Here is a 57671-nt window from a genome sequence, read left to right as displayed (position 1 = left end):
TTTTAATGTTTATGCAGCTTACTAGTCCCGAAACTTCGTGCTCTAACCCAAATCCTTCAGGCATTCGACGAGTAAATTAACGTTAGGCTAACGTTGGTTTACCCACCAGCTCTATCTCATGCTCTTGTACGTTTACCTCATCTCGTATCCTCGTGTATCTACCTTATGCCTTAGGCAATTGGAACGAGCTTTTCAGCGATACAACCCGGTTAAATATCGGACGGCCTGGCTCGGAGTGCTTCGGATCAACACTGAAGTAACCGTGACGGAAAAATTGGAACTTGTCCTGTGATTTTGCCTCTTTCATCTCTTGCTCCACAAAGCCGTGGACGATCTCCAGCGAATTCGGGTTCAGCTGATCCAGGAACGTTTTTTCCGGTTGCTCTACGGTTTCTACTTCAGCACCAGTCACATCTGCCTCAATCTCAGCCCCTGCTACAGCAGCTTCCACTTCTGCCTCAGCTTCCGCTTCCGGTGCATCTGCCGAAATCAACGGCTCGTACAAACGGAATTCTGCGGGTACCGCTTGCGTTGCTTCTACCCAGTGAATCGTGCCTTTGACTTTACGTCCTGTAAAGCCGCTGCCACTCTTCGTTTCCACATCATATGTGCAATGGATCTCAACGACGTTACCGTCCGCATCCTTGATCACATCATTACATTTAATGAAATAAGCATGTTTCAGACGAACTTCATTGCCAGGGAACAAACGGAAGTATTTGTTCGGCGGATTCTCCATAAAGTCGTCTTGTTCGATGTAAATTTCACGGGAGAACGGAATTTGGCGATTGCCCATCTCCGGGTTCTCTACGTTATTTTCGGCCTCCAGCCACTCAACTTGTCCCTCAGGATAGTTGGTGATGACTACTTTGAGCGGGTGCAGCACAGCCATCGTGCGCGGAGCTTTCAGTTTCAGATCCTCGCGAACAAAGTGCTCCAGTGTTTGCAGATCAATCACGCCATAGTTTTTGGAAATGCCTGTTTCGTAAACAAAATCACGAATGGCTTCCGGTGTGTAACCCCGGCGGCGCAGACCTGAGATCGTTGGCATCCGCGGATCATCCCAGCCATCGACATGGCCTTCGTCCACAAGCAGCTTCAACTTCCGTTTGCTCGTTACCATCTGGGACAGGTTCAGACGGCCGAATTCATACTGACGCGGCTGACTCTCCATCTCACATTCCGCGATGACCCAATCATAGAATGGACGTTGATCCTCAAACTCCAGGGAACACAGGGAGTGGGTGACGCCTTCAATGGCATCTTCCAGCGGGTGTGCGAATGCATACATCGGGTAGATGCACCATTTGTCGCCCGTGTTATGGTGGTGTGCATGAGAGATACGGTAGATCACCGGATCACGCAGGTTGATGTTAGGCGAAGCCATATCAATCTTGGCACGCAGCACTCTCTCTCCGTTCTTGAATTCGCCTGCACGCATCCGTGTGAACAGATCGAGATTCTCTTCCACCGAACGCTCGCGGTACGGGCTGTTTTTGCCCGGCTCGGTCAGTGTTCCGCGCATTTGACGGATTTCGTCGGCGCTTTGATCGTCGACGTAGGCCTTACCTTTTTGAATAAGCAAGACCGCACGGTTGTACATCTCATCGAAATAATCCGAGGCAAAACGTTTCTCGTTCCACTCGTATCCGAGCCATTTCACGTCTTCCTGGATGGAGTTCACGTACTCCACGTCTTCCTTCACAGGGTTCGTGTCATCAAAGCGCAGGTTTGTCTTGCCGCCGAACTCGCCGCCCAGCGTAAAGTTGATCCAGATCGCCTTCGCATGACCAATATGCAGATAACCGTTCGGTTCCGGAGGAAAACGGGTAATAACTTCCTGGACTTTGCCCGACCGGAGGTCTTCGGTAATGATATTTTTAATAAAGTTAGGTGGGGTTGTGAATCGATTGTCCACGAGTATCAAACCTTTCATGAATGGATTGGAGCTTGCAAGAATTGCAGCAATTCCGGCTTAAATTCCTTAAATACGAAGTCATTTCCTGAAAATATCCACTTTCATGGAAAGTTTCGTACGCGTTTCATTTAAATATACCTTTAACGGGAGAGGAGTTCAATAAATAACAACACCAAAAATCGGGATTAGACATATAACTGCCTTTGCACAAGTTAGGCCCAATACCATTTTGACGAGTTCGCACGAATCATGTAGCATGATAGTAAAACTAAATTTAAGGGAGGGTTTCCCAAGTGAACACGCTAAAACTGACCAAAGAACAGCAGGACGGAGCCATTCGCACGATCCAGTCGTATTTTGAAGAAGAGCGCGGCGAAGAATTGGGTGATCTGGCGGCATGGGGCGTCCTCGATTTGTTTATGACACAGCTTGCTCCCTACATATATAATCAGGCACTCCGTGACGCACGCACAACGGTGAACCAGCGCATGGCCTCCATGGAAGAAGATCTGTTCTCACTGGAGCGCAAATTACCCCTACCTCCCCGCTAATCTACCTATTATATAAAGAAAGAAGGTTGCAATCATGTTTACCTATTCATTGGATGAATATACGGAGCTTCGCCCACTTTTGATGGAACACACCAAACCGCTGTTTGACCTGACGGATCGTTCCCGGGATCAACTGAGACATTGGCTGCCTTGGGTGGATCAGGTGACCGAGATTGAACATACATCGAGCTTTATTACAAACGCGTTAAAACAAGCTGCAGAGAATGGCGGCTTCACTGCCGGCATCTGGTTAAAAGGAGAACTCGCAGGCATCATCGGTTTCCACGAAATTAACTGGTCGAGCCGCTCGGTGAGCATTGGATACTGGCTTGGCAAAGGTTTTGAAGGACAAGGCCTCATGACTAGCGCCTGCCGTGTCCTGGTCGATTACGCTCTCGTGACGCTGGATCTGAACCGGGTCGAGATTCGCTGTGCCACCAACAACAAACGTAGCCGTGCCATTCCGGAACGTCTTGGCTTTGTACTTGAAGGTGTCATCCGTCAGGCGGAGAAGCTGCCTAAAGGGTACGTCAATCATGCGGTATACGGCATGCTGCAGCATGAATGGGAACTTTTGCGATAAATCAGCCTTACATAATGGACATACAAACGGACTTTGTATCCTATTTTCATAAATGAATTACATTCAAAGCACACTGAAATACATCATACCTTATCGCGTAAGATCGTATCACGTAAGACCGCTTACCCCTCATCTGTGACATTCACACTTGCCACAGATGAGGGGGTTATTGTGGTTATAACACCATTTTTTACTTCCCATTAAGGTTGAACTAATCTCTGCTTCATGCTCGGTGCCTAAGATAGCGTTGTGGCTATATAACCACAAACTCTATTCAAGGAAGAAGGATGATCACGGATGAAGAAAACCACAACATCAAAAGCAGTAAAAGTAACCAGCGCTTTAGCTTTAACGTTTGCACTTGGCGGGGGCTTACTGGCAACCACTGCGGTTCATGCAGACCCTGCGGCGAAAGCATCCGATGCACTCCAGAACAAACGCACTGCCCCGATGGGGTCCCATATATTGAAACCACCTGGCGAAGCAGAACGAGGACTTGGACCTTGGTTCGGCCCTCATGCCGAAGAAGTCCTGTCGGTGCTGGGCATAACCAAAGATGAATTAAAAGAAGCTCTAAAAGCAGACCAGTCCCTTGCTGAAATTGCTGCCTCAAAAAAAGTTGAGACACAGACGCTCATTGATAAACTTGTAGCCACGGAGAAGAAGGAACTGCAACAGCAGCTTACCGACTCCAAGATTACACAAACTCAGTATAATGAGCGCTTAACCGCTCATACGGAGCATGTAACCGAACTTGTAAAAGAAAAACCATCCGCATTACGCGCGAAGAAACCTGAACTCCCTGCGCCTGGTATGGGTTTACCTGGACGGGGGTTTGGCCCTGAAGTGGATCGCAACTTGGACAAGCTCGCGTCTCTACTTGGACTGACAACGAACGAACTATCTTCATCACTAAAAAAAGGCAATACTCTTGCTGAGATTGCATCTGCGCAGAAGGTGAACGTACAAATCATTATTCAGAAGCTTGCAACCGACAGAACATCGGATCTGCAGCAAGAGTTAAAAGACGGTAAGATCACACAGGCTCAATATAATGAGCGAGTTGCCGACCTAACCGGGCGTATCACAGACCTTGTCAATGGGACTCGTCCATCGGTTGAACCGAAGCATCACCACGGCTCTCGTTTGAAAGATGATTCGGGCGCCCCGGTAAAACCTTTTCCAGAGAACGACAAGACAGATAAAACGGGTAAGACGGGTGCGATTGATAAGGCAAGTACGAGCACATCCGATCTTAGTAAAAACCCTGCGTAATGAACCATCCAATCACTTAGTGTTCGGTGAAACGTTATAAATACGTCCCGGTTTCTACATCCCTACAGGATTATTTCCATGCCAAGCCCCTCCTTCTCACGCTGTCTGCAGCGGTGAAGGAGGGGCTTTAATGATGATCAGGTACATAATAGTCTTTTAGAGCGCACGCACCATACCACCATCGACAATTAATGACGTTCCGGTAATGTAGGTGTTGGCCCCGGATAGCAGGAATACAACGGCTTTCGCGAATTCTTCTGGCTGGCCGTAACGCCCCATCGGAATCTCTTTGCGGAACTGCTCCGCGATTTCATCTTCACTGACCCCGTTCTGTTCTGCTCGCGCCGTATCCAGCTCACGAATCCGATCTGTTGCGATGCGTCCAGGGGCTACAGTATTAATCAAGATGCCGTAAGGTGCAAACTCCTGAGAGAGCGTCTTGGCGAGGCCAAACACACCGGTACGGAACGTATTGGATAGAATTAAGCCAGGAATAGGCTGTTTGACCGAAGTCGAAGCAATGTTGACGATATGCCCTCCATTTGTCTTCATATACGGAAGTACACCTCGAATCAGCCGGACATAACTAAGCATGTTTAGTTCAAATGCATGCTCCCAGTCTTCGTCTGTCAGTGACTCGAACGTACCCGAAGGCGGGCCTCCGGAATTGTTGACCAGAATGTCGATCTGCCCAAACTGTTCTGCTGTCACCTGAATAAGCGCCGCGATGTCCTCCTTACGAGTTACATCCGTTGCGACATATTCCACGCGTCCACCGCCGCCAAGTGCAAGCAACTCTTTTTTGACGATAGCGAGCTTGTCCTCGCTTCGGCTTGCCAACATCACATCAGCACCTTCCAGTGCCAGCTGTGCCGCCACCGCTTTGCCCAGGCCCCGGCTAGAGGCCAGCACCAGTGCTTTTTTACCGCGAAGTCCCATATCCATTGTTTATTCCTCCTCAGCGAAGTTCATTTGCCCATTCTCCATCAGCTAACTGTCTAAACAGCCTATGCATTAATAAAATAAGCCATCAAAATATCGTCCACATCCTTGCCACCGATTCGAAACTCGGATACAAGCCTGCCCTCAGTTACAAACCCACATTGCTCATAGAAGGCAACCGCTCCCGGATTACTTGATAACACACGCAGCCTGAGCTTGCGAATCCCTTGCTCCAACGCGTACTGCTTCATTGCTTTCATTAAAGCTGTCGCTACACCCGAGCGGCGAAATTCAGGGTGAACTGCAATATGTATCTCGTATACATGGCGGTTCACCGGCATTCCTGTGGGGGGATGGAAGCCCACATATCCGCATACCCGATCCTCTTGTACCGCGATTAGCTGACTGCCCGGGGGGCAATATTGCAAATACTGCTGTCTGGATCGCCATTGCATCGGCGCAGGCGAGGTGGACGTATTCCAGACGAGCATATCCAGCTCCATCAACTGGTTCGCATCCTTCATCTCGGAAGCACGAATTTGATACGTTTGACTGGTGAGCATGCCGATTCAACCTTTCATATATCTTCATTAAATATTTTGTAGTTTTGCCTCATTTTACGATCTTTTTCATGTGACTTATTCTGCTATCTATTGTAGCATAGCCGCCGGGTGGACTAAAATTCCGCCTTCGTTTGACCAAATAATGAAAACCCACTTTACCTTAACGTAACGTCATACTTTATACTGATTCCATGGTAATAATTATAGATACGGTTCAATAAGGTAAGGAGGTATATCAGATTGAATATCAAAGAAGCCTCATCCCGGCTGGGAATATCGGCGAGAGCCATTCGTTTTTATGAGGAAAAAGGGTTAATTCAGCCTGCCAAGCAGTCCAGCAACGGATACCGCACCTATACGGAAAATGATATTTGGCGTTTGCAGACGATTGCAGCGCTGCGCGAGATTGGCATGTCCCTGCAGGACATTACCCATGCCCTCGCCGAGATAGATCAAGGCAACCAGCAGGGATTGGAGGAATATCTGGAGCTGCAGCAAGCGGTGATGTATGCCCAATGGGTAGAGTTGAAACGGATGATGGATACGACTCAGCGTATGATTGACTTGAACCGTCAGGACGGGTCGCTGGATGTCAGTCATCTGCACGAGCTGGCTGGTAGTGCACGTCGTCTGCGGGAGGCAAGACAGAACTGGCATGACCGCTGGAATTATGATCAACAAGCGGCTGTCCATGATCAGCGGGTCCAGGCCGGAAAGACAAAAGAAGACATGCCTTTCAGCCTGTACCACAATTATGATGAAGCCTTGGAACAGACTGTGCAGTGGATCTCTCCAGTATCCGGGGAAGCTGGCTTGGACATCGGGACTGGAACAGGCAATCTGGCTGGCAGAATGCTGAACCAGGGTGCAGTCATGACCGGAATTGATCAGTCACGGGAAATGCTACGGACGTGCCGACGGAAATATCCGCAAATGCATGTGAAGCTTGGTAATTTCCTGGCGCTTCCTTTTGCCGATCAGTCCTTTGACTTTGTCGTATCCAGTTTTGCCTTTCATCATCTGGGCCCCGATCAGCAGCAGCTCGCTTTGGAAGAAATACAGCGTGTGCTAAAGAACACCGCAACTGGCCGGATCTGTCTCACCGACCTGATGTTTACCGATTCCGCCCACCGCGACGCTTATAGTAGGCACACTGCCACAACTGGAGATGCGGAACAACAACGAGCATTACGAGAGCGCCATTTCCCATTGCTAGGCGAATTGTGCAACTGGCTGGGTTACCTGGGCTACGAGACCAAGCATATAAGGCATAATGAGCTGTTACACACGGTGCTTGCGGTGCCACAGCCTTAAACGGTAATTTGGTTGGCATATGCAGCATAACACGTGAGGTAAACCAAAGAGCCAACCCTCTGAATGAAGGTTGGCCCTGATTGTTACATAGTTGCTAGCTTACATATAAACATCAACAATCGTGCGCTCTGCTGAGCCGCTTGCCTGTTTGAACACATCCAGCGAGATGCATACCCCGCCTTGACGATAACGGTTTGCTGTGCGCTCCCCTTGAATGTTTTGGCCATTCACGGTGACACGGCTGACAGTTCCCTCGTTCAAGTGGTAGACGAATGTTACCGGCTCACCTGCATATTCAAATTCGAATTGCATGCCGTCCAGCTCAGCTGGCAGTACCGGGTCGATCACCAGATTGCCGCCTTCCTGACGAATACCCAGTGCATTCGAGATCAACTGGTTCATGTAGATTCCAGGACCGCTGGAGTAGATTCTCCATCCGCCCTTCACCTCTACCGTCCCTTTGCGAAGCTGGTCAAAATGTTCCTGCGCCTCGTAACGAGTGTTAAACTTGCCGTCTGAACTACTAAAGTACGCATTCGCTTGGCGAATCTCTGCGTTAGGTACAACCTCGCGGATCCCCACAGGGTTGATCATCGCCAGACCATTCCATACCTGATCGGTCTTACCGAGCTTCGCCATCGCTTCCACGTAACGGATGTGGGCGTGCACGTATTGCAAACCGATCTCACGTCCGAAGTTGGACGCTTGCTCTGCACGTTTGAAGTGTGTGCTTACGCCGCCTGCATATTGCGCAGGACGGTTCATCAGACGTACGCCATCCGGGCAGAGGAACTGTTCACGAATGAGCGCGTAATGCGACTCAGCCTGTTCTGCATTCAGCAGTTCACCAATCATGCTGCGTGTCATTGGCAACAGGCGGTATTGAATGCCTGTTTCCGTATCCGTCGGATGCAGCATCAGTTTCGCCTGATCCGCCTCTTCCATGTACACAAAACCTGGAATCACATCTGTGCCCAACATATAACGGTTGAAGTCCTCGCGGATCCCCTCTGCCAGTTGAGCAAGCTCCTGGGCAAAGGCTTCATCTCTGGATTCCAATGCCTGCGAGAGCACGTTCACGGACTGGTACGTCAAGGCCACCGTCCAGCTGCTCACCATGTATTGCTTGAGCTGTGCATTGGCTGGCTGGAGTGTATCATCCCAGTCTCCATCTCCGTAGGAGGACAGGAACGTATCATGCAGGAAGTGTGCACGGATGTATTCGATCTCTTTTTTCGCGTGATCCAGTACCGTCGCTATCTCTTCTGTGAACCCGAAGCTGTGTTTGACGGTGTAAGGTACTTTCTCGTCCAGAATCGCATAATCACGAGTTGCAGTCAGGTAGTCTGCCAGCACTTTCAGCGGCCATACGATGATATCGCCATGGCTCTCTTCCTGCTGAATCGCAAAGTATTTGTCAAACATAAACCATTGCGGCCAGTTGCCATCATCTTCGTATTGGTGCGTGTACACCATTTTGATGATATCGCGAACCTGCTCATATTTCTGGGTGGCCATGAAGTACTCCACCGGGCCCTGACACACATCACGTGTACCCCAGGCTGCGCCGCCGTATTGCTCCAGACCGTGAGGTACAGAGTAGTGAACCAGCATATTGTGGGTGTACCACCAAGCAAGCGCGTTGACTTTGAACAAATCTTCCGCATCCTGACTCTCACCACGGGACAAACGGAAACCGTTCATGACACCTGCGAAGAACTCACGGTATGCCTGCACTTCTTCTTCAAAAGAAAGAGTCGAAGTTGCTGCGTCAGCACCTGCAGACGCCTGACCTTCCAGTACGCCCTGAACCTTCAGCGTCCATTCCGCACTTGCTTCCAAACTGAGCGTTACGAGCGAAGCAGAGCCGCTGCGAACACCGCTGGCAAGCAGCGTTTCATCTCCAGCCTGAGCAGCAGCACCTTCAACGGTCAACCGATACTCCAGCTCTGGATATGTTCCTGCACTCAGGGACTTCGAATCAGCTTTGAAAATCAGTGTATCGCCATCCTGTGTCATGTGCAGTGGATATTCGTACTCATTCACGTTCATCGTAATCTGGTTAGTCACCAGGTAACGATAAGCCTTGCCACTTGTAGAGCGCACATTCATGCGTACTTCTGTGGCATGCGTCGTTGTATAGTTTGTCACGATGAGTGTATCGGACTCCATTTTGTAAATCCAACGGGCATAGTTAAAACCAATCTCGAACAAAGACGGCATCGTCAGAAGGCGATATTGTCCATCCATCTCCACATAGATGCGTTGTCCAGCCGTCTTCGGCACGTTCAAGGCATTACGGGCATTACTCATCATTTTATTAAAATTCGTGTTGCCAATGACGAGCTGTGAGTTGAACATTCCATACATGTACGATGTAGTTGTAATAACCTGTGCACCAAGTTCTACATTACCGCCACTCATCAGAATGTGTCCATGTGGACGTTCTACCAGCAGTTCTTTGGCTTTCAATACGATATGTTCGTAAGATTCCGTAAAGAAGGACAACAGTTGCTCCCCGCTGCGTTCTTCCTGATGACGGTCAGGGTACAGGTCGTTAATTTCTTCCTGTGTCAGATCGAGTGCAGCCAGTGGCTCACCCAAAGCCGAGGAGAGTTTCACCTGCTCAAGCACATCACCTGGCTCTGCGTTCAGAGCCTGCACTTCGTTCCATGCCGCTTCAACTTCATCACCGAACTCCAATGCAGTAATGCCCGATGCATGGTTAGGCTTCGCCAGTCCATAGAAAACAACCTCTGTTTCACCGTTCAGTTCGAGCAGCTCGGATTGCAGTGCAGTATAAGCGAACTCATACTGGTAAGTCTTGTTTGCCAGTGACGGACGGCTCAGACTTTCCGGTTGATTGGTTTCTTTGTAAGACAGCCCGAAGAACTGGAATCCGTCTGTAGAGTAACCTACTGCATTGGTCAGAGAACCTTGCTGCATGTAAGGGAAAACTCCACCCTGTGGCTGGTTCTGACGCGAGCACACAACATACCCCTTCACATCATCCTTAAATACGGTATGGTCAATATATTGTGATAAATATGCCTCATTACTACGCACTGCACCCGGATCAGCGAGTCCCACATCTTGTCCATAGACCACATCGATACGCTGCTGTTGTCCTGTAATCTTCACATTCCAGAACCAGATTCCTTGTGATGCAAGTGTAAAGATAACCTGATATCGGATCGCCTGTGCTGCATTCTTCGGTTGAACACTGCCTGTCCAGATCAGCTGACGGTCTGCATGTGATTTACTTGTGGATACCTGGCTGTTGGAATGTACGCCGAGCATCGGGAACGAAGTAATTTCCCCATCCTCATGTACACGCAGATACAGATTATTCAAAGACCCATCAATCGGGTTACTAAGTAGTTGATTCAACATCGTTGAACCGGAAGTGGCCTGGTACAAGTCTCCACTGTTCAAAAAAGTAAATGTGACTTCTCCGGCTGCCAGACGAATCGTTTTATTCATAGTTGTTGTCATCACTCTATCACTCCTTAAATTAGTTTACTGCGTATAATCGAAACGTTTCGATATTTTTGAAAAAGAATAGGGTTCCCTTTGAACCGGCCGTTTCTGGCCCGTCCCAACGACAACCCTCATGTTTGTTATAACTCATCTCATTCACATGCAGAACATTCTTCTCGTCATTATGTAGTCCTGAACTTAAAGAGAACCTACAGAACCACGCTCCACCAAATCAATCGTCAACGTATAAGATGGATTAACACTCTCTCCATTCAGCATCTGGAACAGCAGATGCCCTGCCAGTGATCCAGCCTCATGCTTCGGTTGGCGAATGGTGGTCAGCGGCGGACGAGTATATTCGGACAGCTGGATATCATCGAATCCGATAACTGAAATATCCCCCGGCACCGAAATACCACTCTCTTCAAATGCTTTCAATCCACCTATGGCCATCTCGTCATTTCCGTAAAACACAGCTGATGGAAGTTCGCCTTGCATAATCATCATCTTGGTTGCACTGAAACCGCCTTCGCGTACAAAATTGCCGTTCAAGCGCCACTTGGACTTTTCTGCAAGCCCTGCTTCTCGCATCGCTCGGAGATATCCCTGGTAACGTAGTGCATTATCGTAGGAATTGGATGGCCCGCTGATATAAGCAATATTTACATGACCATTTCTGATCAGACGACGGGTCGCCAGATATCCCCCTTGCTCACCATCCACCAGGACGTTAACCAGATGATCACCAGATAGCTGCCGATCCATAACAATAATCGGGAATCGCGCTCCGGCAGACTCAATCAGGATTTCATCAAGGATATTATGAGCCAGTATAATGGCTCCGTCCACTCTTTTTTCACGTAAAAAACGTACTGCCGTGGAATCTCCTCCACCCATTGAGCTGCATGCAATCAGATCATATCCGTTCGCCAGCGCCACATCCTGCACACTGCGAATGAGCTCGGAGTAATAAGGTCCCGACAAATCCGTCAAGATGAGCGCGATGGTATTGGTCCGGCTACGTTTCAGATCCATGGCAAAGCCATTTTTACGGTAATTCAATTCCCGTGCTGCCTCAAGCACCTTGGCTTTGGTCTTGGCACTAACCTTGCTGTCCCCGTTCAGTGCGTAGGAAGCAGTGGAAAGTGCTACACCCGCCAGCTTTGCCACATCCTTGATTGTTGCCATTCCATGTTCGCCCCTTCTTGCTTAACTCATCCATTACTATTTTATCTCATCAGACACTATACTATTTATCTTATCAGACAGCATGTATTGAATAAAAATCAACACTATACAGTCACGTTCACTGCACTAGTCGTGCTTGTCATTCATTATGATGCATATCCCGTAACGCCCCTGGCACATCTGGCTATACTTCTTAAAGTGAGCCTCTGCATTTCCCCTCGTTACGCACAATCGAAACGTTTCGAGCCGTTTCCAAAAAAATAATTCAAACTTGTTCTTCTTGTTCCACTGCTTTTATAAAGACTAGACGGTGGCATTAACTCGCTACTTCTTGGAATGGAACTCTGCTCACTCAGTGCAAAAACATCGTGCAATCTGCCGTACACGCTAGATTGAAACGTTTCGACATTATCATTATAGTCGGTGCTGATAGCGATTTCAACCACTTTATCCAATTTTCACGGAAATAAGTTTAATTTCCGATGTTTGTCCAAAAAGTTTTAATTATCGTACTGCTTTGCAACCCACGGTCAGGCTGAAGAATTGGCAGATATGATTGTAGAACGAACTGAGCAAAATCGCAAATAACGCAATCATGAAGGTCAAACGCCTGAGGAGACCCGCCAGCCTCTCCAGACGTTTGTTTTTTTATTAAAACACAACTACGGCTGCAATCCCCTTCACTGCCGCTTCACTTCAACCGTGGCTGAGAAAAAGGTTGCGCCATTCCCCATATCCGACAATCGATCAGATGTCAGCGAGTTGGAGCGTTGCTTTTTGCCATCGCCGTCCCACCACAGCCCTTGGCTGATGACCGTTCCCGGAAGCATCGCATCCGTCACTTTAGCGGTCAATTCAATACGTCCGCGTTCATTCCACACCACAACTGCATCGCCATCCTGCACATCACGGCGAGCCGCATCTTCTGGATGAATCTGCACTAGAGGCATCTTCTCCAGCCGTTGGTGCTTGGCTGAGTTGCCGAAGCTGGAGTTCAGGAAATTATGGTTAGGCGGAGAGACATACATCAGCGGATACGCGTCAGTAGGTCCAGCCGGATTCTCTCCATCAAAACCTTCAACTAACGCAGAGTATGTCGGCAATGGTGGTAGCCCCTTTTGCTCCATCTGCTCGGAATATAATTCAATTTTGCCTGACGGTGTAGGCAGATGTTCCAGGAAGGAATCATGTGCCGACATGTCCAGCTTCACAAAGTGATGCTGCTTCAGACCGTTCAGCGTAATTCCGTTCATATACGGATTTTCTGTGCCTTGAAGTGCATTCTCAATCATCTGCTCCGGTGTTTCACCGAAGATATCCGCATCATACCCCATGGCTTGTCCGAGCAGCGAGAACAGTTCCACATTGCTTTTGCTTTCGCCGATTGGCGCGATAACCGGCTCCTGGAGCTGGACATACTGATGCCAGTAGGACAGGTACAGGTCAGTCGCTTCAAAAGAAGACGTCGCTGGCAGCACAATATCTGCATATTTCGCCGTATCCGTCATGAACAGGTCATGAACTACCGTAAACAGATCTTCCCTTGCAAAACCTCGCTCCACTCGTTCCGTATCCGGTGCTACCACCAGTGGATTGCTGCAGTAAACTAACATGGCCCGGATGGGCTGTTCCGCTTCCAGCAATGCTTCGCCAATCCGGTTCATATTTACGACTCGCGGCTCAGCCTGTTGCCTTAGGTCAGGTCGCTCCAGCGCATCACTGTTGGTGCTTGCGTAACTGTTCGTACGAACCGCACCGCCGCCGCGCTTCAGCCACTGCCCTGTAATCGCAGGCAAGCAGGCAATGCTGCGTACGTTCATGCCCCCATTGTCATGATGCTGCAAGCCATTCCCAATATGAATATGCGCAGCCTTAGCGCCTCCGTAGAGCTGCGCCAGCTCCACAATCGTTTCTTCCGGCACACCTGTAATCCGTGCTACGCGCTCCGGGTTGTACTTACGCACATGTTCGCGCAGCGCTTCGTGTCCTACGGTATACTTTTGCATAAACGCTTCATTTGTTAGTTCTTGCTCAAACAGCACATGCATCATGCCCAGTGCCAGTGCACTGTCCGTACCCGGGTAGAGCGGAATAAACCAATCTGCCCATTGCGCCGTCCGGTTGCGGTGAACATCAATAACCACAATCTTGGCACCATTCTTGCGAGCCTTCTCCGCCAGTACAACCTGATGCATGTTCGTGCTGACGATGTTCCCACCCCAGACCACAATCAAATCTGCATGCTCCGTATCCTCAGGCAATGTCCCGTGATTAGCTCCCATCGTATATTTCCAGCCGGTATTGCCCGCAGCATTACAAATCGTCTGCTCCAGCATACTTGCCCCCAGCGCATTAAAGAAACGCCGATCCATACCGTCTACACCAAGCACACCCATATTTCCGTAAAAACTATAAGGCAAAATGCTCTCAGGTCCATACGTTTCAGCTAAATCCTTGAACCTTCCCGTAATTTCCTGAATGGCTTCGTCCCAGCTGATCCGCTCGAACTTGCCTTCACCTTTGGCGCCGACTCGTTTCATCGGATATTGAAGACGCTCGGGATGATACACCCGCTCCGTCATATTTCGAACTTTATTACAGATTGCACCCTTGGTAATGGGGTGATCCGGATTACCGGTTACCTTAACAATTTTACCTTGTTCTTTATGTAGTAGCAGACCACATGTGTCTGGACAATCGAGCGGGCATACCGCTGGAAATACCCCATTCTCCTGATCGATCATCATCTGGCTCCCCCTCTTTCAATGGCTATCCCTATATCATATCCCTTTCGGGACTAAAACGTAAAGAGAACAGGGGGAATCGGCCAAAGCTTCATGATTGCTGGTTAACATGTTTCTGTGCAAATCCATTATTCTAGTTTTTCAAAAAAAGTTTTAGCCCTTTGATTCATTCCCTGAATCCAGGGGTAAATTAAGAACAAGGCATTAGGCTGGTGTTTCCCCACTTCCTCCTCATGCCATATCATGGACCACTCCCGAAATTCGCCATGCTCAGGTTTCGTTCCCCCGAACCTTGTCATGGCGAATTTATTTTGTGCAAAAAAAGATGACCCTATTTCATACCCCCACAACGAATCGTCGTGAAAATATAAGATCATCATCCACTTCATTTATCCTATCTTCTTATTTACTACAAAATTCACTCTACCTTAGGTTAGGCCTGTTTGCTCCACATCGCTCTGCCCTCTGTTTCCGTAGGAGGAGTTACTGCAGGAACCATTGTTTCCTTTTTGGCTACTGTGGCTACTTGCTCGTTCTTGCGCAGATATACCATCCAGTATGCAGCCGCTACGAACAAAGCTCCGCCCGTCAGATTACCCAGCCAGACCGGGATAAAATTCATGACATACTGCCCCCAGGAATAGTGTCCTTCAAAGATCGCTGCCGGAATAAGAAACATATTAGCCACAACGTGCTGAAACCCGATCGCCACAAATGCCATCGTTGGAAACCAAATACCCAGAATTTTACCGCTCATCGTATCGGCTGCATAAGACAGCCAGACTGCCAGTGCCACTAGCCAGTTACAGCCTATGCCTGAGATAAAAGCCTGCAGGAAGCTGTCGTGCAGTTTGTGCCCTGCCATATCAACTACTTTAGTCAGGTATACACCCTCGGCTGTAAGCCCAAGTACATGACCAAAGAAAAAGGCCACGAACAGGGCACCGAGCAGATTGCCTACCGTCACGAGCAGCAGGTTCTTCAGCATGCTGGCGGGAGAGATTTTACGTGTGATTGCAGCGAGCGGTACAGCCATCATATTCCCTGTCAATAGTTCTCCTCCGCCGATCAAGACCAGAATCAGACCTACTGGGAACACCGCCGCTCCGATAAATGTTGCCATGCTTCCCCACTCTGCTGGTGCAGATGCAATGACACGAATATCCAACAGAAACCCAAGAGCAATAAAGGCTCCCGCCAGGAAACCAAGAATGAGCACAGAAGAACCTGGATTTTGTGCTTTCTTAACTCCAGTTTGTGCCGTATATTGTGCAACCTCTAGAGGTGTTTTTGCCGCCATATCAATCATCCTTTCTTTACTTTGTTCATCGTTGGATAAAGCTACTTGAGATTCATTGTTTATGCGTTGAAGCTCTATCCCAATTGTATCTCGACACTCTACAAACCTTTGTGCAAATTATCACAATCTTAGCATTGAAGAAACTTTTAAAATTTTATTTTCGAGCACATGGAACTCTGATCTAGCAACTCATTCATACTAAAGGAATTGTTCAGAATTTGTTCAGAATCCATTTGTATACTCTAAGCACATATACTAAAATTTATCTCTGCTGAGTGGGGCTGAGTATGGATTAGAAGCAGTTTAGGTTGTTTCACATGTTATCAAAAGGATGGTTTATGAGTTATTACAAGCATATTTACAAACATTAGGGGGTTTAAACATGTTCAAACAATCTTTACGCTGGAGAACCATTATGATGTATGCTTTGATATTTACTCTGATTCTTCCTAACATCCCTCTTCCCCAAGCTCATGCTTCCACTAACGGAAATGTGAATATCCTGTCCGCAGTTAATAACAACACTGATCGTAATCTGACAAATGTTGTTTATGCTAACGGGAAATACATCGCAGTAGGTAATAAGGGACGGATCGCTCAGTCCACCGATGGATTAAATTGGGCTGTCGTAAATACAGGAGTTTCTACCGAAGCAACATCCTGGGAAAGCATCGTGTATGCAAACAACTTATATATCGCAGCAGGGACGGAAGACAGCTCGGGTTCTAAAGCACGATTGATCGTTTCGTCTGATGGCGAAATCTGGAATGATATATCATCGGCAATTGATGGTAACACACTTAAAAAAGTCGTTTATGTAAACGGCAATTTTTATGCAGTTGGCGGAAAATAGAATGCCAGTGATCGGGAGCAAGAGACCGGCATTATCTATATGTCTACGGATGGTTTAAACTGGACTTTATGGAGTAATGTCCCGAAAATTTGGCCTTCAGGACAATCAACAAGTACGTCATTTTCTTTGAAGGAATTGGCTTATATCTCTGGCAAATATGTTGTCGCAGGAAATAGATATGGCGGATACGCGTATTCCAGCGACGGGACAAGCTGGACGAATGAATTCAAGGGCAGTGGTGCTTTGAGTGCGTTCTCTGTATATAATGATAAGCTTTATATGGTTGATAGTAGTGGGAATGGTTACTCTAGCTCTGACGGAATAAATTTTACAGCCGATTCCTCCTATAACAATACCAATGGTACTGTCAAAGTGGGAACCACACTCTATCGTTTTGGTCAAGCAGGTAAACTGGACTCCTCCGCAGATAACGGCGTGAATTGGACTTCGGAGCCTAACGCAACCAATATGGATATCCAATCTGCAGCTTCGAATGGAACCGGTATGGTCCTTGTTACCTCCGCTTCAAATAAGCTTGTCGTTACTTCGGATAAGTCGGAGTGGAAGAAGATCGCGGGAAATCTGCAGAGTATTGCTTATAACGGAACCACATGGGTGGTGGTAGGTGAATCGCGCGGTAGCAATGCTGCAAGCGACAGCATCATCCTAAGTTCAGCAAGTGGATGGGAAAATCTAAATACAACCAGTCAATTGCTGCCTAAGGAGGCTTTTTCCAGAGTCGCTTACGGGAATAACACTTTTGTAGCCATGGGTAACAAAATCGGGACATCCCCGGATGGTGAACAGTGGACACTCCATGCTCTCCCCACTGACGCAACAGGCAAAGTGGTAGCTTTGACGTACGGAACGAGTGGAGGATTTGTGGCAGTAACTGATACAGGTGATACACTCAACTCCGTTGACGGATTTTCTTGGACGACGGGTACAAAAATCAGCTTAGATATATCCAATGTGAAGTATGTCAACGGTGAATATATCGCTACAGGTTACGGAGTAATTTGGAAGTCGGATACCAACGGATTAAACTGGAATCAAATCATCGACCCAGATAGTAATATCTACAAAGAAAGTTACTTCAACGACATTACCTATGTGAATGGAAAATATGTAATTGTCGGTGCCGATGAAGCTAATTTACCTCTTGTGCTAGAAACGACTGGTGTCTTGAACGCCAGCTCAACTTGGACCAGACATGACATTGACAATGTCAATTCAGTGGTTTTGAAATCCATTGCATACGGAGATGGCATGTATGTAGCAGCAGGGTTACTATATGGAACTCCAGACCAGTACATGATGTATTCCTCCTCTGATCTGGTGAACTGGACTCCTTACGATGAGAACACATTAGGTATACGCGGCGAGGGGCTAAGCACCGTTTATTATGATGAAGGAAAGTTCTATATTGCGGGTAACGACAACGCAAAGATTGTACTTGGAGAGGCTGCACCGGGTAGCAACAATGCTGGTCTGACAAACGTCCTGGGACAGACTGACAACACGCCAGGAGGCGGGGATGGAACGGCAGCCGGAACAGCGATTACATGGACAGTTAACGTAGCACATACGAACTCAACAGTGGGACTAGCCGATCTTGTACTTGCAGATAATCAGGCCAAGATGGAGTTGTTCAGTAACAGTGACTATTCCACAGGTGCAGTTACTGGCAACTCGACGATCTCGCTCACCGCAGGTGGAGCTACGACTGCATACATTAAGGTGACGGCAGCCGACAACACGACCGTTAAATATTATGCGGTAACGGTGAAGCGCGCAGCTACACCGGAAACCGAACCAGTTGCAACAATCAGCTATATGGATGAGCTACTGACAGGATTTGTGCCTAATGCTGCTTACTCCATCAACAATGGGAGTGCTGTCGCAGACGCCTCAGGACAGATCACCATCGACAGCAGCTGGATTGGAACCACGTTGTCCATCGTGAAAACGGGCAATGGCAACACTACAACAGACAGCTCAGCTCAATCATTGGTCATTCCTTCTCGTCCTGCAACGCCAACGGGCGTTGGCAAGACCGATGAAACTTCGAACGGTGCTCAGGATGGAACCATCACAAATGTCACCAATCAGATGGAATACAAAAAAGACATAAGCGGTACATGGGCAGCTATCGCTAACACAACCGTTACCGGTTTGGAGCCAGGGACGTACTATGTTCGTACCAAGGCCACGTCCTCGGCGTTTGCTTCATTAGAGACATCGGTAACGGTTGGTTCAACATCTGCTACACCCGAACTCACACCAAACGTAGCGATCAGCTATATGGATGAGCTACTGACAGGATTTGTGCCTAAAGCTGCTTACTCCATCAACAATGGGAGTGCTGTCGCAGACGCCTCAGGACAGATCACCATCGACAGCGGCTGGATTGGAACCACGTTGTCCATCGTGAAAACGGGCAATGGCAACACTACAACAGACAGCTCAGCTCAATCATTGGTCATTCCTTCTCGTTCTGCAACGCCAACGGGCGTTGGCAAGACCGATGAAACTTCGAACGGTGCTCAGGATGGAACCATCACAAATGTCACCGATCAGATGGAATACAAAAAAGACATAAGCGGTACATGGGCAGCTATCGCTAACACAACCGTTACCGGTTTGGAGCCAGGGACATACTATGTTCGTACCAAGGCCACGTCCTCGGCGTTTGCTTCAAAGCAAGTACCAGTAATTGTAGGTTCCAGTACATCGGCCCCTGCTGAACCAAATGTCACTGCAGACGACCATAATAACACCATTATCGGTTTAGACATTACAATGGAATACAAAATCGACAATGGAGCCTACACTCGGTTTGATGGGTCTAATACACCTGATCTCAGTGGTGAGCACACAGTTAAGGTTCGTGTAGCTGCGAACGGCTCTGTTCCAGCTGGAACAGAGAAAACACTTCACTTCACAGCAAATCTTGCAACTGATCTGAGCGTGGTTGCGGTTGATCCTGACGGAATAACGAATAACGGGAAAACATTCATTACGGTAACCCCTGCAATTCAGATTAATGGGCACCGTTTCGTTTATAAAAACTTCGGTACCGGAAATATCAACGTTCCTGCTATTGGTGATGTGGCCACTGGCTACGAAAACTGGCCAAACAATGGTCTAATCAACGCAGCAAACGGAGATAAAATCGCTGTTGCCGAGGTAGATGTCGAAGGCAAGATTGTAAAGTTCGGATGGGCTTCATCTGTGGTAAAGAATGAATCAGCACCAGGGACCAATAATCCTGAGATCCCCGTCGTCTCCTCTCCTTCTGGGGGAAACAGTACAACCAATCCGAACACCAATAACGGTAACAATAACAATGCAAGCGGCGAAGATGTGATCATTATCGTTAACGGCAAAACTGAAAATGCAGGGAAGATGAAAACAACAACCCAAGCTAACGGGATAAAAATGACAACACTTACCGTTGATCCGGCGAGATTACAGGCGAAGCTGGATGCCGAAGGCTCTAAAGCAATCGTTACCATTCCGGTTAAATCTTCTTCCAATGTCATCGTTGGCGAGTTAAACGGGCAATCCGTGAAAAACATGGAACGTATGTCTGCAACGTTGGTTCTCCAGACAGATCAGGCGAGTTACACGCTCCCTGCTTCGGAGATCAACATTGATTCTATTACCGAAAGCCTTGGCCGCGACTTGAAACTAGAAGAAATTATGGTGCGTATTACGATAGCCAAATCTTCGGATACGATGAATCAGGTTGCAGTGAATGCAGCAGGCCAAGGTGATTTCACACTCATTGCTCCACCTGTTGACTTTACCGTATCTGGAGAATACAACGGCAAAACTACTGAAATAACGAAGTTCAACGCATACGTTGAACGCAAGGTAGCATTGTCTCCCGAGATTGATCCAAACAAGATTACAACCGGCATTGTCGTAGAACCTGACGGTACAGTACGACATGTACCAACCAAGGTTGTGTTGGAGCAAGGGACATTTTATGCACAGATTAACAGTTTGACGAACAGCACGTACGGGATTGTTTGGAACCCAATTACATTTGCGGATGTGGAGAAACACTGGGCGAAAAATGCGGTGAACGATATGGGTTCCCGGATGATCATCCACGGTGTTAGCGATACAACCTTCAATCCAGATCAAGCAATTACAAGAGCTGAATTTGCAGCGATCATGGTACGTGGATTGGGTCTCAAGCTTGGTGAGGGTTCACAGCCTTTCCGGGATGTTGCTACGCAAGATTGGTATTCCAGTGCGGTTCAGACGGCAGCCTCCTACAAACTGATTAACGGATTTGAGGATGGTACGTTCCGCCCGAATGACATGATTACGCGTGAACAAGCTATGACGTTAATCTCGAGAGCGATGAAGCTGACAGGGCTCGCAGACCAGTACGCTAATCTGGATGCTAACGAGACTCTCTCCGTATTTAAGGATAGCGCTAATGCGGGTACATGGGCGAAGGATAACATTGCACTGACAGCCAAAGCAGGCCTCATCAGTGGACGTAGTGATGGTAAACTTGCGGCAAAAGCCAATGTTACGCGTGGGGAAGTGGCAACTCTGATTCAGCGTCTGTTACGCAAGTCTGATTTAATCTAGTCTAAAGATGTAGAGTTTGCTTAAGGACAGGTTCACTTCATAGGAGTGAGCCTGTTTTATTTATACCCACGACTTCGGTATGTATATTTTCACATAACCCGAACCTCTGACTGCAATACCAGCATGGTCGATAACACAAAGAAAATAGACTGACGATTAGATATAGTCGCCAGTCTTCCTTTTCTGTATAATTATTCGCTTTGATTCGTACCCTATCTCTTGCTCTGCTGTCTGTGCTGCTCTATTCGAACAGAATAGCTCTTACACCAACGCTGGAGCTTTAACCTCTATCGGCCGCAGGGCTTGCAGACCTGCGGTATTTAGGAAATTCCACGGTTTGTTGTAGTGAGGTTGGAAGAAGAAGTCGATAAACGCCAGTTCATCCACGGTCATGTTGTTCTGGATACAAACCGAGATCGTATTGATCGACTGCGTCAGGTCCACTTGTGACATCACCTGTGCACCGACAATCCGGCGAGTCGCTTGTTCGTAGACCACTTTAAGCAACAGTTTCTCAGCGGTTGGCATAAATTCCGGACGGTAGCTGTCTTCCAGAACAACCGATTCTACAACCAGCCCTTCCTCTCTGGCAGACATTTCGGTCATACCTGTTCCTGCAATATTTTGCTCATAAATTTTAATACCCGATGTACCCTGTGTTCCCATGTAAGGTATAGTTGGACGAACCAGGTTGCGTGCTACGAGTGTACCCATCCGTACCGCGTTGGTTGCCAGCGGAATGTAAGCCGCTTTGCCGGTCGGGTTGTAATGGATTGCACAGCTGTCACCTGCAGCAAAAACATCTTCTTTGCTTGTTTGCATATATTTATCCACGATGATTGCACCGTTTGGCAGCATATCCACTTGACCTTTGAGCAGCTCCGTATTCGGACGGAATCCGATACAGAGGATGACCAAGTCAGTCTCGAACTCCCCTTTGGATGTGATGACTTTGGTTACTTTACCATTCTCGCCAGTAAACTTCTGCACCGTTTGACCAAGAGCCAGTTTGATGCCTTTTTCAGTCAGTGTATCTTCGATTACATCTGTGAATTCGGAGTCAAGATACTTGTTCAAAATACGATCCACGCTGTCAATCAGTGTTACTTCCTTGCCATTCATCTCGAATGCTTCCACCAATTCCACACCGATGTAACCTGCGCCGACCACAGTCACGCGTTTCGCATCCTTCGCTTTTTCGATGATGGTGTTGGAATGGTTGTAGTTTTTGCAGAGCAGGATATTATCCATCTCGATGCCCTCAAGCTTCGGTACAACCGGCCATGAACCCGTAGTCACGATCAGTTTGTCAAATGTATCTTCCAATTCTTCCCCGGTTTTCAGATTTTTAGCCCGCAAGGTGTGGCCTTTCGCATCAACTGCTGTAACCTCATGCAGCATCTTGGTCACCACACCGAGGTCTGCCAATTGATTCGGCGAAGAATAGAATAGGCCTTCAGGATCTTTCACCACTCCACCTACGTAGAGCGCAATGCCACAAGACAGGAAGGAAATATTGTCATTGCGTTCATAGACCGTAATGTTAGCGTCCGGGTATAATTTAGCGGTATTTACGATAGCTGCTGTTCCTGCGTGTGTACATCCGATAACTGCAATTTTCATGTGTAGTTCCTCCTTGGAGTATATAAAATAATGAATGATAAGTGATATTATGGTTGTGAAATATTTCACTATAAATTCGATGTTTATTATGTGATTTATTTCACTTAATACATTCATTATAATGTGATCTTTTTCACATTGCAATAGGTTTTGCAAAAAAAATTAATTCTTTCATTATAAAACAGCGACAATACAGCTTCCATCCTCTGTTTGCGATGACTTCATACCCCAGTCTCCTTGACCCTGATTCTACGTTTCGCCGACTTCAATCCTATGTTCGCCCTGACCACAATCCTATTTCTCACTGATTTCAGTGTCCCCGAATTACATTTCCCTTATGCTCTCCAATATGTGTAATTATCAGTAAGGAATGTATACAAGAAGGTATTGAGAAGCGGCAGGCTACAGGAGTAGTTTGTTCCAAGTAGAGTAGGAAACTGAAATTTCATCGGAGGGCGTAGACCCTCTTTTTACTTTTCCAGCTCCCCCTCATCAAACCGTACGTGAGGTTTTCCCTCATACGGCTTTCCGATGCTCTTCTTCCTGTGGCATTACGGATTTTTTTTTTTTTTTTTTTCATCCAGCCAGTTTCTTTAGTCCTGCCAGTTCAGCCGTTGTTGCTGCCTGCCGGGACTTGCTGTGCTTATGGCGTCGGTTTCGTTTTTTGTTCCAGAACAGGGTTAGTCGTCTTCGGATATACCAGTCGATTTTATTCAGAAACTTGGTCGCAAAGACATCCAGTCCATAGTAGTTCTTCCAGCCCTGTATTTTCGGGTTGAGTTCTAGGATCATCTGGTTCATCGTCCAATACAGACGATTCCTCGGCTCGGTGATTTCTTTGACTCTTTGCCTCATGGTCTTCATCGCTTTTCTTGTTGGATAGCTGCGCAAGACATAGGCTTCTTTGTTCCCTTTCAGCTTCTTCGGTATTTTCCGGTGATGCATCCCCAGAAAGTCGAACCCTTCCTGGTCTCCCCACAGGTTCAGCACCTTTGACTTCTCCTTGTTCATCTCCAGCTCGAGTTTTCCGAACACGGCCTTCAACACGTGGATGGCCTGCATGGCTTGTTCTTTGGTTTTGCACAGGATCACCAGGTCATCGGCGTAGCGCACCAGGGTTCCGATTTCTGTACACTTCTTTTCCCAGATCGCATCCAGGTAGTTCAGGTAGATGTTCGCCAACAGCGGGCTAATGACCCCGCCCTGTGGCGATCCAATCTCGGTAGGGTACCACTGTCCATCTTTCATGAATCCTGCTTTTAGCCATTGACGAATCAGCTTTAACATCCGCTTGTCGCTGACGCGCTGCTGTACCAATTGCATCAGCTTTTCATGAGGGATGTTGTCAAAGTATCCTCGAATATCGATGTCTACCACCCAGTACACACCTTTCCTTACCGCTCGCCGGATATGGCGAATCGCATCATGCGCACTTCGCTTCGGACGAAATCCATAGGAGAACGCCTTGAAGTCTGCTTCGAATAGGGGTTCCAACACCATTTTGGCTGCCATCTGTACGACCCGATCCGCAATCACGGGGATACCCAGCGGGCGAGTCTTCCCATCTGGCTTTGGAATCTCTTTCCGTCTTGCAGGCTGGGGCTGGTAGGTTCCCGTTTTCAGCTTATTTCTCAGTTCCTCCACAAAGCGCCCGGCTCCATATGTCTGAACGATGGTGTCCAGTGTCACTCCATCGACACCACCACTCCCCCCACTCGCTTTGACCTGTTTCCATGCTTCCCAAAGAACATCCTCTCGATAAACCTTGTCATATAATGCATGAAACCGGCGCCTCGGATGCTCCTTGGCCGCCAGGTATAGTACGTTTTGAAGTTGTCGAGCTTTGACTTTGGTGTAGTTAGCCTTTTGGGCATTCACTGACTCTTACCTCCTTCAGTACATGAACAAAAGCAGGGGTCCTTCCCTTCATGAGGTTGTGTTGTCCTCATTTCCACGGTACTATGTCCCCCTCCGACTCCCTTCCCGCAGCTTCCCATTTCGCCTTTCCAGCTTATAGGTCAGCTCTTTACGAAAAAAAAAAACTTCGTGCGGGGGAGGGTCTCCCTAGTTCCAGACCCAACTTTCTCCACATGCCGCTCCCCTTACACCGGAGGGTTCTTCCGCGCTGCACTTCCAAGGGCTTCACGCGTTCCATGGCCTTCGCCCAATGTCTCAGGACTCGGCTCCCTCTTGTCCTAAAAAAAAGGTTCTTTTTAACGATGCGGCAGGATTCACTTCATGTTACAGCCTGTGGATTTGCTCGCACTTCCTTACGAAGTTACTTTGTCACGGAGCTTCAACCTTAGGATTTCTCCACCAGTTGCCCGTCAGCTACGAGGCGACTTGGCTCTTACCTCGACCGGACTTTCACCGGCTAGTTGTGTCTAGCTTGGCTAGGCGCGCAAACAATAAAAAAGAAGCCTGTCCCTTCTAGTCAGAAGGGCAGGCTTCTCATCGTAAATTTACTTCCTATACCGTATACCTTATATTAACCGAGCAATTGCTCGATCGCAGCACTCATGGTTTCTGGTGATTCTTTCGGTTCAATACGGCCAACAACTTCACCCTCACGGTTCACAAGAAACTTGGTAAAGTTCCATTGAATGTCGCTGGTCTCACCTGAGCCAGGCTGCTGTTCTTTCAAATATTGAAACAGGGGATGAGCTTCTTCCCCGTTCACATCCACTTTTGCAAAGACCGGGAAGTTGACACCATAGTTGATCTGGCAGAAGGATTCCGCTTCCTCGCTTGATCCTGGCTCCTGTCCACCGAATTGGTTACAAGGGAAACCAAGCACAACCAAGCCTTGATCACGATAACGGTCATAGAGCTTCTGCAGGTCACCGTATTGCGGAGTCAGTCCACATTTACTGGCTGTGTTTGCAATGACGAGCACCTTGCCTTGATACATATCCAGCGACACTTCCTGATTCGCGGTTGTTACCGCCTTGTACGAATATACGGACATTGCTGATTCCTCCTATAATATGGTCATATCATATCTCAATTATAAACGTGTTCCCGTGTCTACATCAAATTTACCGGGAAGCCACAATCGCTTCATATCGATCCTGACGCTCGGCTTTGCTCAGTTTGGGGCAGGTATAACAATAATTTTGCCCCCCATCCACCTTATAATACAGGCAGCAAGTGGACTTCATTAAAATCTTCTCCCCTGGTTCATACGGGCTGTCGATCTCTACCGGCTTGAAGTTCAATAGATTTTTACGTAATCCCAGAACTTCCGAGGGCATTGTAATCACATGCTCATACCCCTGAATAACGGCTTCTCGCTCCTGATCTGTAATCTCCATCTGGACAGCCAGCGTCTTGAACCATCTCAGGATGGATGCAAGCTGTGCCCACATCTGACCTGCATTCGCCCCACCAGCCAGTGCCATCCCTTCAATTAAAGGCCGGAGCTGTTCTCCGTAATAAGCCGTGAGCATAACACTTCGTACGGATGTAGAAGCTGATGCCGAGTTTATTTCGTCCTTGACGGGCGGCGCAGGATGGGCAAGTTCGGTGCTATCCAATAGTTGAAAATGAAAAGCGGGATATCCGTCCTGCAGAGTTAGATGTAATCGGATATTATCCAAAGAAATATCCAGCAGCGTGTCACACATCGCGTTTAGATAATGTATCCCCAGAAGCAAACCGCGAACAGAATGCATGAAATACACTGCTGCGGTTTGCAAGCTATCTGCACGCAAATGTTCATTGTATGCTGTTAGCATATCTCTTGCCTGCTCCGCGTCTCTTAACGAAGCCAGAGGTATATCGTAAACAGAGTTCGAAACGGGAATCGTGGAAATACGTGCATATTGTTCAAGCCAGGTATAATTGATTGCACTCATTAGTGAAACCTCCCGTGAATACGAATGAGCCGCGTGCTAATAGCGCACAGCGGCTTCATTTCTATAATTCAGGATCACATAGCGATCCAGCTCGTATAACTCAACTACCCATTGCCTGAACACGATGTTCTGTGCGGCCTGCTGCATGAACCATGGCACTGTTCATTACCTTGGTTTCAGGGGCAACTGGTTTTGGACGTTCACCAGCGAGCGCATATGGTAAGCATAGCGGTACATTGGAACGCGGATCCATCACAATATCTGCTTCAATGTTGAATACCTCACGCAATACATCCGAGGTCATCACTTCTACGGGTGAACCTTCTGCAATGGCTTTGCCTTGCTTGATCCCAATCATATGCTGTGCATACCGAGATGCATGGTTCAAGTCATGGACAACCATTACAATGGTACGATTAGCTGTTGCGTTCAAATGCTCCAGCAATTGCAGTACTTCAAGCTGGTGAGCCATATCGAGGAAGGTTGTCGGCTCGTCCAGGAACAGAATATCTGTTTCCTGTGCAAGTGCCATGGCGATCCAGGCACGCTGACGTTGTCCACCGGACAACTGATCGATTGGACGGTCATGGAATTCTACCATACCGGTCACTTCAATCGCCCACTCAATCATGCGTTTATCTTCTGCACGCATGGAACCGAACCCTTTTTGATAAGGAAAACGGCCATAAGAAACCAGTTCTGTAACAGTCAGCCCTTCCGGTGCTGTAGGATTCTGAGGCAGTATCGCAAGCTGCTTGGCAACTTCACGCGTAGACTGCTTATGGATGGACTTGCCGTCGAGTAACACGCTGCCTGCTTTCGGTGACATAATACGTGCCATCGTTTTCAGGATCGTTGATTTCCCCGAACCATTGGCTCCCACAAGTGCGGTAATTTTCCCTTGGGGAATCTGAATGTTCAGATCCTCAACGATCAGTCTTTCCTCATAAGCGATATCCAGCTTGGACGTCTCCAGACGAAACATGCGATCATCCCTCTCTCATTAATCCCGGTATGTATTCCGGCTATCGTAACGACAACGAAATTGAAATTATATTCTGATTCGGTACTTCTGAATTTTCCGACGCTTTGATCTTCTAAACTAAACAATTAAATCTGCTACACTAAAGATACTGATAATCATTATCACTTGTCAACCAAAAATCCTGATTTTTTTGATGTTATAAGGCATTGTTTGCTCGAAACCAGCATCTCAATGGCTACTATGACACTTATTATATGAGAGTATTTCTCAGTCATTCCGTGCGATTTTTCACCGCTCGCCTAATCACCTTAATTTGAATCAATCCACTTGTGTCTAATTTGTGAAATCCAATTCGTACCTGCTAACTTTCTCTAACCATAAACCTCCAAGGTTCCCCTCAAGATCTAAAATGAAAAAGAATGCACGTTAAAATTCAGTAATTCGAATCAACATAAATTACTTTTTTTGTTAATTTAGAAAGTGTACAATTCATACTACAATCTATACTCCGAAGGGAGCAGATTTTGCCGGATTTTCGTTCCAAGCCAGGAAGTTCTCCGCAGGCGTGCCGGGGCACGTCAAGGGGAAGTGACGCAGCAGGGGGCGAAAAGACGATAAAAGATGCACTTCAGCGGGTTTTAAGACACGACCTAGTCTACCATCTCTGTAACTAGGTGTTATGAAATTGATTCTAATGAATAAAAATAATTACACTTTATGTATTCCTAATATCTACAAAGAAATAAACCTACTCATTGTAAGAATAGGTTTGTAAGACACCCCTAATATTGAGCAACTTTACGTTCGCTTTCCAGTTCACAAAAAGATTTTTGTTATATCGATAAACTGAGAAATTCAGTGCCACCCCACGAGAATTAATTTCATAAAATATATTACTTAATCAAGAAATAAACTTCTTAAGAAGGAGCAATATAATCATATGTCCAGGGAAAAATATATAGTAAAGGTACTTATTAATTTTAAATTCATCATAATTATGCATTAATATAATCAATACCGAGGCAATTAACGAATAGACTTGAACAACACTGTAATGATATATTTCCAAACTAATCAAAGTGATTATTGTTTGAAAAATTAAAACTAAATGATACTTATTATGAAAACAGTAAAAAATAATTATAGTAAGAATACCATATATACCATAATCAAAATTCAAAAAATCACTTAATAATAAACAAGTTATTATTCCTATATATTTGAAAATAAAATTCATTTGATACTTATATATCCATATACAGATAATACCAAAAAATAGCGTGAAACAAACATTTAAGTTATTATTTTCAAATAATATAGCATATGGAATTTGAGAAACTAGGGCTAGAATTAATATTCGCATAGAATAATTTTTTAAACTTTTTGTGTTTCTAATCCCCCTTGCAATACTCCAAGCAAAAATAGGAAAGGACAACCTACCGATTAATGCAAATATTATATTATCAGAAAAAAAAACGTGTCCTATATGATCAATTAGCATAGTAATAACTGCAATGAGTTTCAGCATGATTTTCCTTACCTTCTATATATAATTAAAAGAGCACTAATGTGTTGTGTTCAGCTGAATAATAAACTCCAGGCATCCTACCTTTTTTCTCGGTAATAACCTCTTCTTTTTCAAGGTCATTTAGTTTAAAGATTACTCGACCTTCCAATGAACTGTACTCTCTTGTAATAACTATGTTTTTATATACCCAGCTAATATTCTCTATTTCATTAGTGCTAAACACCTGCTCTCCACTATTAAAATCATGTAATACATCTCTAGTATCTAGCTTTTTCAAGCCATACCGTGGTTTACCCTTAATGAAAAAAATCTTATTATATATCTCTTCAATTTCAATAATATCAATCTTTTTACTTTCTATGTTATTAATATAGAGTTGCGAATTATTATTTTTAAAGTCTTCTTTATAAATATATATATTTGACTCTAAGATCTCCGTATGTGCTAATGCAGAGTGTTCATCAAATTCATAAATGATGTACTCTTTATCTATTGACTGATTATATTTAATGATTTTGATAAATGTATTCAAAGGAAGTAATGAAATACTTTGAAATTTTGTTCTCCTAGGTAAAGTACCGGTCTTTTCTGTATCCCACAGTTTTCTTTTTTCCCAAGAAGATATTCTTCCAGTCACTAGCATGATATGATACTCTCCGGATATTTCAAATACGCGAATATAGGATAAGTTATTAATATAATCTTTAGATCCGATAAATTTTGGAATCTTATATATTTGTTGTTCTTTAATATCAATCAAAAAATGTCCGCTATCATTAATATTTTTAGTAGAATCGAAATCTGGGACAGCAAAAATAAAATACCTTTCATTAATACCTATTATCTCAGCTCGATCTATTTCAGTTTGTTCTAAACTATTAATATGAGGATGAAATCTATTGAATTTGAACACTTCTTCACAATCCATTTTTTCAAAATCGATTTGATATATAATAAATTCAATATCCTTACTATTCCTATGGATACTAAGATAGTATATATAATTCTGGCCAAAATTATTATCAATAACAGCAGGTTCTTCCTTAAGATTAAAAGTTTCAACAATATTGTTATTTACAATGTCGTATTTCATTATTCCTGTTAAGTCTCCTAACCTACTATTAAAATCATATAAAAAAAAGTATGCAAAGTCCCCCTTAGTAAAGTTGGAACTCAGAAGTATTTTATTATCAAGGTAATCTACTTGTTGTATTTTTAGCATTGTAGTATTCCTCCTCTATTATAGAAATAAATGTACCTCTCTAAATAAGAGAGGTACATGATTTCATTCCAAATTCCACCTAGGTTCCGTTCATAAACCAAGCATGGTTTTTGAATTGAGTTACTCTGTCAGGCTCTAATGGATGATAATGCGGATAATGACCTTCTGCCCCCTGATGCTCGCTGTTGTATTTTGATAAACCAGTAACTGATTTTGCAGCCTGATCGGCTTTAGACAGGGTTCTAGCAAATACATTGTACTCACCACTATTTTTTTCGTTTATCCAATTAAAAGCCGCCCTATCATTCGGAAAGGCTTCGCCACCTACATAAATATCGTTTTTTCTAATCCATGCAGGCCAGTAATTATACTGTTTATTCCTTTTAATATCAGCTGCAAGATCTGTAATAACATACGCTGTAATACCAGCAATAGTGATAGAGAGCGCATGTGATGCAAGCCAAGCTAATAAAGCTGATCCTCCCCATTGTACAACAGGTACTAATAAAGGAAGTTGAGCAGAAACTCTATCAACATTTTCAGAGATTTTCATTGCTTGTCCTGTGTCAACATTCGTTAGAGTTGCATCAACAATAGGACCATCTAATGTTTCTATGTCAACCGTGTAAAGAGTGGTCTCATTCACACTCTCAGTTACACCTAGTATAGAAAATAGATTTTGTTGTTGCTTTTCGACTGCCTCCATTGTAACTTCGCTAGTATTCTTATCCATGGTGGCATAAAGTTCATCCCCATTATCTCTTGTTGCTTTTACTTTAACGATATTCTCATCTTTCTGAATAAGCTCAAAATTATACTCATTATCCGTATTGGTTGAATCAGTAGCTCCAGTAGGTTGAATTACTACTGTTATAATTAACACAAGACTTAAGAGAACAGATAAAAATTTTTTATTCATTAACATAATCCTCCACTATTTAATCTTAATGAAGCCCCATCCAAATTTACTATCATACCCTTTCTCTCCAATATCAAGAGAAGTAGCTTTTAGTTGTTCATAAAGATTACTTTTATTAAAACTAGCGTCTTGTAACAACAAAGCTATCATTCCCGTAACGTGAGGAGTTGCAATTGAAGTACCACTAACATACTGGTATTTCAAGTCATTGGATGTCGTAATCACATCTACTCCAGGAGCAGCAAAATCAATATCATCAAGTGAAGCTGTTTCTCCTTTTTGATAGCTTGAATCCACCGAAGTTACAGCGATAACCCCATCGTAGGATGCTGGAAAACCAGACTTACCGTCATATGAATTAGAGACACTAGCAACAATAATAATTCCTGCATCCAACGCTTTCTTTATAGAACTTTTGAGATCTGGATGATCAGTAGGAAAAGCAAAGCTCATATTAATAATATCGATGTCATTATCAATACACCATTCAATCCCTTTTTGGATATGTATAAATCTACCTTCCCCAAACTCATCAAGGACTTTAACAGGATAAATTTTCGAGTCTGGTGCAATTCCTTTTATACCAATTCCATTGTGCTTTGCACCGATTATTCCTGTCATCATAGTTCCATGCCCATAGTCATCAATTGGAAGTTCCTTATTATTTATTGCATTGTAACCATTCTGAATATTTGTACTTAAATCAGGATGATTAAAATTAACTCCACTATCCATGATGGCGATCTTGATCCCAGTACCTTTGATTCCTTTTGACCAATAAAGAGAGATATTCATCTTCTCAATTCCCCAAGACAGCAACTCTTTTGTTTCATACTCTTGTATCGGAGGAAGGCTGAGATGGCTATTTTGGATTTCAGCTAGAATTAGAGTCATAAAAATTGCTATGCAAAATATGATGAAATATTTCTTTTTCTTGATGTTCCTAAACCCCTTTGCATATTTATCTGAAAGTTGGCCAACTATTCATTTGAAATAATTACCTATTTAAGTGGTATATTTCATATTATAATATTAAATACAATAAAATCAACATTTTTTTCCAAAAAAAGTTTTATATATTATAAATTTTACATATTATTAATAATTTTGATGTATATCAATTTATAAATCTAAAGTCTTTTTGATTGGCTTCTTAAGGGATAAAAAAAGAAGTACCCTCCCATATCTCAAATAGGTACATTCCTCCTGTATAGTTTTTAACACTGTTTATGTATGGTTACTTTCAGAATATCTTCATAGGATGAATAAAGTTATTCATCTGTGTATCATCATGTTTACTACAGCAAGTAAAAAAAGGGTACATCCTTAGAAAAGGTTTGTACCCCTTACAGCACCGAAAGGTAGAGATTCTATTTAAAGGTACCCACAATTAGTTATGACGGATTGTAATATGAAGTGCGACACCTACTGGAAATAAATAAAAAATGGCCCATGGCCGGATTCGTGTAGAATGAAGTCACCACAACAACCATTCACACAAGGAGAATCCACCATTTTTCGCACGGCGAAAGTTCAGTTGTCCATGGATCTGTATCAGGTCGCTCGGTTCAGGCCATTGACCGTTACTTGAGCCTGCTTTTATTTACTGCGCTGTGTTGTGCGTATCGTAGCCATGGAAGCTTGATCGATGGGATACATGGCTACCGCCAGCAGAAAAAGCATGACATGATTGAATCTATTTTCAACCAAGCCCAGCGCGGGGCGACACTAGAGCCAATTAAAACGCGGCTCAGAGTCGCATAGGGAACCTGTCAGGTTTTTTAACTTACAAATATTTGAAGAAATTATTGGCAAGTACAGTTAAAAAGTTCAAGATTAGAAAGGTCCTTTCTTAAGTCTTCGTCTAAATATGATTATTTCAGCTTCAACAACACAAAAATCAGGCACAAGGAAAGTCGGCTTATCTTCAGCATTAGTATTCTAATTTTGGGCATAGAAGTTGTTATTCACTACTATGTGATAAGAATGAGATCATCAATGTGATTGCATTTATAGCGGCTCCTGCATAAGATTGATCGTGATCTTCGAACCCGTTGCCCCCTGCTCGATGCTCGCAACATGCTCAGGATCGATATCTTCCGGCAACGTAATTTGCATGCCATAGGGATACAATCGATTTGCTTCCGTAGCAGGTAATGATTCGGGACGGAGACCATCCGTTTTACTCAGGCCCTCTGATGAGGTCACTTCAGATGAATTATCACTTGTATTTCCTTCGGTTTGTGTTGGTCTATCATGCGTTTTATCATCTGATTGACTCGATGAATTTAAATCGGATTGTTGTGCCGACATATCCTCTTGCTGCGTTGCGCCATCTGTTATGTCCGCCGTGGAAGCATCTGATTCTTGGCCAGCATCTGCTTCGGACTCATTTTCTTTTCCTGCTGAACCTTCTGAACCTGATGATGAGCCATCCATTACAGCTGTATCTGCACCACGATCCAGACTTCTCCACTGATCAGTAACAACGATATCCTTTGTACTTCCGTCATCCATACGCAGCTGGAGGTTCCCCTTCTCAAAAGGAATTCCACCCGTCTCGCTCCGAAAGCGGAGAACTAAATGGGCTGGTGATTCAGCCCCTTCTTGCTTGTTCGCTCCAACAATGTAAGCAATATAGTCTGCTGGCTCCTCTTCGGGATCAACTGAAGCAACAGGTTCCCGATCTATTGGTGGCTGTGCCTGAGGTTCAGATGAATTGCTCATCAGAGCATACGTACCACCTGCAATACCTAGAATCAGAAACAATAGTAACAACCCCAGCCAACGCTTTTTCTTCCGTCCAGTTAACATGCGCATGAGTGGAGAGGCAAGTTCCGCTTTGGCACGATCATAGACCGGTTTCAGCGCTTTCCCTGCTTTTGCATAATACGGCTTGAAAGCAGACTTGGATCGGAAGGCTTCCCGATCATGAGATTTAAAATACATAATGATAGCATCTGAGTATCCTTTATGTGCATTGGAACCACGAACAAACATGCGCTGCGTGCCAGACCATTCGAAAAAGGAATAGATTGCTTCGGGGTTACCTGTATGACTGCGTACAAACTCAATCAGACCCGAATAATCAAGGCGGTTACTGCCACTTCCTCCGCGATAGAAGGCCAGCGACAGTGCCTCATACGCTGCCGCTCCCGGCTGATTCCGCAGCTCTGCCGCGAGCCAGCGCCGGGTCCAGCGCTGAAGCTCATCCCGCTCAGCAAGGGAGAGGGATTCCATCCCTTCTTCCGCATTACCATCACCACTAAGCCATGCTCTGGCAGCGAGCATCATATTAGTTCTTGCAGCAACATCAGAGCCCTGACGTGCCGCCCAGTCCCGAACCTCGTTCTCATGCTGCAAAATATCGATCTGCAGGAGCTGTTCCCGATTCACTCGTTCCAGATCCAGATCCTGAATCATAAACAGATTGATGACATAGGCAAGCTTGTCAGCCAGCTTGGTCAGAGCCTCCTGATATGCAGCCTGTTGTCCCCCAAGTGCTGATGCTGTTGTTTTGCCGGAAGAATGCGTAGTCGCGTCCTGCTGTCCTGATTGGGCAGTAAACTCCGATTGCCCGATATATCCTGTAATCTCCGGTTCCAGCTCACCATTCCCCGTGATCCGATCCAGGACGCTGACCTTCTGGAGAGCTTCGTTCGCCGATTGCACCGGATCGGGTGCAGAACACAGCCTTTCTCGTAGTTCGGTACAAGTTCGTTCCAGCAAAAAAGCAGATTGGATTGCAGACGGATGAGCCGTAACCCATCGCTGGATAAGCTCAATCACACCTGCTGCCGTTTCGGTACGTTTCAGCTGGTTGTCCAGATACGGCTCAAACAACAGCTTGGTTAACGACGCATTGCCCAGCACTTTATCGAAGAACGCTTGATTCAGCTGAGCATCCCGATCCAGAATGGCATATAGCTCCTGCACAGCCCGCATCCGTTTCTGCGCACGTGCATTGTTGACAGCGTAGATAAAATAATCCACAATCCGGGCTTTCACTACAGGTGCAGCAACCCGGAAATACTCTCCGATGCGGGAAGCCACCGCTTCTTCGGGTACATTTTCGCGCCGTACACTATCCAGCTCCCGACTAAGCAAGGTCAGGAACAGTTCGTTCAGACGTGAACGCTGCTGCAATCCGTCTTCCGGCTTCAGATACGTCAGCAAGCCGCTCAAGACTTCACTTTTATTATTCAAATATAAATCTTCTACGCCTTGTTCAAGGCTATAAAATACCGATAGCTCCCCGTAAGCTTCAATGGAAAGTTCCCGCCCAGGCTCCATACCCGCGAGCATCTCATCGGCAAATCCATAGAACTCGGCAGACCTTGACTGATCCTGCATCAAAAACCATGCGAATTCTGCATAAGGCAGCTTTGCCACCGAAGGGTCCACATGTGTGACACGTCCAGAAACAAGATCAAAGGTGAAATCCTTCTCCGTATTTCTATCCTTGGGACGCAGTGTGCCCCGCTCCACAAATTGCACATGAATGCCCTTCTTGGCCTGTGGCTCCTTGGCAAACGTCATAAAACCAAGCTGCCGCCGGAACGCATACGGCAATGCCTTGTACAGCAGACGCAGCAGTGCCTTCGCTCCTGCGGTCACTTCCTCCGCTGGCACATCAAGCGCTATGTATACTTTGCGACGGGCCGCTACAGACTGCATCACGGCATACAGCATACGCTTGAAGAGTGTCTCGTCCATCTTCAGAGCGCTTAGTATCTGGCTCGGTGAAGCGTTTGGCGCGAAGCTGTCGCCGCTCAGTCCCGCTCCACCACCTCCCGTCGCTACAGGCAATGCCGTTAGCGTAGGCAGCTCCGTGCCCTGCTCGATATCATACGAGGTGGCAAAATCGGCAGCCAGCCAGTCGCTACGTTTCATATACTCTTCCGAGCTTGCGGGAGACAGAACATAATTGTGAGCGAAAAAGGCGCTGCGCAGCCCGGTGAAGTCTGCAGCCTGATACACATTTTGCCCCAGAATGGTCTCGCCGCTCTCCAGATGCAGCAGATGCATGGATGCCGGGAACTTGCTCTCGTCCTTCTCACTCCGGCCTGTCAGCTCCGCAGGAGCGTCATAGACACAGTAAGGATGAAGTACTTTTTTGATAAAAGAAGGGTCTAGTCCCGGTGATGCAGCTACCGTATCGAATCCCTCCGTCGTACGGAATACTCCGCGCCGCTCTCTTGTATACATCTGTTGTTCAATGGACGGAGTGTTGGAAGAACGCATCATCCCACTCTCCCCTCAATGTACTTCAGTTTGTACAGCAGCCACAGGAAAGGCTCGTCCACACGAATGGGACTGACCACACCCTGAATTTTCATATCTACCGGATTGCTGCCCAGCGCAGATACAGCGAAATAAGCGGTGTCCTTGAAATACACATCCATTGTGCCTTTGAACGGACGATCCACTTTCTCGATAAAACGGCGAATCTCTCCGTCGATATTCTCAAACTCGGTCAGGTCGAACCAATCGCGGTGCACCATATTGCGGAACACATTGCTGTTGGATTTGATGTAATCCCCCTCCTCGTCCTTGAGCGAATGAAGCATGTCACTTTTGGTGAGTACAACAGCGGTTGGGATATTGGTCTTGGCTTTGTCCTGATAGGCAATAAAGTCACCGAAAAGGGTCAGCACCACGTCACGCGGCTCATCGTATTTCGGCGTCCATTCACCTGGCTCATTGCCGAGATTAATGCGAATTTTGTCCCGAATGGAACGAATCTGGAGCGGATCGACCATAAACAGAATACCTGCCGAGTTTTTGATATGCTGTCCGTGCAAGCCCAGATAATCCTGCTCCACCATACCTTCACCCGCAACGTCAAAAAACACCAGGGTCAGCGGTGCTTTATCCTCGTCCTTGAACACAAATTGGAAAATAAATGGCTCCTGCAACTTTTCCTTCTGCGTGGAATCCAGCAGATCCCCCCGCTCGAACAGCGGCTCTTCGTAATCCGCGCGGAAACGCCGGCTGATCTCTGCATTCAGCGGCATACAGGCAGCATCAAAATGATCCGCCGTATAATGCTGCAACGTATGAATCAATGAGGTCATGTAAACGGATTTCCCGACTTGGGAGGCTCCGATGATTGAAATGATATTACTCGGTGCTTTCCCTGCTGTGACAGGCAGTTCGTTATGACATTGTGGACACAAACGGCGGCGTGTCATTACACCGTACCGATCAGTCAACCCCATAACGATGTTATCTGAATAGATCCGATGTTCCTCGGGCACATCATGCGGTGCCAGTACAGCTTCCATATCAAATACCGTATCCAGCCCAAAGCGCTCCCGATATTTGTTCAGCTTGGCATCTTCTCCGAGCGCATAATCCTCGTCATCGTCACGATGGTGCGCCGCACGGAACACGACCTCTTCCGGTGAAAACTTGCTAAAACAATACGGACACACAATGTCGTAAAACAGCGGTCGTTCCTCCGGCTGCTGTCTCTTCAAAAACCGGCTAAAGAAACTCATAGCCACTCCCCTCCCCGTATCTTGTAGTACCATCAAGTTAAAACGAGTTATTTACACGTACACTTTGATGACAGAATAACCTTCCAATCGCTGGTTAAGTTCAACCTGGATGGTCAAATCTGTTTAATCTGATATCAGCCGATAAGCGGCTCCATATAGGGGGCCATCTGTGAAAAACAACCTTACATAGTCGTCCTTGGCGACCTCCACGGGTGGCATCTCATTTTTTCCTGCTGCAAAATCACTCACAAACGGATACATGGTACCATCATCCTTATTTAGTGGAACGCCACCCTGTTTGCGAACATAACAAAGGGCTTCTTTAGGTACAGGTACCTCAGCAGTCACGGTGATAAACACCGTCTTGCGTTTCTGAAAAAAGCCGCTCTTGTAACGAATGGCAAAGCGGATATCCGCCTTGCCTGCACTCGCAATACCTTGATTATCTCCATCCTGCTGACGAATCAGCACAGGACCGTCTTCCTGCATCTGGCATGCATACACCGTGTACTGGATCGCACCAAAACCGGTGATTCGATCCGGATACCCGTTATTTGCCTTGTATTCCTCACGCGTATACAGCTTCAGCTTACCCTGTGTCGATCCTCCACCACGGTCACTGTAATCAACATCACCCATACGCCCTTCGTCCATACGATCAGCATTCATCTGATTGAGTTCCAGCCGTTCCACGTATACCGCTTCAAGCTGCTCCGGCCAGAGCCAGCGAAGTATGCAGCGACCTTCATCCACCGCAAGCGTCAACTTTCGAATCCGGGGAGCCGAAGGATCTGCATCTACATTGATAAACCGCATATTCCATTGACCTCCCCGATGTTAGAATCCTTTGCTGCGTGTGTCTCTTGGCCGCTGACCGAATCCTTCCGCAGATGAGGTTCCACGGCCAGCATCCCGGCGTCCTTTGTTCTTACGTGGTGTGTTCTCTTTGATCGGAACAATCCAGGAGAAGAAGGTGAGCACACCCGACAGGATTAGCATCGCTCCCAATCGAACGAAAGCATCACCTGCATTCGAACCGTTCAATCCCCATTCCAGTAACAGTCCAGCCAGCAAACCCGATACTGCACCGCCTACACCAAAGCTGAGTGCAAGATGACGGTTATCAAACACAATTCCAAGGGATACGCCAAGCGCCACACCAATAAATAACAAGGCAACTACACGGAAAATAGCCAAATACATGCTGTGCTCCATCGCACCGGTACGCTCCGTCACCAAAGTACGTTCATCAATCGTATCGTAAATCTGCTGGAACGCAACATTCAGCCCACCTGCGTCTGGCACATCATAGTACATCCCGCCGGTTTGCTGAGCAATGCTCTTGAGCAAATCCGTACCCGAAGGGTCTACCAGACTCAAACCAACAGTATGGATGGCCACCTGTTCCTGTACATACTGCGGCAAAATGCCCGAGATATCGGCATCACTGAATCCATCAGATAACAGAATAACGACGGTTCCCCGTTTGGGGTCCTGTTTGCCTTCGATCAGCTTCATGCCTTCCTGGAGTACCGTGTCAAAATTAGTACCGCCCGACGTCGTCACGATGCCGTTGATTTTACTATTCACTTCATTTTTTGCCGCCTCGCTGTCTACGGCAATAAACGGCTGCAACAATTGCGGCTGATCGTTAAACGTAATCACTGCGACCTGTTTGTCACTTTCCATCTGATTAATCAAGGTCTTGGCAGCTTCAAACCGTCCGTTATTCGGGTCTGTATCATTCATACTGCCAGAGTTGTCGATCATCAGAACAATATCTTTAACTTGTTTCGCCCCGCCCGGATTGATCTGATAGAGCAATTGCAATCCCAGCCCTACAACCAGTAGCAGTGCTAGTGTTGCAGGCACAAGCAGCTTCCAGGATAAACTGAGATATCTGAGCTTCCACGAAGCACCATTCAGACGTGGTGAGATCATCTCCGCCAGCAGGCAGAACAGTCCTACACTAAGCGCCAGTACACCGAAGTATAAACCCATCAGCAGCAAGCGCGGCATTTCCCCAAGCCACTGATGCAGCATGATTTCTCCTGCCGCAAAACCCACTGCTCCGCCAATCAGGCTGAACAGCACCAGGAGAAGATTGATTTTTCGCTGCATGTCTGCATGCATCCTTTCTCAAAACCCGCCAGAAGCGGGCTGACTTAATACCCTGTAAATTATTTATAATTGAAAGATACACACAGGATTGGAAGGTCTTTTCGGCTCAAGCTAAACAAGTCGAATTTAAGATGGTTTACCTCCACACTCTCCAGACCGAATGACCTTCCAAAAATGCGGTGTGATCTCTGTGTTGCCTCTTCCACTTATCCAAGGGGAGACAGTTTCTCCGCCAAATCCGCAGGATGAAGCTCATAGCCGTTCTCCGTGTACGAATCGTAGTACACCTTGCCGTTACGGTACACCATAAGATCCTCCAGATGGAAACCACCCATCAGATTAAGCTTCTCCACCCCGCTGCTACGCTCCTCATACACCACACCCAGCTTGTAGATTCGCGAGGTTTCCTCGGCATGTGCCGCGTAGTCCATGAAAGCACTGTGATGATCGCCAAAAAAGTACTTTTCTTCATACCGATGCTCCTGTGTATAGTCGAACACCCGTATACGGACAACCGCCTGATCTTCCAATGTACGATACAGTCTGCGGAATAGATCATCCCGCGTCAGTACATCCCGATCCCGATACGTAATTGTCACATTGGCTCGCTGTAACAACTCCTCTTCGAATGGCAATCGCAGTGGTTCCGCGGAGAGCAGTAAGGCACGGCAAACTTCCATTAAACGTGCAAGCAAACGTTCACTGCCTTCGGTAGCGAGCTGGTTCATGTCTCCCATGTAACGATCTTCGAACCATACATCCCGCCCCCGTCTCGCCTCCAGGTCGGTGATCAGTTCTTCCGTCACTCTACCGTAATACTCCATCACGTTCTGACCGATGTATTCATCGGCAGCAGCGATACTATCTTCCGCTGCTCCGCGTAATGTGCGTTCCAGCGCTTCAAGTGAGGACGTGACCTGGCGGCTGTAGCGGTTCAACTCTTCCATTTCCGTATCGTAGATACGAAGCAGATGCAGTTCATTTTCCAACCGCAGCAGATCTACTTTGGGTTCGTATACACGCTCCAGCAGACAATCGATCAGATTGCGTACGTTCTGCTTGTCGCGAAAGAGCGCCCGTTTGATCGGTTGATCCTCTACCCGTTCCTGCTGACGCTGTTCCAGCAGCTCACGTGCGGATTCGAGCTGCATCGATTTGTCACGAATCAGCGCGAGCAGTGCCTCACGCACGCTGCCGGGCTCACCATCACTCCAAGCAACCCATTGAAAGTAACCCACCTCAGGGTGCTCCATATGGGACTGCTCGGCCTGACGGCGAAGCGACCCGCTGGAACTGCGTTCACGCACACGCTCCTGCACCGGACGAACCACATTCTCACGGAAGTAGGCTTCTGCCCCTTCTCCATAAAGCGCTCGTTCTGCTTCCCGCAAGGAGAGCGGCTTGATTTCTGCGAAGCTGCGATTATGCGTCATGATGCCACTCATGCCGCTAACCAAATCTTCGCTTGGCAGCAGACCCTCCACCTTGCGTTCTACCGAAGAAACATCCAGTCCGAAAAAGGACATTTTGTCCTTGATGCTCCAGTCTGGCTCCTGCTGCATCCGTGCGAGCAGATAACGGTACAGGTGATACAACACCGTCAGCGCAATCGGTTTGTTCGGCCGCCTGACCTCGGCAAAACCTGCACTGGCGTATCCATGCTGATCCGAAGTGGTACGAATATTGTTTTTAAACGACGTATTATTGTAAGTATTCGCACCCGTGCTGGCGATGACAGCACGGTCTTCATGACTTTCCTCCTGCTTCCGGTTTTTCAGCAGACAGATACGGCAGATGATCTCAGCATTTTCGATCCAGCCGCCAGGCACACCGGTGCCACGTTCGTTTTTATCCGAAAGTACGTAGACCAGATCGAACAAAGGTGCTGCGGGATGGTTGACGGGAATAGAAATTCCGTCCTCCGTCACCAGCAGGTTGCCGCTGAACTTGTAGTCCAGCGATTGCATGTAGTCCAGCTCGCGCAGAAATGCAAGTCCTGCGGCGCTGGCATATCCGAAGGAATCAACCTGCTCCATCTCGCTAACCAGCACATGCAGATCGGTCTGCACTGATTTGAAGGATTGCGCGAGAATTGTCTCGGCCAGCTTAGTGATCTCTGGCAGTAGTACATTCAGCGGATCATCCGCTCGGGTGATGACCGTCACGTAAATTCGGTCAAAGGATGAATACAGACGTCCATATTCGGCAATGCGGGTGCTGACCCGCCGCATCGTACGATTCAGTCCAAAGAGCGCTTCCCCCGACTCGTGAAAGCTGCGGTGTACATCCTTGCGCAACGTTTTGGATGGTCGCTGTGCCTGCCGAGTGGGGAGTGGTAAACGGTGATAGGTGACCTGAGCGTTTTCATGTGATGACGCGGCCCCGTAACCTGATCTTGCTTTTTCCTGATAAGATGCATCCATATTCATCATTGAGCCGTAGGCAGATGATTGGGGAGCATCATGATGAAACGAATTTGTTGCATTCACCGCATCTACTGGATTCATTGCGTTTGAAGCATTCGATGCATCGTCTGTCCCAATGTGGACATATACTACACCGTCTTCGTTATCCCACTTCAGCTGATTAATATCATGCACAGCGGACACCGCTGGTTTCACCAGATCACCGACAAAAAGGAACAGGGCCGGGTAATGGATGCTGCTGCGTCCATCCCCTTGACTGCCCTGACGTTCCTGCTCTGTGGCGTAACGGGCAGCGTACTTGTGAAGCTCACGCTTTAGTACGTGCTGCATCCCGTTTTCTTTTTGCTGCATATTTATTGGTACATTCATACATCAGCCACCTTATTTCAGCCTTCTGCGAATATCGTTCAGCTTCGACGACATCGTTCTGTAGAACTGGTAGATGTCTTCTCCGTTCGCGAGTTCTACCCGCTCATACTCCAGACGATCCCGCGATTCCATAAACAGTGTTGCCAGATCATCCAGCTTACTCAGCAGTGGTGTAATATCCTCGGAAGCCGTCAGATCATTATCACGGCGGGAGGCTTTACGCAGCAATGTGCTACGGTCCTTCTCGGACAGGCCGCGGAAGTTGCCAAACACTTCGTATTCGGCGAAATTGCGGCTCTTCATCAGGTTGGCAAACGGCTCCCATGCGTCTTCCTCGGGATCACGGTCGTAAACGTATAACGCACCCTTTTTGACAATCGTATCGGTATAGAGCGCTTCGATAAAGCGGTCATACCACTGTTCTTCGTCTTGGTACTGAGCCAGAATACCTTCAAGTTCAGCCACTTTGGCGGTGATGGCATTCATCTTCGCCAGTTCCTCACGTACCCGCGCGATGAGCTGCGGAGAGCGTACCAGGTTTTCTTTGGCCATGTCTTCATTAATACTTCCGAAAATATCCTTCACATTCACCCGTGGCAACCCTTCGGATTGCAGACGTTTCAGTTCAAGGACAGCCCGTTTCACTTCACCCAGATTCGGTGCGTTCGATGTGAGACGCATGTCGTAAGCAGCCAGCTTGGCAGATAAGTCAAACGGTTCGGTAGTAACAATCGCATAGCGGTTACTTGTATTTTCATCCTCCGATTTGGCAGTGACAATCTTATAGCCAAGCGCTTGCTCGAATTCACTACGAACCCTTGCGTTATACTGCTTCACGCGCGCATTCTCGTACACATCTCCCCATGATTTTTCCGGAATCGGAGACGGCAGGTATGTCCAGTTGTTTTTCTCCGTTTGCACCAGATGGCGTCCAATGCCCTCTTTGTCCAAAATCGTGCGTTCGTAGCTCTCTTCATAGACTTTAAGCGGTGTATATACAAAGAGCGGTACCCCGTTGCGGGTATTCAGCCAGAAAATCCGGTTTCGTACTTCGCTTTCCTTAACGGTAAAGTGGGATTTGCCCACAGCGTTGTTCTGGTAGTTCCGAATCCCTTTCAGAATTCCTGGAGCCTGTGCTGGCACCGATACAAATCCCCAAGACGGGAAATGCAAACTGCCTGTGCTGTTGCTCAGATTAAACACCGGAACAGCCTCGTCATCCAGCTTGCCTGCGATGAAACGTTCCACGAACTTTTCAACGGACTCGTCTTTCCCGTATTTGATCACCAAGAAATCTTCCATAGAGCGAGTAATCAGGTCGCCGAACTTTTCGCTCAGGAAGTCAGAGATCGAGCTGACGATATCAATCTCGTTTTCCTTCACCCACTGGCTCGAATTCTCCAGCAGTTCACGACAGAAGTCACGGATCAGATCATCCGTATCACGTTTATCCAGCAACCCGTCCACCACGCTCACGATATCCGGTACACTTACCACGTTCCAATAATACGTCTTGTTCCCTTTGTGATCCATTTGTTCTTCGCTTCGTGTCAGCAGATCGCCGTTCTTGGCAAAGATGGAGCTGAGCGCATTCAGCGTCTCGGAAAATACGTTATAAATGCGGCTGTTCTCTTGATTCAGCAATTCATACAGGTCTTCATAGAACTCAATCATCTGGTCATTGCGTTCCACATCGGCATGCAGCCAGTATTCATGAATTTTCGCTTCAATATAAGCATTCTTTTTCTTCTCTTTGGAGACAAAGGCACTCTTCGCATCGCCAAGTTTCTCTTCGGATTGCTCCTGAGCCGCTTCAATATCACGTGGAATGCGGAACGCATTTTCACGCAGCGTTTCGATATATGACTGAATCATTTTCAGTACACAGAATCCCTTTTCGGTATAAATCAAACGAGAGACGTAGAATGGCCCCTGCTCAGGATGCAAAAACATACGCCGGATCTGCTCGGTAAACTGGCCTGCAATCTCGCCCGGCAGCTGTTTCTTTGCTTTGATATATTCTTCACGGGCACGTGCCAGGAAGTTCTGTTCCAGCTCCGTATCCATGTTGACGACTTGGGATTTCACCACATTGCCGTAGGATAAACGCTCGCTGTTCTGGTAACCCGGAAGCGGTTCGGGTACGCGTGATTCGAAGGATTTAACTACACTTTCGAGATCAATGCCTAGCTTGCGCGCGAACTTCTCCGTATCCTCCTGATTGGGTGCTTTCGAGAACATGGTGCTCATCTTGTCAAACATCCGGTAAGCCAGATACGTTGTCATCTCTTCAATCGGCAGTACGGCGGAAGATGCACCGATGATGTTGTAATCATAGTTCGCCGGGTACACTTTGTTCATCTGCGCGATGTTGGTGCGAATATTGCTGATATAGTCATGAATCGCAAATTCCTCACCCGACTGTTTCTCTTCACTGGAGATAAAGTTGGTTATATTCTCCGCAGTAACGTTCATGCAGTAATCATACGCGTTCTCCAACAGTTTGCCTTCCGTATTCGTTGCCGAGATCAGATGACACAGGTTAAATGGCGGCAGCGGAGAGTTTACGGTCAAAATATTGCCGTACTTCTGTGCAAACCGCTCGCCGCGGCTGTCCACGTTCATCCAGTAATCCAGCTCTTTGAGCGCTGCATATCCGTTCTTGCGAATATATTCCCGTGTGTGCTCGCTCAAGCTTTTGTTGGACAGGTTCACGTCTGGCGTGAACAGGTAACCGAGCGTGTTGACGCGGTCAATCCCGGCAGAGCCGTGATCCCGTTCGATGATGCCACGCACGATATAGGAAATATCGAGGAAGCAGCCACTGCCTGTACCACCGGACAGACCGGTGAGCAGGAATACCATCAGTTTTTTGTTGGTGCCAACGGATAGGGTTTTGATCTTTTTATCGATGGCCTGCACCACTTGATTAATCTTCGTAAACAGAAGCAAACGCCCAGCCTGACGCACTCCTGCGGCTCCGTTCATGCCATCCGTGATGCTCAGTTCAGGAGACAGCCAGTCCGTGATATACGGCTCCAGCACGCTGCGATTCTGCAAAAGCCCACCAATCTCCGCATTGGATAACAGTACAAATTCGTTGATCGGATCCAGTCCGATGCCTCTATATTTCTTCGCACGATCCTGCTCGTTTGTCTCAAACGCCAGAAATTCAACGTTGTCCGGCTTCTCCATCTTTTTCTTGGACACCGGGTCTTGTGGCAGCTTGAAACGGCGGTTGATCTGATATTTCAGACGCAACAGTGCGTCAATCCCCGTTCCTCCCAGACCGATAATCAGAATCGGGTTATCAATCGTATCAACCCTGATTTTCTCACTGACGATCCCTCCGCCCAGTGATACATCCAGTTGCTGAATATGCTCTCTAACGATCGGTTTCATTCGATATCCTCCCTTAATAAACCAGTTGGGTACAACTCATTACACTCGCCACTCCAATGACAGAGTTACCTTCCGATCGCTGTTATCCCCAGATTTTCTTGATTCCCTTTTCTAAAAGGAAAAATCTGGTGATAAAGGCGCACGCTCCGCTTCTTCAGGTTTTCTCTGTCCTCTCCGTTAACGTGTAAACAATTAGCCCAACTTATATTGGTATCCCTTTAAATCAAATCATGCATTTAAAACAAATTATCAATTTAAACCAATAAACCGAACAATCATGTTACACCAAATACTCAATCAAAATCGTTTTATCCGCCTGTTGCAGCGGGATGCTCAGTCGATCACCGTTCTTCAGTTCAACGCCTGAGCTTGCATCCACCGCACGGCCGGATTTCTCCAGCGTTCCCCCTGCGGTATTGCGGATCATTAGTCGGTCTCCACTGCCAGGGGTGAAAATATATTTCTCTGTTTCCTTCAGTTCAGGGTCAAGCTGCAACAATTGATGCAAATGGAACTTGCCCCGGAAGGATGCCAGCTTTTTGTATTGTGGATAGGACTTGTCTCCGGTGTTCTCATCCCGAATCTCCACGATGATCTGACCAACAAAGCCGCGGTTTTTGCGTTTCAGCCAGCCCATCAGGAACCAGCCGCACGCCGCCACCACGATCAGGGCGATCACACCCAGGATGACAGGCATCCACGGGAACGGTTTCTCATTGGCACTCGCTGGTGTTGTTGGCTGTGCCTGACTTCCGCCTGCGCCTCCTGCATTTATGATGATCGGTGCACTCTCACGGTAAAAGCTATCTTCTTCCGCCCGAATGACCAGCTCATAGTTGTGATTGTCCGGCACTTCAAAGATTCCGGCAAAACCGGAGCCCGTATTCTTCAGCGGCTGCTCTTCTTTTTTGCCTGTGTCCTTGTCATTCACGATCAGTGTGGCCTTCATATCCGCATACAGGTCATTATCCTGTAGCGGCTGACCGCCATTTTCCAGTCTCGCCGACAGGTCAATCTTGTCGCCTTTCGTATAGGACTTGGTCTTAATTGAGCCCGCAACGAGTTGAAGATCATAGTTAAACAGCAGATTAATATCAATACTGTCTTTGGGAGCCCCTTTTACCCGAAGTTTCCAGTCGCCCTCCTGAGGTTTCAGCAGCTTCACGAGTGAATAACTTTTGGATGTAGACAGCTTGGCCTCTTTTGAATTCAGATTCACGTTTTTGCCTGAAGGATCAGTTAACTGGATTTGTACCGGCTTCGAGGACATGATGGAAATATTGGCTTCCAGTACGCTGTCATTCGGCACACTCACGGTAACTTCCTGATAACTGCCGTTTCCGGTTATTGAAGGCAGCTTCACCACATTAAGCTTGGCATGATCGGCGAAAATATCACTTAGAATCTGTGGCAGATCATCCGGTGTATCGGTAATAAACGACTTGCCTCCCGTTTGTTTAGCGAGGTCTGCAAGTGCATTTTTGTTCAGCTTGCCATCAGCGTTAAGTCCGATGGTGTAGATTGGAATGCCTTTCGCTTGCGCATCCTTAACGGCTTTTGCCAGATCAGCATCCGACTCGGCCTGGGTGCGTCCTTTGCTTTTGTTAAAATCGTTATTGCCATCCGCCAGCAATACGATCATGGGCGAGTGTGATGCATCAGCCCCATGGTTCAAGATGTTCACAGCCTCTGCAACACCAACGGAAATATCGGTGTACGGGCCTCTGCCAAGCTGGTCGATAAAGTCCTTCAGATTGCTTTTATCTGCGTCAGACTGAATCTCGAGCATAGCCTTCTCTCGCTCCACCTGATCGGTGTAGGCGACAATACCTACTTTATCACCGACGGTTGGCAGCATATCTATAAACATTTTCATCGCTTCATTACTGATCTTGTCACGATCACTTGTATTCATCGAGTTGCTGACATCGGCTACAAGCACCGCGTCAATTCCACTCGTCTGTGCCTGAGCGGCTTCCGCTTGGGGGAGCAGTGCCGAAGGCAGCAGCAGGGTTAGTAATGCCAGCAGAACCATGGTTCCGCTGAGCCAGCGTTTTTTGCGTATCCGCAGCATGGGCTGTACTCCTTCACGTTTGAGATTAAAATGCGAATAGTTTATTATAGGCGTCAAGCCTTAAGGAAATCTTAACAGTCTGCTAATAAAATCTGAAAAGCACCCCTATTCTGAGTTACAGTTTTGTAATGTCTGACAAAAATCGACGATTTTAGGGCTTTGGTTGGAACAATAATTCCAACTATGGAAATATGATATAGTTATTGCCAGCAAACTGCAATATAACAGTGCTTGATCTTCAAGCCATAGAAAGGGACGGAATTATGGTTACATACGTATGCCTCGCCATATTGTTTCTTTTTGTCATCATCAGGGTGATCACATTTCAGGTTCATCGCCGCAAACCCGTCTCCCGCGAAGACACAGATCGCACCCTGTACAATATTCTGAATGGCGGACGTGATGGAGCATGAGCAAGAAAAAAGTGGTATCCATACGGCCATTTAACCGAACGACATATGCCTATGAAAAGTTGCATATTTGCAAGCGCTGCGGGCAATATACATGCCTTTGGGAAGATCACTGCACCTCCTGCGGGCACGGCACACTTGTCTCTGTGCAGGAGAGAGCAGATTCACGAGTAAAACGCCGGATGGTGCGTGATGTGTTCTTCGTTCTATTGATCGGCGCAGCAGCTACTTATTTCGGTGAAACGCTCGATCAGTCCATGATCGCGGCTACCGTGTCGCTATTGCTGCTCGGTGGCCTGATCTTTATGCAGCAGCGTTCATTCCAGATTGAACAGCGACGCGAGATGAGACGCTTACTGCGACTGGATGAAGAAGTGATCCGCCAGAGCATCAACCGAAACTGGGCCCTCGTTGCCGAAGCGCGAAAGGAGAACGAGGCACTCGCCTATGAAATGTTGCGTGAGATCGGCTCTCTGATCTACAACGACCGAATTCGCTTGCAGCAGGTCGCATTACTGCAATCCTTCGTGCTGCGCAGCGACATGGACTTGCAACTGAAACCGCTCCTGCTCCATAACTTCGAGCGGCTGCTCGCCGAGTATATTGGCGAAATTGCCAGGCTGAAGCCGGAATTGATCCGTGAAGACGCGATTCGTTATATCGCGACGTATGAGGTTCACATTTTACAGTTGCATAATGGCATCCAGATTCTGACCGCCGTGGCGGCCGCTGCCGTGCGTAAGAGCAAATATATTGAGCTGTTTCCCAGCCTGATTACCCGCTATGCACGCTTCATGCCGAAAGACCGTTTTATGCGGCTCTATCACACCATCGAACGTTATCCGACCAAAGCACGCGGTGGACTCGCGGAGTCCGTCGGACGAGTGTATAACGAGAAGTACCGGGATCAGTACGCTGATGTTCATGGGTAACCATGTAACAGTTAAGCTCAGATGTCATAGCCTACTGTACAGTTCGATAAGTAAAATAATGCAAATCAGCTCCCTATCTATAGACGAACTGTATGTTGTGCCCCCTGCATCTTTGTCAGCCAGTAGCGTGATATTGTGTCATCCTTTAATCATATAAGTTTTAAACCGAAAACACCCCGTCCTTAGGTCTAGGATGAGGTGTTTTGTCGTTCTGGTACATATTGCTCGGATTCTAACGTTCACAGGGGAACTTATTTCGGCCAAATTAACACTCTAACAATTCTAACGATCTCCAGGAGCCTTATTTCGCTGAAATTCCATCAACACGCCTGCCATTTATGACTTTTTCGCCAAATAACGTCGCTCCTGATCGTTACAATTGCTCCACCCTCAAAAAAGCCTAAATTAGCTCTCTCGTGATCGTTAGCGCTCGGGGGTGCAATGAAATGATAGTTTGGTGGTGTGCATGTGATGTTGGTTATAAAAAAGGGTCGTGACGTGTTCCGTCGCGACCCTTGGTTCGAGTGTTCGGTACGATGACGTACCCGAACCCTCTCAATATGTGCCATGCGGCATCCGCTATTGCGGTCGCATGGCTATGATGCCTCTAGCGCAATATGCGGCGGCATCGCCGCTTGCGCCAGTGCTTTACCGCCCGCGACGAGAATCGCGGCGGTCGCCCCTGCTCGGACCGCGTCCTGCGGCGTCCGAGCGGCCCGAACCAGCGCCACCGCGCCCAGCGGTGCGCTTGTCTGCGCTGCGGCCTGCCCAGCCGCTGCCTTGGCTCGTGCCGCGGCTACTGCTGCTGCGGCCCTGGCTTGCTGCACCGCGACTGCTGTCGCTGCTGCGCGCCGAACCGCGACTCGCGCTGCGCTCATCGCCGCTACGGCCGCCACTACGTCCACCGCTGCGGCCTCCAGATGTGCCGCCGCGAGACCCACGACCGCCACCTTCTCGGCGGTCGTTACGACCTGAGCCGCGACGGGCACTGCCTGTCCCTGCAGTACGACCGCCACGCTCATCATCACGCTCACTATGGATGGAGCGGCGAGTGGCTCCCGTGGAAGCAACTGGACCTTCACTCGTCCACTGAATACGGTTCAGCTTCTGATTCGTACCTTCCTCGATCCGAGCAAGCTCCGGTCTGTCGTGCTGGGTTGCAAACGTTACAGCAAGACCTGTGCCGCCTGCTCGTCCTGTACGACCGATCCGGTGAATATAACTTTCTGCATCATGTGGCATATCGTAGTTGAATACATGGGTTACCCCTTCAACGTCCAGCCCGCGTGCAGCGACATCCGTAGCCACAAGGATTTGTAACTTCGCATCACGGAATGCCTTCATAACCTTCTCCCGCTTCGCTTGGGACAAGTCCCCGTGAAGCTCATCACTTTCATACCCGGCTTCACGAAGATCTTCGTTCAGCTTGGAAGCCCGGCGCTTCGTCCGGCAGAAAATAATCGCCAAATACGGGCGATACGTATCAATCATGCCACGCAGTGCATCAAACTTGCCGCGATCCGTGCATTCCAATACCTGCTGGCGAATCTGGTGAATCGGAATCATCGACTTGGAGGATACTTTGACATCCTCCGGATCTTTCATGTAGTTCTTCGCCAGTACACGAATGCCTTTAGGCATCGTTGCCGAAAACAGCATCGTTTGACGTTTATGCGGCAGTTCGCGCAAAATCGTCTCCACATCATCCAGGAAGCCCATATGCAACATTTGGTCAGCTTCATCGAGCACCAGTTTTTTCACATTATCAAGCTTCAATGTACCACGGCGCAGGTGATCCAGCAGACGACCTGGTGTACCTACAACGATCTGGGTTCCATTTTGCAGCTTGCGCAGCTGCCTTTCGACATCCTGTCCACCATATACAGCAAGCACATGCAGCTTGTCATCATTTGCGGTCAGTTTCTTTGCTTCTTCTGTAATCTGCAAAGCCAGCTCACGAGTAGGCGCGATAATCAGTGCCTGCGGAGAGAGGTCAGATACGTTAATTTTCTGAATTATCGGCAGCAAAAAAGCCAGCGTTTTCCCTGTGCCCGTCTGTGCCTCGGCAATGATATCACGTCCACCCAGCAGTACGGGTATCGAACGCTCCTGTACCGGAGTCGGCACCGTGATTCCCTGATGTTTCAGTACCTCGCACCACTCCGGGCGAATACCTAGTTGTTCAAAATTTGTCAATCGTTACACCTCTGTATATTCATTTAGATAAGTCCATTTCATAGAAGACCCTAGCCCTTTGGAAAATGCATAGGCATCTCCGTCTGAACTTCATTGAGTCTATAGCCATGTCTGAGTCTACATACGAGCCTGCTATTGGCGTCCGTGTGCCTGAGTTCTGCATCTGAACCTGAATTGGATTCTGTGTGCATTTCCCAAGTTTTGCATATGAGCTTGCATTTCGAATCATACTGCAACACACACACGTAACTTCACACTAGTTTTCCTGAATTCAACTCTGATTATGAAATGAATTTTTAAAAAGCAATCATTCCGTTGCTCTTCTTCTCCATACCCTGTAGTTTACACGTTCATCCAGCAAAACAAAAGCGAAACCGAACTACCGCGCCAACTTGTAGCATAAACGTATCGTAAAAATCAGACATTGTTTAAGTCACTGTGCCAACCTGACATCGCTACTAAGCATTTTAGAAATATACCGAAAGAGAGATAAACATGAGAATTTTATCATTGTTTACATTCTTTTTTATTCAATTTTATAAATTAGCTTGTTACATATTTTATAAATGAGTTTGTTAAATATCTTATAGGTTAGCATTTTAATTAGCTGTTTAGGTAACCAACATCAATGTGGTCGCGTTTATTCTAATGTGCACACAACGTGATCATGGATCAGTAGAAGGAGGAGAACATGCGATTAAAGCAAAAGGAATGCGAAGAATGATGATTTGGGGGCTGATTGGCATCCTCGTGCTGATCATCATAACCTTGCTATCGATTCTAAACAATGTTGGTTACAGCAACGTAAGACAAATCATACATTTGGAGCGGAGTGGTCATTCGATTATTCAGATGGAAACTCCTTCACCTGGTAGGGAACGTTACCTTACCAAAGACCAGAACGATCCGCAGGAGCGGTTAAAGTCACGGATGGATCGTGAAGGTTGGAAGTACCAACAACAAGAAGGCTCGGGTTATTTTTTCGTAAAAGAGGACAGGCAAGAGATTGTGACCATTCGCCAATGGAATCATTTCTACATCTTATACGATTTGAATGCCGGTATTGCCAACCTTGAAGACTAGCTAAAAAGACTAACTAGAACACATAACTTAAGACCACCAATAATCCTAACGATAAATTCTAACGATCACTAGGAAGCTTATTCGTTCGAAAATCACAGAAATTCACCTCTGCAGAAGCTAAATCAGCCAAATAGCGTCTCTGGGGATCGTTAAAATGTAAAATGCCAAAATACACCTAAATAAGCCTTCTCATGATCGTTAGCACTCACGGCTACAAAAAAAGCGGCTCCCACGGCATAAACCGCAAAGAAGCCGCTACTACATATAAAAAAAAACAAAACCCCGAAGCAGCTGCTTTACGCTCCGTGTACGCCTGTCCCCGCACCTGAAACCTTGAATCCACTGCGCTCCAGCAGGCGGGAGCTTTCTTCGTTCAACCCGCGCAGATGCACAGTTTTACCGAGCTTGGCGTATTTGAATTTCACTTTGCCAATCGCCACAACCGCCGTGTTGTCCCAGATATGCGAGCCGCCAAAGTCAATCGTAATGTCCTGCGGATCTGCTTCTGCATCGAATTCATCTACGAAATGGGATGAGGAACCGAAGAAGAACGGCCCTTGCACACGATACACTTTTTGCCCTTGCTCTTCACTAGCCTGTACACGAATTTTGGTTTGTTTCCAGCCAAAATGCAGCACGCTGAGCACAACACCGACCATTACACCAAGCGACAGGTCATGTGTGTAAACAACGATCGCTACCGTCACCACCATAACGAAAGCTTCTGCGCGTGGTACACGGGCTATATTTTTAACAGAACTCCAGTCAAACGTACCGATACACACCATAAACATAACGCCGACCAGTGCCCCCATTGGGACTTGTTTCACCACACCGCTCAGCAATAACAGCAAAATAGCAAGGAACGATCCTGCTGTAAATGTCGACAGCCTTCCGCGTCCGCCTGACTTCACATTAATCACGGACTGTCCGATCATCGCACAGCCACCCATGCCACCGAACAATCCGTTCACAAAGTTTGCAATCCCCTGACCGCGCACCTCCCGGTTTTTGCTGCTTTTGGTTTCCGTCATCTCATCAACAATAGTCGCGGTCAACAAGGATTCCAGCAAACCGACAAGCGCCATTGTGAATGAATACGGCAGCAGGATCATCAGTGTATCCCATGTCCACGCAATATTTGGCAGATGGAACATCGGCAGTGTGCTCGTCAGATTGCCCATCTGACCTACCGTTTTCACATCGAGATGAAAGACCACGGTAATAATGGTCATGATAATAATCGCTACAAGTGGAGCCGGAGCCCCTTTGAAAAAACGTGGCAAAATATAGATGATCGCCAGCGTCCCCGCCACCATCGCATACATGATCCAGTTCGCTCCCGTAAAATGGGTGAGCTGCGCCATGAAGATCAGAATCGCGAGTGCGTTAACGAATCCGGTTAACACGGAATGAGGCACAAACGTAATAAATCGCCCCACTTTAAATATGCCTAAAATAAACTGAATCACGCCCGTCAGAATGGTCGCCGCAAAAAGATACTCCACGCCATAATCCTTGACAAGCCCCACCATCAATACCGCCATAGCTCCTGTTGCTGCCGAGATCATGCCCGGTCTGCCGCCCGCAATCGAAATAATGATCGCTATCGTAATCGACGCGTACAATCCGACCATCGGATCAACACCTGCGATAATGGAGAAGGCAATGGCTTCCGGAATGAGTGCCAGCGCTACCGTAATGCCCGCAAGTATATCTCCGCGGATGTTGCCAAACCACTGTTGTTTTAACGTATTCATATGTTCTTGCTTTGCCTCCTAGATGTATTCCCATAATTAACAAACTAAATGAAGAATAACGGGTGCCTCCCACGCAGATATTATCAAATTTCTCAAAGTATATAGTAGCAGTGGGAGTCTCTCCGTAAATTTGCCTGTGCTAGTCTGAAGGAGTTTAGGATCCTATGCTCATTACTTCTTTCCTTATTTAAGAGCTGTATGAAGTTTCTAAGTTTCTCCTTGTCATAAAAGACTTTCTGGTTGTTATCGACCTACCATTATAGTCACAACACACAATGATAAGTAAGTATAATAGATGGAATATTGTTAATTCAACTAAATTACTAATTCCCTATCCTCATAAGTACATCTGAAGAGAAAATTATTGCTAAACAACAATATGAGTTATCCAAGAAAATTAATTACACATTTTTTTAAATATAGGAATATTGAGTTATCATTAGGTGAGCTCTAACTATAATAATAATTCGTTTAATCAGAACAAAGCTTATCCAAACTACTTACAGGGCAAGAAGTATACGGATGGAGATTGGTAGATAAGAATTCTGATTTTACTATAACAGATCTGCATAAATTAGCAGATCTGTTATTCATATTAAGAATACTAAAAGACGGAGGTATGACTTTGAATTCACGCTTAATTAACTCGATAATTGGCTTCTGTATTGTATTCTTATTGGTCGGCTGCACTGCAAATACGGAAGGGACAGAAGACACACCTAAATCTGATCATATCATTTATTCTCAAGAGTATACGAAGGAACTCAAAGCCATAGAAAAAAACATGCTTGAGAATCCTGAAGTATTCCATGAAACTTCGAATGAAAATTACAAAATTTCTGCAACTGTTAATTTAAGTGTTCAAGATGGGGTTGAAAGAATGGTATATGAAATTTTCGTGAAAGACCCTAAGATTAAACTTGAGGATCTTAAAATGAGTTTTAACTTGAATCCAGATATGTTACAAAGGCTTAACACAAGTAATATTTTTGAAAGTAATGTTTTGAATGATGCCCCCCTCACGATCTCTACTGATAGCGAAACTACTGGAGCTAGTTTATTTAGAGCTTTTTTACTTGATAAATCCAAAGTAGATAAAAAAACTCTTAATCTGTATAAAGATATGTTTGTGAAAATATCCTATGTGATAGATGAGAAAGTCCATCAAGATTTTTTTAAGCTTCAAGCAACTCCTTCAGAAGAGATACAAACGTATTTAAAGGAAGCATCTTCAGAAGATCAAAACAAATAATCGATTATAAAGCACATTACGATAAAAAGACTATACTCATAAAAATAAGTCCACTTAATGAATCTAAACAAAGTGGAAATTATAAAAAATCCGACATTTCATTTTTAAGAATGATCGTCGGATTTTTATGTTTTTCTAGAACCTGCCCGATTTAAATATCGAGTACAGCAGGAATGCAACCATCAGGATCGCCACGAGAAAACCAATCTCAATCACCGGAATATCCCACAGCATCGTGGATTGGTGACTAATCGAAGAACCGATAATAAGTCCAACCATGATGATACAGAAGGCGAGCAGCACAATGCTGAATGATAAACGGTTACTGATCTGATCCAGTCTACGCATGAGTGACTCTAATTCGGGTACGCTGATCTCCAGCCGCAGCTTACCTTTGCTGATGATGGAGGATAACTGCCGCAGCTGTCCTGGCAACCCAATGACACTTTCCGCCATGTCTGCCGCACTGCGAAACAACCGATTTTTGATACGACCCGCGCTAAAACGTTCCTTCAGCAGCTTCCGTCCAAATGGCTCCGCCATATCCACGATACTCAAGGTAGGGTCGAGATGTTCGATGACCCCCTCCATCGTCAGCAGCGATTTGCCCATCAGCAGAATATCCGCTGGCATCACAACCCGATGCCTCTGCGCGACGCCAAACAGATCATTCATGGCCTGACCCACGCTGATTTTGGAGAAAGGGATATCATAATACTTGCTTCGAAGCTTGTCCAAATCCACATGCAGTCCGCGCACATCCATGTCATCCGGCATCATGCCCAGCTTCTCAATTGCCCGGATCATACTGTCCGTATCCTTCCGCATGAGTCCGATAATAAGTGACGCCAGCTGCTGCCTCATCTCATCGCTCAGACTGCCAACCATGCCGAAGTCGATGAATGCCAGACGCCCGTCCTTAAGCACCATGAGATTGCCAGGATGCGGGTCGGCATGAAAGAAACCTTGCATGAAAATCTGGTTCAACAGTGCATCCACGAGTCGCTCTGCAATATTATTCAGATCATGACCACGCTTCACGAGTTCTTCCCGATTGTTCAGCTTGATGCCCTCGATATACTCCATGGTTAACACACGCGATGAGGTCTGATCCCAGTAGATCACTGGAATCTTCACTTTGTTGTCCTGTTGATACTGCTGTGCGATCTTTTCCGTATTGCGGCCTTCGATCGTATAATCCAGTTCTGTCATCAGAGCCTGAGCATACTCTTCCACCATCTGTGGAATCTGGTATTGTTTCACCCAGTCCCAACGTTTCTCCGCCATGGCGGTCAGTTCACGCAGAATATCCAGATCACGCTGCACAATCCGCGATATGCCAGGACGCTGGATTTTGATCGCTACCGCCTCTCCGCTCTGAAGTTTGCCCAAATGCACCTGACCAATGCTGGCCGCAGCCACCGGGGTATCCTCGAACCGGGAAAAGATCTCCTCCAGCGGTATATCCAATTCCTGTTCCAAAATACCCCGTGCCGTCTCTGACGAAAAGGGTGGAACCTGATCCTGCAGTTTCACCAGTTCCCGAATGACCGATTCAGGCAAAAGATCTGCCCTTGTGCTTGCAAGTTGCCCCAGCTTCACAAAAGCCGGCCCCAGCTCCTGCAGCACCAGCCTGATCCGTTCACTGAGCGTTTTGGTCGGCTGCGCTTCACGCGACATCCAC

Annotated in this window: 37 protein-coding genes and 1 pseudogene (1 of these 38 running past the window's edge); 11 read left to right on the top strand and 27 right to left on the bottom strand. The window is 46.8% G+C overall.

Annotated elements, in window-relative coordinates; translation table 11 throughout:
* Positions 1 to 163: 163 nt before the first annotated feature.
* A complete protein-coding gene (locus tag ACR8BL_RS19220; RefSeq protein WP_434749100.1) occupies positions 164 to 1936 on the bottom strand; it encodes a glutamine--tRNA ligase/YqeY domain fusion protein in 1773 nt (590 codons plus the stop codon).
* Between the two features lie 275 nt (positions 1937 to 2211).
* Here ACR8BL_RS19220 and ACR8BL_RS19215 point away from each other — a divergent pair, with 275 nt between their 5' ends.
* From ACR8BL_RS19215 to ACR8BL_RS19205, 3 genes are all read left to right on the top strand, one after another.
* The gene (locus ACR8BL_RS19215; RefSeq protein WP_434749099.1) at positions 2212 to 2469 is read left to right on the top strand and encodes a DUF2164 domain-containing protein; all 258 of its coding nucleotides are present in this window, start codon (positions 2212 to 2214) and stop codon (positions 2467 to 2469) included.
* A gap of 34 nt (positions 2470 to 2503) precedes the next feature.
* Positions 2504 to 3052, top strand: a complete 549-nt coding sequence (locus ACR8BL_RS19210) for a GNAT family N-acetyltransferase (protein WP_434749098.1) — start codon at positions 2504 to 2506, stop codon at positions 3050 to 3052.
* A 297-nt stretch (positions 3053 to 3349) separates the two neighbouring features.
* Positions 3350 to 4327 (top strand): hypothetical protein, encoded by a 978-nt coding sequence (locus ACR8BL_RS19205; protein WP_434749097.1) that lies wholly within the window; start codon positions 3350 to 3352, stop codon positions 4325 to 4327.
* Between the two features lie 156 nt (positions 4328 to 4483).
* Here the strand turns inward: ACR8BL_RS19205 and ACR8BL_RS19200 are convergent, their stop codons facing one another.
* Together ACR8BL_RS19200 and ACR8BL_RS19195 are read right to left on the bottom strand one after the other, a co-directional pair.
* Positions 4484 to 5272: an SDR family oxidoreductase gene (locus tag ACR8BL_RS19200; RefSeq protein WP_434749096.1), complete on the bottom strand. Its 789-nt coding sequence runs from the start codon at positions 5270 to 5272 to the stop codon at positions 4484 to 4486.
* Positions 5273 to 5334: 62 nt separating this feature from the next.
* Complete coding sequence (locus ACR8BL_RS19195) at positions 5335 to 5832, bottom strand: GNAT family N-acetyltransferase (protein ID WP_434749095.1); 498 nt, start codon at positions 5830 to 5832, stop codon at positions 5335 to 5337.
* Between the two features lie 240 nt (positions 5833 to 6072).
* Here ACR8BL_RS19195 and ACR8BL_RS19190 point away from each other — a divergent pair, with 240 nt between their 5' ends.
* Positions 6073 to 7146, top strand: a complete 1074-nt coding sequence (locus ACR8BL_RS19190; RefSeq protein ID WP_434749094.1) for a methyltransferase domain-containing protein — start codon at positions 6073 to 6075, stop codon at positions 7144 to 7146.
* 99 nt (positions 7147 to 7245) lie between these two features.
* On the opposite strand, the gene ACR8BL_RS19185 is transcribed toward ACR8BL_RS19190, so the two are convergent.
* From ACR8BL_RS19185 to ACR8BL_RS19165, 5 genes are all read right to left on the bottom strand, one after another.
* Positions 7246 to 10641, bottom strand: coding sequence for a GH36-type glycosyl hydrolase domain-containing protein (locus tag ACR8BL_RS19185; RefSeq protein WP_434749093.1), 3396 nt, complete (start codon positions 10639 to 10641; stop codon positions 7246 to 7248).
* A gap of 183 nt (positions 10642 to 10824) precedes the next feature.
* Entirely contained in the window at positions 10825 to 11814 is a 990-nt protein-coding gene (locus ACR8BL_RS19180; protein ID WP_434749092.1) for a LacI family DNA-binding transcriptional regulator, read from the bottom strand.
* A 680-nt stretch (positions 11815 to 12494) separates the two neighbouring features.
* The gene (locus tag ACR8BL_RS19175; RefSeq protein WP_434753175.1) at positions 12495 to 14558 is read right to left on the bottom strand and encodes a molybdopterin-containing oxidoreductase family protein; all 2064 of its coding nucleotides are present in this window, start codon (positions 14556 to 14558) and stop codon (positions 12495 to 12497) included.
* Positions 14559 to 14686: 128 nt separating this feature from the next.
* Positions 14687 to 14947 (bottom strand): hypothetical protein, encoded by a 261-nt coding sequence (locus tag ACR8BL_RS19170; RefSeq protein WP_434749091.1) that lies wholly within the window; start codon positions 14945 to 14947, stop codon positions 14687 to 14689.
* A gap of 44 nt (positions 14948 to 14991) precedes the next feature.
* Positions 14992 to 15858 (bottom strand): formate/nitrite transporter family protein, encoded by an 867-nt coding sequence (locus ACR8BL_RS19165; RefSeq protein WP_434749090.1) that lies wholly within the window; start codon positions 15856 to 15858, stop codon positions 14992 to 14994.
* 382 nt (positions 15859 to 16240) lie between these two features.
* On the opposite strand from ACR8BL_RS19165, the gene ACR8BL_RS19160 reads away from it, so the two are divergent.
* Both ACR8BL_RS19160 and ACR8BL_RS19155 read left to right on the top strand, forming a co-directional pair.
* Positions 16241 to 16711 carry a hypothetical protein gene (locus ACR8BL_RS19160; protein ID WP_434749089.1) on the top strand — a complete coding sequence of 157 codons (471 nt, stop codon included), beginning with the start codon at positions 16241 to 16243 and terminating at the stop codon, positions 16709 to 16711.
* A 39-nt stretch (positions 16712 to 16750) separates the two neighbouring features.
* The gene (locus ACR8BL_RS19155; RefSeq protein WP_434749088.1) at positions 16751 to 21325 is read left to right on the top strand and encodes an S-layer homology domain-containing protein; all 4575 of its coding nucleotides are present in this window, start codon (positions 16751 to 16753) and stop codon (positions 21323 to 21325) included.
* A gap of 261 nt (positions 21326 to 21586) precedes the next feature.
* On the opposite strand, the gene ACR8BL_RS19150 is transcribed toward ACR8BL_RS19155, so the two are convergent.
* From ACR8BL_RS19150 to ACR8BL_RS19110, 9 genes are all read right to left on the bottom strand, one after another.
* On the bottom strand, positions 21587 to 22948 hold the full coding sequence (locus tag ACR8BL_RS19150) for an FAD-dependent oxidoreductase (protein ID WP_434749087.1): 1362 nt from the start codon (positions 22946 to 22948) through the stop codon (positions 21587 to 21589).
* Positions 22949 to 23524: 576 nt separating this feature from the next.
* Positions 23525 to 24826: a group II intron reverse transcriptase/maturase gene (ltrA, locus tag ACR8BL_RS19145; protein WP_434749086.1), complete on the bottom strand. Its 1302-nt coding sequence runs from the start codon at positions 24824 to 24826 to the stop codon at positions 23525 to 23527.
* Positions 24827 to 25436: 610 nt separating this feature from the next.
* The gene (locus ACR8BL_RS19140) at positions 25437 to 25916 is read right to left on the bottom strand and encodes a glutathione peroxidase (RefSeq protein WP_434749085.1); all 480 of its coding nucleotides are present in this window, start codon (positions 25914 to 25916) and stop codon (positions 25437 to 25439) included.
* A 70-nt stretch (positions 25917 to 25986) separates the two neighbouring features.
* Entirely contained in the window at positions 25987 to 26805 is an 819-nt protein-coding gene (locus ACR8BL_RS19135) for a (2Fe-2S)-binding protein (RefSeq protein ID WP_434749084.1), read from the bottom strand.
* Positions 26806 to 26905: 100 nt separating this feature from the next.
* Positions 26906 to 27790, bottom strand: coding sequence for an ABC transporter ATP-binding protein (locus ACR8BL_RS19130; RefSeq protein ID WP_434749083.1), 885 nt, complete (start codon positions 27788 to 27790; stop codon positions 26906 to 26908).
* A 901-nt stretch (positions 27791 to 28691) separates the two neighbouring features.
* On the bottom strand, positions 28692 to 29318 hold the full coding sequence (locus ACR8BL_RS19125) for a TraX family protein (RefSeq protein ID WP_434749082.1): 627 nt from the start codon (positions 29316 to 29318) through the stop codon (positions 28692 to 28694).
* Between the two features lie 25 nt (positions 29319 to 29343).
* Positions 29344 to 30540 (bottom strand): hypothetical protein, encoded by a 1197-nt coding sequence (locus ACR8BL_RS19120; protein ID WP_434749081.1) that lies wholly within the window; start codon positions 30538 to 30540, stop codon positions 29344 to 29346.
* A 79-nt stretch (positions 30541 to 30619) separates the two neighbouring features.
* Complete coding sequence (locus tag ACR8BL_RS19115; protein ID WP_434749080.1) at positions 30620 to 31459, bottom strand: hypothetical protein; 840 nt, start codon at positions 31457 to 31459, stop codon at positions 30620 to 30622.
* A gap of 15 nt (positions 31460 to 31474) precedes the next feature.
* Entirely contained in the window at positions 31475 to 32353 is an 879-nt protein-coding gene (locus ACR8BL_RS19110; protein WP_434749079.1) for a S8 family peptidase, read from the bottom strand.
* Positions 32354 to 32969: 616 nt separating this feature from the next.
* Here ACR8BL_RS19110 and ACR8BL_RS19105 point away from each other — a divergent pair.
* Positions 32970 to 33223, top strand: a pseudogene (locus ACR8BL_RS19105) (IS701 family transposase); the annotation flags it as partial.
* Positions 33224 to 33469: 246 nt separating this feature from the next.
* On the opposite strand, the gene ACR8BL_RS19100 reads toward ACR8BL_RS19105, so the two are convergent.
* The 7 genes from ACR8BL_RS19100 to ACR8BL_RS19070 form a co-directional block, all read right to left on the bottom strand.
* Positions 33470 to 36706, bottom strand: coding sequence for a hypothetical protein (locus tag ACR8BL_RS19100; protein ID WP_434749078.1), 3237 nt, complete (start codon positions 36704 to 36706; stop codon positions 33470 to 33472).
* The gene (locus ACR8BL_RS19095) at positions 36703 to 37962 is read right to left on the bottom strand and encodes a TRAFAC clade GTPase domain-containing protein (protein WP_434749077.1); all 1260 of its coding nucleotides are present in this window, start codon (positions 37960 to 37962) and stop codon (positions 36703 to 36705) included. Before ACR8BL_RS19095 ends, ACR8BL_RS19100 begins: the two co-directional genes overlap by 4 nt.
* A gap of 123 nt (positions 37963 to 38085) precedes the next feature.
* On the bottom strand, positions 38086 to 38778 hold the full coding sequence (locus ACR8BL_RS19090; RefSeq protein ID WP_434749076.1) for a beta-mannanase: 693 nt from the start codon (positions 38776 to 38778) through the stop codon (positions 38086 to 38088).
* Between the two features lie 21 nt (positions 38779 to 38799).
* A complete protein-coding gene (locus ACR8BL_RS19085) occupies positions 38800 to 40083 on the bottom strand; it encodes a vWA domain-containing protein (RefSeq protein WP_434749075.1) in 1284 nt (427 codons plus the stop codon).
* 206 nt (positions 40084 to 40289) lie between these two features.
* Positions 40290 to 42878 carry a transcription initiation factor TFIID gene (locus ACR8BL_RS19080; RefSeq protein ID WP_434749074.1) on the bottom strand — a complete coding sequence of 863 codons (2589 nt, stop codon included), beginning with the start codon at positions 42876 to 42878 and terminating at the stop codon, positions 40290 to 40292.
* Between the two features lie 12 nt (positions 42879 to 42890).
* Positions 42891 to 46280, bottom strand: a complete 3390-nt coding sequence (locus tag ACR8BL_RS19075; protein WP_434749073.1) for a tubulin-like doman-containing protein — start codon at positions 46278 to 46280, stop codon at positions 42891 to 42893.
* Positions 46281 to 46560: 280 nt separating this feature from the next.
* Complete coding sequence (locus tag ACR8BL_RS19070) at positions 46561 to 48354, bottom strand: vWA domain-containing protein (protein WP_434749072.1); 1794 nt, start codon at positions 48352 to 48354, stop codon at positions 46561 to 46563.
* Between the two features lie 263 nt (positions 48355 to 48617).
* Between ACR8BL_RS19070 and ACR8BL_RS19065 the strand changes: the two genes are divergently transcribed.
* A complete protein-coding gene (locus ACR8BL_RS19065; RefSeq protein ID WP_434749071.1) occupies positions 48618 to 48767 on the top strand; it encodes a hypothetical protein in 150 nt (49 codons plus the stop codon).
* An 11-nt stretch (positions 48768 to 48778) separates the two neighbouring features.
* Positions 48779 to 49696 (top strand): hypothetical protein, encoded by a 918-nt coding sequence (locus tag ACR8BL_RS19060; protein ID WP_434756402.1) that lies wholly within the window; start codon positions 48779 to 48781, stop codon positions 49694 to 49696.
* A gap of 648 nt (positions 49697 to 50344) precedes the next feature.
* Here the strand turns inward: ACR8BL_RS19060 and ACR8BL_RS19055 are convergent.
* Entirely contained in the window at positions 50345 to 51892 is a 1548-nt protein-coding gene (locus ACR8BL_RS19055) for a DEAD/DEAH box helicase (protein ID WP_434749069.1), read from the bottom strand.
* Between the two features lie 711 nt (positions 51893 to 52603).
* Here ACR8BL_RS19055 and ACR8BL_RS19050 point away from each other — a divergent pair.
* A complete protein-coding gene (locus ACR8BL_RS19050; RefSeq protein WP_434749068.1) occupies positions 52604 to 52975 on the top strand; it encodes a hypothetical protein in 372 nt (123 codons plus the stop codon).
* Between the two features lie 296 nt (positions 52976 to 53271).
* Here the strand turns inward: ACR8BL_RS19050 and ACR8BL_RS19045 are convergent, their stop codons facing one another.
* Positions 53272 to 54735, bottom strand: a complete 1464-nt coding sequence (locus tag ACR8BL_RS19045) for a SulP family inorganic anion transporter (RefSeq protein WP_434749067.1) — start codon at positions 54733 to 54735, stop codon at positions 53272 to 53274.
* A gap of 625 nt (positions 54736 to 55360) precedes the next feature.
* Here ACR8BL_RS19045 and ACR8BL_RS19040 point away from each other — a divergent pair.
* Complete coding sequence (locus tag ACR8BL_RS19040) at positions 55361 to 55987, top strand: hypothetical protein (protein WP_434749066.1); 627 nt, start codon at positions 55361 to 55363, stop codon at positions 55985 to 55987.
* 135 nt (positions 55988 to 56122) lie between these two features.
* Here ACR8BL_RS19040 and ACR8BL_RS19035 read toward each other — a convergent pair whose 3' ends face one another.
* Positions 56123 to 57671: the 3' portion of an ABC1 kinase family protein gene (locus ACR8BL_RS19035; RefSeq protein ID WP_434749065.1), read on the bottom strand. The gene runs 122 nt beyond the window's last position; the window shows 1549 of its 1671 coding nt (coding positions 123-1671); its start codon lies off the right edge, out of view; the stop codon is at positions 56123 to 56125.

The organism is Paenibacillus amylolyticus (genome assembly GCF_051136285.1).
GTDB classification, from domain to species: Bacteria; Bacillota; Bacilli; order Paenibacillales; family Paenibacillaceae; genus Paenibacillus; species Paenibacillus amylolyticus_F.
The sequence above is the reverse complement of the archived record's forward strand: the minus strand, read 5'-3'. Positions and strand labels throughout refer to the sequence as shown.

Coding starts and splice junctions, on each gene's coding strand:
- ACR8BL_RS19220 (WP_434749100.1), bottom strand. CDS start 1,936: ATGAAAGGTTTGATACTCGTGGACAATCGATTCACAACCCCACCTAAC.
- ACR8BL_RS19210 (WP_434749098.1), top strand. CDS start 2,504: ATGTTTACCTATTCATTGGATGAATATACGGAGCTTCGCCCACTTTTG.
- ACR8BL_RS19205 (WP_434749097.1), top strand. CDS start 3,350: ATGAAGAAAACCACAACATCAAAAGCAGTAAAAGTAACCAGCGCTTTA.
- ACR8BL_RS19200 (WP_434749096.1), bottom strand. CDS start 5,272: ATGGATATGGGACTTCGCGGTAAAAAAGCACTGGTGCTGGCCTCTAGC.
- ACR8BL_RS19195 (WP_434749095.1), bottom strand. CDS start 5,832: ATGCTCACCAGTCAAACGTATCAAATTCGTGCTTCCGAGATGAAGGAT.
- ACR8BL_RS19185 (WP_434749093.1), bottom strand. CDS start 10,641: ATGACAACAACTATGAATAAAACGATTCGTCTGGCAGCCGGAGAAGTC.
- ACR8BL_RS19180 (WP_434749092.1), bottom strand. CDS start 11,814: ATGGCAACAATCAAGGATGTGGCAAAGCTGGCGGGTGTAGCACTTTCC.
- ACR8BL_RS19175 (WP_434753175.1), bottom strand. CDS start 14,558: ATGATCGATCAGGAGAATGGGGTATTTCCAGCGGTATGCCCGCTCGAT.
- ACR8BL_RS19170 (WP_434749091.1), bottom strand. CDS start 14,947: ATGAAGTGGATGATGATCTTATATTTTCACGACGATTCGTTGTGGGGG.
- ACR8BL_RS19165 (WP_434749090.1), bottom strand. CDS start 15,858: ATGGCGGCAAAAACACCTCTAGAGGTTGCACAATATACGGCACAAACT.
- ACR8BL_RS19160 (WP_434749089.1), top strand. CDS start 16,241: ATGTTCAAACAATCTTTACGCTGGAGAACCATTATGATGTATGCTTTG.
- ACR8BL_RS19155 (WP_434749088.1), top strand. CDS start 16,751: ATGTCTACGGATGGTTTAAACTGGACTTTATGGAGTAATGTCCCGAAA.
- ACR8BL_RS19150 (WP_434749087.1), bottom strand. CDS start 22,948: ATGAAAATTGCAGTTATCGGATGTACACACGCAGGAACAGCAGCTATC.
- ACR8BL_RS19140 (WP_434749085.1), bottom strand. CDS start 25,916: ATGTCCGTATATTCGTACAAGGCGGTAACAACCGCGAATCAGGAAGTG.
- ACR8BL_RS19135 (WP_434749084.1), bottom strand. CDS start 26,805: ATGAGTGCAATCAATTATACCTGGCTTGAACAATATGCACGTATTTCC.
- ACR8BL_RS19130 (WP_434749083.1), bottom strand. CDS start 27,790: ATGTTTCGTCTGGAGACGTCCAAGCTGGATATCGCTTATGAGGAAAGA.
- ACR8BL_RS19125 (WP_434749082.1), bottom strand. CDS start 29,318: ATGCTGAAACTCATTGCAGTTATTACTATGCTAATTGATCATATAGGA.
- ACR8BL_RS19120 (WP_434749081.1), bottom strand. CDS start 30,540: ATGCTAAAAATACAACAAGTAGATTACCTTGATAATAAAATACTTCTG.
- ACR8BL_RS19115 (WP_434749080.1), bottom strand. CDS start 31,459: ATGAATAAAAAATTTTTATCTGTTCTCTTAAGTCTTGTGTTAATTATA.
- ACR8BL_RS19110 (WP_434749079.1), bottom strand. CDS start 32,353: ATGACTCTAATTCTAGCTGAAATCCAAAATAGCCATCTCAGCCTTCCT.
- ACR8BL_RS19100 (WP_434749078.1), bottom strand. CDS start 36,706: ATGATGCGTTCTTCCAACACTCCGTCCATTGAACAACAGATGTATACA.
- ACR8BL_RS19095 (WP_434749077.1), bottom strand. CDS start 37,962: ATGAGTTTCTTTAGCCGGTTTTTGAAGAGACAGCAGCCGGAGGAACGA.
- ACR8BL_RS19090 (WP_434749076.1), bottom strand. CDS start 38,778: ATGCGGTTTATCAATGTAGATGCAGATCCTTCGGCTCCCCGGATTCGA.
- ACR8BL_RS19085 (WP_434749075.1), bottom strand. CDS start 40,083: ATGCAGCGAAAAATCAATCTTCTCCTGGTGCTGTTCAGCCTGATTGGC.
- ACR8BL_RS19080 (WP_434749074.1), bottom strand. CDS start 42,878: ATGAATGTACCAATAAATATGCAGCAAAAAGAAAACGGGATGCAGCAC.
- ACR8BL_RS19075 (WP_434749073.1), bottom strand. CDS start 46,280: ATGAAACCGATCGTTAGAGAGCATATTCAGCAACTGGATGTATCACTG.
- ACR8BL_RS19070 (WP_434749072.1), bottom strand. CDS start 48,354: ATGCTGCGGATACGCAAAAAACGCTGGCTCAGCGGAACCATGGTTCTG.
- ACR8BL_RS19065 (WP_434749071.1), top strand. CDS start 48,618: ATGGTTACATACGTATGCCTCGCCATATTGTTTCTTTTTGTCATCATC.
- ACR8BL_RS19050 (WP_434749068.1), top strand. CDS start 52,604: ATGCGAAGAATGATGATTTGGGGGCTGATTGGCATCCTCGTGCTGATC.
- ACR8BL_RS19045 (WP_434749067.1), bottom strand. CDS start 54,735: ATGAATACGTTAAAACAACAGTGGTTTGGCAACATCCGCGGAGATATA.